This window comes from Cryobacterium sp. TMT2-10, assembly GCF_004403075.1.
In the GTDB taxonomy this organism is placed as follows: domain Bacteria; phylum Actinomycetota; class Actinomycetes; order Actinomycetales; family Microbacteriaceae; genus Cryobacterium; species Cryobacterium shii.
Genome location: NZ_SOGW01000106.1, coordinates 1 through 57671 on the forward strand (window position 1 = coordinate 1; position 57671 = coordinate 57671).

At 68.8% G+C, this 57671-nt stretch carries 52 protein-coding genes (1 of these 52 running past the window's edge); 14 read left to right on the plus strand and 38 right to left on the minus strand.

Features of this window, described 5'->3' with window-relative positions:
* The 22 genes from E3T37_RS12845 to E3T37_RS12950 all read right to left on the minus strand — a co-directional run.
* The coding region (locus E3T37_RS12845; RefSeq protein WP_166806109.1) for a DUF222 domain-containing protein at window positions 1–508 on the minus strand (508 nt) is incomplete at its 3' end.
* Between the two features lie 179 nt (window positions 509–687).
* Window positions 688–4155: a DNA polymerase III subunit alpha gene (gene dnaE, locus E3T37_RS12850; protein WP_241975797.1), complete on the minus strand. Its 3468-nt coding sequence runs from the start codon at window positions 4153–4155 to the stop codon at window positions 688–690.
* 107 nt (window positions 4156–4262) lie between these two features.
* Window positions 4263–5183, minus strand: a complete 921-nt coding sequence (locus E3T37_RS12855) for an RluA family pseudouridine synthase (RefSeq protein ID WP_134367398.1) — start codon at window positions 5181–5183, stop codon at window positions 4263–4265.
* A gap of 8 nt (window positions 5184–5191) precedes the next feature.
* Window positions 5192–5749 (minus strand): signal peptidase II, encoded by a 558-nt coding sequence (gene lspA, locus E3T37_RS12860; RefSeq protein WP_241975793.1) that lies wholly within the window; start codon window positions 5747–5749, stop codon window positions 5192–5194.
* The gene (locus tag E3T37_RS12865; RefSeq protein ID WP_134367400.1) at window positions 5739–6368 is read right to left on the minus strand and encodes a DivIVA domain-containing protein; all 630 of its coding nucleotides are present in this window, start codon (window positions 6366–6368) and stop codon (window positions 5739–5741) included. Before E3T37_RS12865 ends, lspA begins: the two co-directional genes overlap by 11 nt.
* Window positions 6369–6504: 136 nt before the next feature.
* Window positions 6505–6807, minus strand: coding sequence for a YggT family protein (locus E3T37_RS12870; RefSeq protein ID WP_134367402.1), 303 nt, complete (start codon window positions 6805–6807; stop codon window positions 6505–6507).
* An 8-nt stretch (window positions 6808–6815) separates the two neighbouring features.
* Complete coding sequence (locus tag E3T37_RS12875) at window positions 6816–7379, minus strand: cell division protein SepF (protein WP_134367404.1); 564 nt, start codon at window positions 7377–7379, stop codon at window positions 6816–6818.
* A 35-nt stretch (window positions 7380–7414) separates the two neighbouring features.
* Window positions 7415–8137 (minus strand): YggS family pyridoxal phosphate-dependent enzyme, encoded by a 723-nt coding sequence (locus tag E3T37_RS12880; RefSeq protein ID WP_134367406.1) that lies wholly within the window; start codon window positions 8135–8137, stop codon window positions 7415–7417.
* A 16-nt stretch (window positions 8138–8153) separates the two neighbouring features.
* Complete coding sequence (gene ftsZ / locus E3T37_RS12885) at window positions 8154–9350, minus strand: cell division protein FtsZ (RefSeq protein ID WP_134367408.1); 1197 nt, start codon at window positions 9348–9350, stop codon at window positions 8154–8156.
* Window positions 9351–9510: 160 nt separating this feature from the next.
* Window positions 9511–10626: an FtsQ-type POTRA domain-containing protein gene (locus E3T37_RS12890; RefSeq protein WP_134367410.1), complete on the minus strand. Its 1116-nt coding sequence runs from the start codon at window positions 10624–10626 to the stop codon at window positions 9511–9513.
* A gap of 13 nt (window positions 10627–10639) precedes the next feature.
* A complete protein-coding gene (gene murC / locus E3T37_RS12895; protein WP_134367412.1) occupies window positions 10640–12037 on the minus strand; it encodes a UDP-N-acetylmuramate--L-alanine ligase in 1398 nt (465 codons plus the stop codon).
* A 136-nt stretch (window positions 12038–12173) separates the two neighbouring features.
* Window positions 12174–13247, minus strand: coding sequence for a glycosyltransferase (locus E3T37_RS12900; protein WP_134367413.1), 1074 nt, complete (start codon window positions 13245–13247; stop codon window positions 12174–12176).
* A complete protein-coding gene (ftsW, locus tag E3T37_RS12905; protein ID WP_134367415.1) occupies window positions 13244–14560 on the minus strand; it encodes a putative lipid II flippase FtsW in 1317 nt (438 codons plus the stop codon). Before ftsW ends, E3T37_RS12900 begins: the two co-directional genes overlap by 4 nt.
* Window positions 14523–16085, minus strand: a complete 1563-nt coding sequence (gene murD, locus E3T37_RS12910; protein ID WP_241975794.1) for a UDP-N-acetylmuramoyl-L-alanine--D-glutamate ligase — start codon at window positions 16083–16085, stop codon at window positions 14523–14525. The genes ftsW and murD overlap by 38 nt, the downstream gene beginning before the upstream one ends.
* Window positions 16085–17176, minus strand: a complete 1092-nt coding sequence (gene mraY, locus E3T37_RS12915) for a phospho-N-acetylmuramoyl-pentapeptide-transferase (protein ID WP_134367419.1) — start codon at window positions 17174–17176, stop codon at window positions 16085–16087. The genes murD and mraY overlap by 1 nt, the downstream gene beginning before the upstream one ends.
* Window positions 17173–18585: a UDP-N-acetylmuramoyl-tripeptide--D-alanyl-D-alanine ligase gene (gene murF, locus E3T37_RS12920; protein ID WP_134367421.1), complete on the minus strand. Its 1413-nt coding sequence runs from the start codon at window positions 18583–18585 to the stop codon at window positions 17173–17175. The genes mraY and murF overlap by 4 nt, the downstream gene beginning before the upstream one ends.
* A complete protein-coding gene (locus E3T37_RS12925) occupies window positions 18586–20130 on the minus strand; it encodes a Mur ligase family protein (protein ID WP_134367423.1) in 1545 nt (514 codons plus the stop codon).
* Between the two features lie 14 nt (window positions 20131–20144).
* Window positions 20145–21923, minus strand: a complete 1779-nt coding sequence (locus E3T37_RS12930) for a penicillin-binding protein 2 (protein WP_241975795.1) — start codon at window positions 21921–21923, stop codon at window positions 20145–20147.
* A 104-nt stretch (window positions 21924–22027) separates the two neighbouring features.
* The gene (locus tag E3T37_RS12935; RefSeq protein WP_134367425.1) at window positions 22028–22636 is read right to left on the minus strand and encodes a hypothetical protein; all 609 of its coding nucleotides are present in this window, start codon (window positions 22634–22636) and stop codon (window positions 22028–22030) included.
* On the minus strand, window positions 22633–23586 hold the full coding sequence (gene rsmH, locus E3T37_RS12940) for a 16S rRNA (cytosine(1402)-N(4))-methyltransferase RsmH (RefSeq protein ID WP_134367513.1): 954 nt from the start codon (window positions 23584–23586) through the stop codon (window positions 22633–22635). The genes E3T37_RS12935 and rsmH overlap by 4 nt, the downstream gene beginning before the upstream one ends.
* 96 nt (window positions 23587–23682) lie before the next feature.
* Window positions 23683–24114: a division/cell wall cluster transcriptional repressor MraZ gene (gene mraZ / locus E3T37_RS12945; protein ID WP_134367427.1), complete on the minus strand. Its 432-nt coding sequence runs from the start codon at window positions 24112–24114 to the stop codon at window positions 23683–23685.
* A 273-nt stretch (window positions 24115–24387) separates the two neighbouring features.
* On the minus strand, window positions 24388–24762 hold the full coding sequence (locus E3T37_RS12950) for a DUF3040 domain-containing protein (RefSeq protein ID WP_134367428.1): 375 nt from the start codon (window positions 24760–24762) through the stop codon (window positions 24388–24390).
* 73 nt (window positions 24763–24835) lie between these two features.
* Between E3T37_RS12950 and E3T37_RS12955 the strand changes: the two genes are divergently transcribed.
* A complete protein-coding gene (locus tag E3T37_RS12955) occupies window positions 24836–25957 on the plus strand; it encodes a polyprenyl synthetase family protein (RefSeq protein WP_134367430.1) in 1122 nt (373 codons plus the stop codon).
* A 27-nt stretch (window positions 25958–25984) separates the two neighbouring features.
* Here the strand turns inward: E3T37_RS12955 and E3T37_RS12960 are convergent, their stop codons facing one another.
* Window positions 25985–26329, minus strand: coding sequence for an Rv2175c family DNA-binding protein (locus tag E3T37_RS12960; RefSeq protein ID WP_134367432.1), 345 nt, complete (start codon window positions 26327–26329; stop codon window positions 25985–25987).
* A 148-nt stretch (window positions 26330–26477) separates the two neighbouring features.
* Between E3T37_RS12960 and E3T37_RS12965 the strand changes: the two genes are divergently transcribed.
* Together E3T37_RS12965 and pknB are read left to right on the plus strand one after the other, a co-directional pair.
* On the plus strand, window positions 26478–27797 hold the full coding sequence (locus E3T37_RS12965; RefSeq protein ID WP_134367434.1) for a LysM peptidoglycan-binding domain-containing protein: 1320 nt from the start codon (window positions 26478–26480) through the stop codon (window positions 27795–27797).
* Window positions 27798–27875: 78 nt separating this feature from the next.
* Entirely contained in the window at window positions 27876–29855 is a 1980-nt protein-coding gene (pknB, locus tag E3T37_RS12970) for a Stk1 family PASTA domain-containing Ser/Thr kinase (RefSeq protein WP_134367436.1), read from the plus strand.
* Between the two features lie 411 nt (window positions 29856–30266).
* Here the strand turns inward: pknB and E3T37_RS12975 are convergent, their stop codons facing one another.
* From E3T37_RS12975 to E3T37_RS12985, 3 genes are all read right to left on the minus strand, one after another.
* Window positions 30267–31637 carry a class II 3-deoxy-7-phosphoheptulonate synthase gene (locus E3T37_RS12975; protein ID WP_370261575.1) on the minus strand — a complete coding sequence of 457 codons (1371 nt, stop codon included), beginning with the start codon at window positions 31635–31637 and terminating at the stop codon, window positions 30267–30269.
* Window positions 31638–31732: 95 nt separating this feature from the next.
* Window positions 31733–32422 carry a 1-acyl-sn-glycerol-3-phosphate acyltransferase gene (locus E3T37_RS12980; protein ID WP_134367438.1) on the minus strand — a complete coding sequence of 230 codons (690 nt, stop codon included), beginning with the start codon at window positions 32420–32422 and terminating at the stop codon, window positions 31733–31735.
* 28 nt (window positions 32423–32450) lie between these two features.
* Window positions 32451–33398, minus strand: a complete 948-nt coding sequence (locus tag E3T37_RS12985) for an ROK family glucokinase (protein ID WP_134367440.1) — start codon at window positions 33396–33398, stop codon at window positions 32451–32453.
* A gap of 175 nt (window positions 33399–33573) precedes the next feature.
* Between E3T37_RS12985 and E3T37_RS12990 the strand changes: the two genes are divergently transcribed.
* Complete coding sequence (locus E3T37_RS12990; RefSeq protein WP_134367442.1) at window positions 33574–35406, plus strand: long-chain fatty acid--CoA ligase; 1833 nt, start codon at window positions 33574–33576, stop codon at window positions 35404–35406.
* Between the two features lie 66 nt (window positions 35407–35472).
* Here E3T37_RS12990 and def read toward each other — a convergent pair whose 3' ends face one another.
* The 3 genes from def to E3T37_RS13005 all read right to left on the minus strand — a co-directional run bounded on the left by def (window position 35473) and on the right by E3T37_RS13005 (window position 40775).
* The gene (gene def, locus E3T37_RS12995; RefSeq protein WP_134367444.1) at window positions 35473–35964 is read right to left on the minus strand and encodes a peptide deformylase; all 492 of its coding nucleotides are present in this window, start codon (window positions 35962–35964) and stop codon (window positions 35473–35475) included.
* A 63-nt stretch (window positions 35965–36027) separates the two neighbouring features.
* Window positions 36028–37284, minus strand: a complete 1257-nt coding sequence (locus tag E3T37_RS13000; protein WP_241978654.1) for a MinD/ParA family protein — start codon at window positions 37282–37284, stop codon at window positions 36028–36030.
* Between the two features lie 86 nt (window positions 37285–37370).
* The gene (locus tag E3T37_RS13005) at window positions 37371–40775 is read right to left on the minus strand and encodes a pyruvate carboxylase (RefSeq protein WP_134367446.1); all 3405 of its coding nucleotides are present in this window, start codon (window positions 40773–40775) and stop codon (window positions 37371–37373) included.
* A 77-nt stretch (window positions 40776–40852) separates the two neighbouring features.
* On the opposite strand from E3T37_RS13005, the gene E3T37_RS13010 reads away from it, so the two are divergent.
* A complete protein-coding gene (locus E3T37_RS13010) occupies window positions 40853–41659 on the plus strand; it encodes a ParA family protein (protein WP_134367518.1) in 807 nt (268 codons plus the stop codon).
* A 90-nt stretch (window positions 41660–41749) separates the two neighbouring features.
* On the opposite strand, the gene E3T37_RS13015 is transcribed toward E3T37_RS13010, so the two are convergent.
* The 5 genes from E3T37_RS13015 to E3T37_RS13035 form a co-directional block, all read right to left on the minus strand.
* Window positions 41750–42301, minus strand: a complete 552-nt coding sequence (locus E3T37_RS13015; RefSeq protein WP_134367447.1) for a MerR family transcriptional regulator — start codon at window positions 42299–42301, stop codon at window positions 41750–41752.
* A gap of 141 nt (window positions 42302–42442) precedes the next feature.
* Window positions 42443–43141, minus strand: coding sequence for a MerR family transcriptional regulator (locus E3T37_RS13020; RefSeq protein ID WP_134367449.1), 699 nt, complete (start codon window positions 43139–43141; stop codon window positions 42443–42445).
* Window positions 43141–43554, minus strand: a complete 414-nt coding sequence (locus E3T37_RS13025; protein ID WP_134367520.1) for an FHA domain-containing protein — start codon at window positions 43552–43554, stop codon at window positions 43141–43143. The genes E3T37_RS13020 and E3T37_RS13025 overlap by 1 nt, the downstream gene beginning before the upstream one ends.
* An 85-nt stretch (window positions 43555–43639) precedes the next feature.
* The gene (locus E3T37_RS13030) at window positions 43640–44257 is read right to left on the minus strand and encodes a CDP-alcohol phosphatidyltransferase family protein (RefSeq protein ID WP_255572881.1); all 618 of its coding nucleotides are present in this window, start codon (window positions 44255–44257) and stop codon (window positions 43640–43642) included.
* 47 nt (window positions 44258–44304) lie between these two features.
* Window positions 44305–45165: a Ku protein gene (locus E3T37_RS13035; RefSeq protein WP_134367451.1), complete on the minus strand. Its 861-nt coding sequence runs from the start codon at window positions 45163–45165 to the stop codon at window positions 44305–44307.
* A gap of 82 nt (window positions 45166–45247) precedes the next feature.
* On the opposite strand from E3T37_RS13035, the gene E3T37_RS13040 reads away from it, so the two are divergent.
* Window positions 45248–47716: an ATP-dependent DNA ligase gene (locus E3T37_RS13040; protein ID WP_134367453.1), complete on the plus strand. Its 2469-nt coding sequence runs from the start codon at window positions 45248–45250 to the stop codon at window positions 47714–47716.
* Between the two features lie 6 nt (window positions 47717–47722).
* On the opposite strand, the gene E3T37_RS13045 is transcribed toward E3T37_RS13040, so the two are convergent.
* Window positions 47723–48172: an NUDIX hydrolase gene (locus E3T37_RS13045; RefSeq protein WP_134367455.1), complete on the minus strand. Its 450-nt coding sequence runs from the start codon at window positions 48170–48172 to the stop codon at window positions 47723–47725.
* 132 nt (window positions 48173–48304) lie between these two features.
* The gene (locus E3T37_RS13050) at window positions 48305–48832 is read right to left on the minus strand and encodes an adenine phosphoribosyltransferase (RefSeq protein WP_134367456.1); all 528 of its coding nucleotides are present in this window, start codon (window positions 48830–48832) and stop codon (window positions 48305–48307) included.
* A 183-nt stretch (window positions 48833–49015) separates the two neighbouring features.
* Between E3T37_RS13050 and idi the strand changes: the two genes are divergently transcribed.
* Genes idi through E3T37_RS13090 form a run of 8 tightly spaced genes read left to right on the plus strand, consistent with a single transcriptional unit; the run spans window position 49016 to window position 55080 of the window.
* Window positions 49016–49525 (plus strand): isopentenyl-diphosphate Delta-isomerase, encoded by a 510-nt coding sequence (gene idi, locus E3T37_RS13055; protein WP_241978655.1) that lies wholly within the window; start codon window positions 49016–49018, stop codon window positions 49523–49525.
* Window positions 49518–50561, plus strand: a complete 1044-nt coding sequence (locus tag E3T37_RS13060) for a polyprenyl synthetase family protein (RefSeq protein WP_134367460.1) — start codon at window positions 49518–49520, stop codon at window positions 50559–50561. Before idi ends, E3T37_RS13060 begins: the two co-directional genes overlap by 8 nt.
* Complete coding sequence (locus tag E3T37_RS13065; RefSeq protein ID WP_134367462.1) at window positions 50558–51451, plus strand: squalene/phytoene synthase family protein; 894 nt, start codon at window positions 50558–50560, stop codon at window positions 51449–51451. Before E3T37_RS13060 ends, E3T37_RS13065 begins: the two co-directional genes overlap by 4 nt.
* A complete protein-coding gene (crtI, locus tag E3T37_RS13070) occupies window positions 51448–53079 on the plus strand; it encodes a phytoene desaturase family protein (protein WP_134367464.1) in 1632 nt (543 codons plus the stop codon). Before E3T37_RS13065 ends, crtI begins: the two co-directional genes overlap by 4 nt.
* A gap of 2 nt (window positions 53080–53081) precedes the next feature.
* Window positions 53082–53441, plus strand: a complete 360-nt coding sequence (locus E3T37_RS13075) for a lycopene cyclase domain-containing protein (RefSeq protein ID WP_134367466.1) — start codon at window positions 53082–53084, stop codon at window positions 53439–53441.
* Entirely contained in the window at window positions 53438–53758 is a 321-nt protein-coding gene (locus E3T37_RS13080; RefSeq protein WP_134367468.1) for a lycopene cyclase domain-containing protein, read from the plus strand. Before E3T37_RS13075 ends, E3T37_RS13080 begins: the two co-directional genes overlap by 4 nt.
* A complete protein-coding gene (locus E3T37_RS13085) occupies window positions 53751–54653 on the plus strand; it encodes a prenyltransferase (RefSeq protein ID WP_134367470.1) in 903 nt (300 codons plus the stop codon). The genes E3T37_RS13080 and E3T37_RS13085 overlap by 8 nt, the downstream gene beginning before the upstream one ends.
* A 22-nt stretch (window positions 54654–54675) precedes the next feature.
* On the plus strand, window positions 54676–55080 hold the full coding sequence (locus tag E3T37_RS13090; RefSeq protein ID WP_134367472.1) for an RNA-binding S4 domain-containing protein: 405 nt from the start codon (window positions 54676–54678) through the stop codon (window positions 55078–55080).
* Between the two features lie 19 nt (window positions 55081–55099).
* Here the strand turns inward: E3T37_RS13090 and E3T37_RS13095 are convergent, their stop codons facing one another.
* Window positions 55100–56572: an NAD(P)/FAD-dependent oxidoreductase gene (locus E3T37_RS13095; RefSeq protein ID WP_134367474.1), complete on the minus strand. Its 1473-nt coding sequence runs from the start codon at window positions 56570–56572 to the stop codon at window positions 55100–55102.
* Window positions 56565–57671, minus strand: partial view of a lipase maturation factor family protein gene (locus E3T37_RS13100; protein WP_134367476.1) — the 3' portion only. Its footprint extends 330 nt past the window's final position; 1107 of the gene's 1437 nt are visible here — the last part of the coding sequence; its start codon lies off the right edge, out of view; it ends in the stop codon at window positions 56565–56567. The genes E3T37_RS13095 and E3T37_RS13100 overlap by 8 nt, the downstream gene beginning before the upstream one ends.

The following is a 57671-nucleotide window of genomic DNA, read 5'->3' on the forward strand; positions in this document are numbered from 1 at the left end:
TCACGGTCTTCCAGACCAGGGCCTGAATCCGGATCTCGTCCGCGGGCACCGCCACCGGGTGGTCGCCGCCGCCTCCGGTGGCGGCGGCAACGAGTTCGGACTCGGCCGTCTGCACCTGGTCCAGGTCGGTGCAGCGGAGCGTGGGTACCAGGGCGGTCAGGATCGCGTCGACGCTGTCGAGGCCGATCTCCCCGGACGCCAGGCCCGCCGCGGTCGCCGGGAACGCGGGCGGCAGGGCCTGCCTCGCGAGGGTGAACCGGGTGCGCAGCTGCGCGCCCAGCCGGATCCGGCGCTGCGCGGTCGGACGCGAGACCAGCGTCACCCGCTGGATCAGGTCCGACGGGGTGAGGCAGGCCTTCCGGACCGAGAGCCGCCCGGTATCGAGCTCGGGCCGGGACCGGTCGGCGATCGCCGCCGCCGTCGCCACCCGCAGGGCGTCCACCCTTCGGCCGAGCTGCTCCACCGCCGCGGTCACCTGCAGCAGGCCATCGTCATCGCACCCCCGCACCCCCTGAACACCACAGCGTGGCACCCACCTCGCCCGCGAGGGCCGCGAACGCAGCAGCCACCACAGCGGCGTCGAGGGTTGCAGTGGGGTCATCCATACGCACAATTTTAGCAAACATAGAACGCCATGTCGAGACTATCTCAACTTGTGGAGAACTGATTTAGAAGATAAATACTACCCTAGGTCAGGCAGTTGGGCCCGAGCAGGCTCTTCAGCTCCCCGAAGAGGTCCGCGCTGATCTTCACCTGGTGGGGCAGCTCGAACACGCGCGCGGTGTTGCCCTTGATCAATTTGAGCCTGACCTCTGACGTTCCGATGTGGCGGGTGATGACCTCGCCCAACGCCGTCACGGTGTCGGTCGTCGCCCGGGACTCCGCCAGGGTGACGGTCAGCGTCCCCGAGTCGGAGGCCTGCCCGAGTTCCGGCGCGAAGATGCTGTACGCGTGCAGGTTCATCCCGTCGTCGCGCATGCTCACCCGGCCCCGCACGACCACGATGGAGTCGCTGATCAGGTCGGGCGAGAACTCCTGGTAGGCCTTGCCCATGAACATCACGGCGATCTCCCCGCCGAAGTCCTCGACCTGGATGATGCCGTACTGGTTGCCCGACTTCTTCGCGATCCGGTGCTGCACGCTCGTGATCAGCCCGGCGATGGTGACGGTGTCGGCATCCTGGGTCTGCTCCGACGCCATCAGGTCGACGATGGTGGTGCTGGCGTGCTTGGCCAGCGGGATCTCGAGCCCGGCCAGCGGGTGGTCGGACACGTACAGCCCCAGCATGTCCCGTTCGAAGGCGAGCTTCTCCTTCTTGCCCCACTCGGGACGGTCCGGCACCTGCTCGGTTTCCTGCGGGTCGTCGAACAGGCTGTCGAAGTCGAACCCGACCATGCCGTGTTCCTCGTCGCGCTTGATTTTCACGGCCGATTCGACCGCGGCCTCATGGATTTCGACCATGCCGCGCCGGGTCGCTCCGAGGGAGTCGAACGCACCGGCCTTGACGAGGGACTCGATCGTGCGTTTGTTGGCCACCTGGATCGGTACCTTGCGCAGGAAGTCGTGGAACGACTCGAACCGCCCCTTCTCCTTCCGGGCGAGGCGGATGGCGTCGACGACGTTGAAGCCGACGTTGCGCACCGCCCCCATACCGAAACGGATGTCCGTGCCCACGGCCGCGAAGTAGCCGATGGACTCGTTCACGTCCGGCGGCAGGACCTGGATGCCCATCCTGCGGCACTCGTTCAGGTACAGCGCGAGCTTGTCGCGCGAATCGCCGACGCTGGTCAGGAGCGCGGCCATGTACTCGGCCGGGTATTTGGCCTTGAGGTAGGCGGTCCAGTACGAGAGCACCCCGTACGCGGCCGAGTGCGCCTTGTTGAAGGCGTAGTCGGAGAACGGGAGCAGGATGTCCCAGACTGTCTTCACCGCGTCCATGGAGTAGCCGTTGGCGACCATTCCGCCGGAGAAACCCTCGAACTGCTTGTCCAGTTCGGATTTCTTCTTCTTGCCCATCGCCCGGCGCAGCAGGTCCGCCTGGCCGAGGGAGAAGCCGGCCAGTTTCTGCGCGATCGACATGACCTGTTCCTGGTAGACGATCAGGCCGTAGGTGGTGCCGATGACGTCCTGCAGGGCTTCTTCGAGCTCGGGATGGATCGGGATGATCTCCTGCTGACCGGTCTTCCGCAGCGCGTAGTTGGTGTGCGAGTTGGCGCCCATGGGGCCGGGCCGGTAGAGGGCGATGACAGCCGAGATGTCTTCGAAGTTGTCGGGCTTCATCAGGCGCAGCAGGGAGCGCATGGGCCCGCCGTCCAGCTGGAACACCCCGAGGGTGTCGCCCCGGGCGAGCAGCTCGTAGGCCAGCGGGTCGTCCAGCCCGAGCTCCTCGAGCACGGGCCGGTGACCACGGTTGACCGCGATGTTGTCGAGGGTGTCGTCGATGATGGTGAGGTTGCGCAGCCCCAGGAAGTCCATCTTGATCAGGCCCAGGGCCTCGGATGCCGGGTAGTCGAACTGCGTGACGACCTGGCCGTCCGCTTCGCGCTTCATGATCGGGATGATGTCGATCAGCGGGTCGGAGCTCATGATCACGCCGGCGGCGTGGACGCCCCACTGGCGTTTCAGGTTCTCCAGGCCCAGGGCCGTGTCGAAGACGGTGCGGGCCTCGGGGTCGGATTCGATCACCGCGCGGAAGTCGGCCGCCTCGCGGTAGCGCGCGTGGTCCTTGTCGAACATGCCGGTCAGGGGCACGTCCTTGCCCATGATGGCCGGCGGCATGGCCTTTGTGAGCTTGTCGCCCATGCCGAATGGGAACCCGAGCACCCGGGAGGCGTCTTTCAGGGCCTGCTTGGCCTTGATCGTGCCGTAGGTGACGATCTGGGCGACGCGTTCTTCGCCGTACTTCTCGGTGACGTAGTGGATCACCTCACCGCGCCGGCGCTCGTCGAAGTCGACGTCGAAGTCGGGCATGGAGACGCGGTCCGGGTTCAGGAACCGTTCGAAGATCAGGCCGTGGATCAGCGGGTCGAGGTCGGTGATGCCCATGGCGTAGGCCACCATCGAGCCGGCGCCCGAGCCACGGCCGGGACCCACCCGGATGCCCTGCTGCTTCGCCCACATGATGAAGTCGGCGACCACGAGGAAGTAGCCGGGGAAGCCCATCTGGATGATGATGCCGATCTCGTAGTCGGCTCGTTTGCGCACGTCGTCCGGGATGCCCTTCGGGTAGCGCTTGGCCAGCCCGATCTCGTTCTCCTTGACGAACCAGCTCTCCTCGTTCTCCCCTTCCGGGCAGGGGAAGCGGGGCATGTAGTTGGCTTTGGTGTTGAAGTCCACCTGGCAGCGTTCGGCGATCAGCAGCGTGTTGTCGCAGGCTTCCGGGTGGTCGCGGAACAGGTGCCGCATCTGCGCGGCGGTCTTGAGATAGAACTCGTCGGAGTCGAACTTGAAGCGGTTCGGGTCGTCGAGGGTCGAGGCGGACTGCACGCAGAGCAGGGCCGCGTGGGCGGTAGCGTCGTGGGCGTGGGTGTAGTGCAGGTCGTTGGAGGCGACCAGCGGAAGTTTGAGCTCTCCGGCGAGCTTCAGCAGGTCGGTCATGGTGCGGCGTTCGATGTCGATGCCGTGGTCCATGATCTCGCAGAAGAAGTTCTCCTTGCCGAAGATGTCCTGGAAGTCGCCGGCGGCCTTCTTCGCCTCCTCGTACTGCCCGAGGCGGAGGCGGGTCTGCACCTCGCCACCGACGCATCCGGTCGTGCCGATCAGGCCGGTGGAGAACTCGGAGAGCAGCTCCCGGTCCATCCTTGGTTTGAAATAGTACCCCTCCAGGCTGGCCTTGGACGAGAGCCGGAACAGGTTGTGCATCCCCGCCGTGGTCTCGGAGAGCAGGGTCATGTGGGTGTAGGAGCCGGCGCCGCCGACGTCGTCCCGGTTCTGGCCGGAGGCGCCCCAGCGCACCCGGGTCTTGTCGCGCCGGTCGGTGCCGGGAGTGATGTAGGCCTCGGTGCCGATGATCGGCTTGATGCCGGCCTCGGTGGCGGTGCGCCAGAAGTCGAAGGCGCCGAACACGTTGCCGTGGTCGGTAATGGCGACCGCAGGCATCCCCTGCTCGATGGCCGCGTTGATCAGCGGTTTGACGCGCGCGGCACCATCGAGCATCGAGTACTCGCTGTGCACGTGGAGGTGCACGAACGAATCATTCGATCCACCCGACTTATTCTGAGAGGACAAAACGGCTCCGAGGTGTTGAGGTTGGACTCTCCAGCCTAGGCATCGCGCAGCACGTCGAGTGCATGCGCGAGGTCGGCGGGGTATTCGGTGGTGAACGTGACCCAGTCCCGGGAATCGGGGTGGAAGAAGGCCAGCTGCCTGGCGTGCAGCCATTGCCGGGTCAGGCCCAGACGCGCTGTGATCGACGGGTCTGCACCATACATGGCGTCGCCGACGCACGGATGCTGCTGCGCGGCCATGTGCACGCGGATCTGGTGGGTGCGTCCCGTCTCCAGGTGTACCTCCAGCAGCGACGCCGACCGGAACGCCTCCAGGGTCTCGTAGTGCGTGACGGAGTCCTTGCCGCCGGCGATCACCGCGAACTTCCAGTCCGACCGCGGGTGGCGGCCGATGGGAGCGTCGACGGTTCCCGCGAGCGGGTCGGGGTGCCCCTGCACGACGGCGTGGTAGATCTTCTCGACTTCGCGATCGTGGAATGCCTTCTTCAGCCAGGTGTAGGCAGCTTCGGATTTGGCGACGACCATCAGGCCGCTGGTGCCCACGTCGAGGCGGTGCACGATCCCGGCCCGTTCGCTGGCCCCTGAGGTCGCGATCCGGTAGCCGGCCGCGGAGAGGGCGCCGAGGACGGTCGGCCCGGTCCAGCCGACACTGGGGTGCGCGGCGACGCCGGACGGCTTGTTCACGACGACGATGCTCTCGTCGTCGTGAACGATGGTGAGGTCCGGCACCGCGATGGGAACGATCGCCAGGGCTTCCCGGGGCTGCCAGGTCACCTCCAGCCAGGCTCCCCCGTGCAGGCGGTCGGACTTGCCGACCACGGCGCCGTTGAGAGTGACCCCGCCGGCCTCGCACACCTCGGCCGCGAAACTCCGCGAGAAGCCGAGGAGCTTGGCGATGCCGGCGTCGACGCGCACGCCGGCGAGTCCGTCCGGAAGGGGAAGGGAGCGAGTTTCCATAGAGAGGATCAGGGTGCTAACTGGGTGGGAGCCACGTCGGACGTGTCTGAAGCGCTGGTGCGGCGGCCGTCGAGGCCGATGCCGCGAATGGTCAGGTACATGAAGATGATCATGCTCGACACGATGGCCATGTCGGCGACGTTGTAGATGGCGGGGATCAGCCAGGGTGTCGCGATGAAGTCGATGACATGTCCCTGACCGAAAGACGGCTCCCGCAGGAGACGGTCGGTCAGGTTGCCGAGCACGCCGCCGAGCAGCAGACCGAAGACGAGCGACCACGCGAGTGAGCGGATGCGTCCGGCGAACCAGACGATGAGGAACACCACGACGACGGCGATGATGGAGAAAACCCAGGTCATCCCCGTGGCCAGGGAAAAAGCCGCGCCCGGGTTCCGGACGAACTGCAGTTGCAGCACGCTTCCCAGAACCCGGACGACGTCACCCTCGGTCAGTCTCGTGACGACGAGGAACTTGCTGATCTGATCCAGTGCGTAGATGGCCAGCGCCACGAGGGCGAGGACGATCAGCGCAGTGGAGCGTTTCTTCGCTCCGACCTTAGGCGCCAAAGCTCTGGAAGCTCGGCTTCGAGGCGTTGCTCGACTCGACCGGCGACGTGGCGTCGAGGTCGTGCAGCTGGGACTCGATGTAGCTCTTCAGCTTCTGGCGGTACTCGCGCTCGAAGGTGCGCAGGTCATCGATCTTGGTCTCGAGGACCGAACGCTCCTGGTCGAGGATGTTGAGCTGCGCACGCTGCTTGGCTTCCGCCTCGGCGACGAGACGGGCGGCGGTGGCGTGGCCCTCGGCGATGAGTGCATCGCGCTTCTCGGCGCCCTCCTTGACGTGCTCCTCGTGCAGGCGGCGGGCCAGCTGGAGGAGGTTCGTGGTGCCGGCGGTCTCGTCGATGGGCTCGGCGACAACCGGAGCCGGGACGGGCACGGCTGCGGCCACGACGGGCTCGGCAACCGTTTCGGCGATCGGCGCGGACTCGACGGGCTCGGCAACGGGCTCGGAGGCGCCGCCACCGGAGGAAACGCGAGCCTTGAGCTCCTCGTTCTCAGCGGTCAGTCGACGAAGCTCGACAACGACCTCGTCAAGGAAGTCATCGACCTCGTCCTGATCGTAACCTTCGCGAAATTTAGTCGACTGGAACCGCTTGTTGACTACATCTTCCGGAGTTAACGCCATGGCTTTCCACCCTTAAAACTTGAGTTGTGAACATTTGTTTGCGTTCGACCAACGGTACCAAGGTCCGACGTGATGTCGAACCGCGCCGACCGGACGCGTCGTCGGTCAAGAATACATGGCCCGAGTGTGAGGGGGTCTATAACCTCTGCGCGAACGTCATCACGGACATTCCGATGATGACGCAGAGCATGGTCAGGCTCCAGCCGAAATCGAACGCGATGGGGCCGAGCCGGAGCGGCGGCAGGAGCCGCCGGAAGAACTTGATCGGCGGGTCGGTCACGGTGTATACGAACTCGATCAGCACGAGCGTGAAGCCCTGAGGGCGCCACGACCGGTTGACACTGCGCACCAGATCGACGATGAACCGCCCCCACATCACGAAGAAATAGAGCAGCAGAACGAAGTACGCGAGGCCCGCGATGATCCCGATGATGGACACGGTGCGCGCTACGACTGGGCGAAGAAGGACGCCTCGGCGTCGGTTTCCTCAGCCGCGTTGTCGCCGGACACGACGACGTGGGACGGGGACAGCAGGAAGACCTTCGCGGTGACGCGCTCGATCTTGCCGTACAGGCCCTGGGACAGGCCGCTGGCGAAGTCGATCAGACGCCGGGCATCCGCGTCGCTCATCTGGGACAGGTTGATGATGACCGGGATGCCGTCCCGGAAGGATTCGGCGATCACCTGGGCGTCCTTGTACTGGCGCGGGTGGACGGTGAGGATTTCATTCATGTCTGAGGTAGCCACATTCTTAGGGGTGGAAGTCTTGCGCAGCGGTGTCACCGGTGCACGGCCGGCCGAGCCGGCGGAGTGCGACGAGGCGGAGTGCGAAGAGGTGGAGGCGGAGGAGTGAGGAGCCGCGGTCTTCGGGGCCGCCGAGTGCGACGATGCTGGACTGGACGCAGCGGAGTGCGGGGCGGTCGACACGGGCGCAGCAGCGGGCGCCTCGTATTCGAGTTCCTCGTCTGCCAGGCCCAGGTAAACCATGGTTTTCTTGAGCGGGTTGGACATCTCGACCTCCGTGTTGGTGATTCTACTTATCCAGATTAACCGGGTACCGGGCGATTACCGGTGATTGCTGTGCCAATTCGAAGGTGTGTCGCCCCTTCGCTGATCGCCTCCGGGTAGTCCTGGGACATGCCCATGGACAGGAACTTCGCCTCCGGCGCCAGCAGCCGGATGCGCTCGCCCAGCTCACGAACCCGGGCGAAGGCCCGCCTGGGTTCCTCGCCGAGCGGGGCCACCGCCATCAGTCCGAGCAGGCGCAGCCCCGAGGTGGACAGGACTCGTTCGACCAGGGGGTCGAGCAGGCCGGGGTCGACTCCCCCGCGTGCCGGGTCGTCGGTGAGGTTCACCTGCACGAAGCAGTCGATGACGTCGGATTCCGAGCTGAGCGCGTCGACCAGTGAGGCCCGGTCGACGGAGTGAATGACGTCGGCGTAGGCCCGAACCTGTTTGGCCTTCTTGCCCTGGACCTGGCCGACGAAATGCCAGGTCAGGTCCAGTCCGGCCAGGGCCTCGACCTTCGCCTGGGCTTCCTGATGACGGTTCTCGCCGACATCGTGCACGCCGAGGGCGACGAGCTGCTCGATCAGGGTGACCGGGTGGAACTTGGTCACGACGACGGTCACGATGTCCCGTTGGTCGCGCCCGGCCGAGGCCGCCGCGGCAGCGATTCCACTGCGCACGGCGGCCAGGCGCTCCGCCAGGCCGGCCAGGTCGCGCAGGCCGGCCAGGTCGCGCAGGCCGGCCAGGTCGGGGTCACTCATCTCGCCGTTCGCCCCGCTACTTCAGGAAGTCCGGGATGTCCAGGTCGTCCGGGTCTTCTTCGAAGGCGGGGTCGGCGACGGCCGCACCCGGTTCGACGCCGGACCAGACCGAGGACGCGGAGGCGTCACCGACGGAATAGGCGGCGGAATCGTTCGCGTCCGCGGCGGTACCATTCGAACCGGCGCCGTTCGAGGAGACGCCCGCCGCGACGCCGGCGGCGACGAGGTCGGCCCGGCGCACCTCGACGGCCTTGGCACCCGGCTCTCCGCCGTCGAACCCGGCCGCGATCACGGTGACCCGCACCTCGTCGCCGAGGGTGTCGTCGATGACGGCACCGAAGATGATGTTGGCTTCGGGGTGGACGGCTTCCTGCACCAGGCGGGCGGCGTCATTGATCTCGAAGATTCCGAGGTTCGAGCCACCCTGGATGGACAGGAGTACGCCGTGCGCCCCGTCGATGGACGCCTCGAGCAGCGGCGATGCCACGGCCAGTTCGGCGGCCTTGATGGCACGGTCGGCGCCGCGGGAGGAGCCGATGCCCATCAGCGCGGAACCGGCGCCCTGCATGACCGACTTGACGTCGGCGAAGTCGAGGTTGATCAGGCCGGGGGTGGTGATCAGGTCGGTGATGCCCTGCACACCGGCGAGGAGGACCTGGTCGGCGGTGGCGAACGCCTCGAGCATGCTGATGCCGCGGTCGCTGATCTCCAGCAAGCGGTCGTTCGGCACGACGATGAGGGTGTCGACCTCGTTCTTGAGGGAGGCGACGCCGGCCTCGGCCTGCGCCTGGCGGCGCTTGCCCTCGAAGCCGAAGGGCTTGGTGACGACACCGATGGTGAGCGCGCCGATGGACTTGGCGATGCGGGCGACGACGGGCGCACCGCCGGTGCCCGTTCCACCACCCTCGCCTGCCGTGACGAAGACCATGTCCGCGCCAGCCAGGGCCTCTTCGATTTCTTCGGCGTGATCCTCGGCGGCGCGACGGCCCACCTCGGGGTCGGCGCCGGCGCCGAGGCCGCGGGTGAGGTCGCGGCCCACGTCGAGTTTGACGTCGGCGTCGCTCATCAGGAGCGCCTGGGCATCCGTATTGATGGCGATGAACTCGACCCCGCGGAGGCCGAGCTCGATCATGCGGTTGACGGCGTTGACACCGCCGCCACCGATTCCAACAACCTTGATGACTGCGAGGTAGTTCTGATTTGTTGTTGACACGTCCGGCCTCCGGTGGAACCCTAAACCTCTTGTCGAAGTTTAAAGTTATGCTGAGTATGCAATTCCTGTATCGAAGTTATGCGCCAGCCGTGCCGGGACGGGGAGGCGCGCCCGCGTGTCGCGAAGATTCAGCCCAGAACTCAGCGAAGAACTCGCCGATTCAGCGAAGAACGGCGCTGTCGGGCGAGGACACGTCGTATTCGCCGACGGTGCCCACCGGGTGGCTCACGATCAGGGCGGCCAGGACGACCGCCTTGTACTCCGACTTCTCCGCGCTTCCCCAGACCACGCGGGCCCCGCCGACCAGCGTCAGGGTGACATCGTCCTTGGTGGCCGCGGTCACTGTGTCCAGTCCGGTGCGGATGCTCTCCGGCAAAGCGGCGATCACGGCCGTCGCGGCGAGGAAGCCGGCGCTGCCCGACCCCGAGCGCGCATCGATGGTGGCGTACCCGGCCGGGCGCTCCGGGCTGCTCTGGATCACCACTCCGGCCGCGTCGACCAGGTCGAAGCCCGCGCCGGTCGCCAATGCCCCGACCGGCTCGCGCTCGACGATGCGCACCACCAGTGTGGCGGGCGGGCGGCTCTCGGTGACGTAGCTCTGGATCAGGGTGAACTCGGACAGGTCCTTCTTCACCTCGGCCAGATCGACGAGCGGCAACGGCGTGCCGAGCTGGTCGCCCAGAGCCGCCTGAATCTTGTCCGCCGGGATCCGGTTCGCTCCGACGACCTCGATCGTGCGCAGCGCCATCAGCGGCGAGTAGACGCCGACGACGACGAAAGCGGCCAGGACGACGGTGACGCCCAGGGACGCCAGCCAGGCATTGCGCCGGCGGCGTGACCGCCAGGTGAACCGCCTGACCTCCTCGCGCTCGTAGCGTTTCCGAGCCCGCCGGGCGGCCCGCAGCTTGAGCCTGGCCCCGGCCGGTGTGAGGGGCGCCGCAGGTTTGTCGGCCGGCTGCGTCTTCGTCGAGCGCGTGTCCGCAGGCGGCGTGGGTGCGGGGCTCGCGCCCGAGCCCGGCCGCAGTGGAGACACCGAGGCCAGGGGACCCGGAAGGGCGGATGCCGGCTGCACGGTGATCGGCTCGGTGAACGACTCGGTGTTCGGTTCGGTGGACGCGGCGCCACGCGAGGGCCACGAACCGCGCACGAAAGATTGGGCGGCGGGCGGGCGCACGGGGCGACGGATGCCGGCCCCCTTGCGCGCCGGCGGGGCGCTGTCGGTCGGCGTTTCGGCGGGAGGAACGACCGGACGTTCGAAGCCCTGTGGCCGCCTCATGCCCGGGCGCGGCTCATCCGCGCGCCCGCGTGAGCGAGCCGAGGAGCTGGGGAACGATGCGGTACACGTCGCCGCAGCCGAGGGTGACCACGAAGTCGCCGTCCCGGGCGATGGAGGCGACGTAGTCCGCGGCCTCCTGCCAGTCGGGCACGTAGACCACGTGGGACGGGTCGAGGAACCGGTCGGCGACGAGCGTGCCGGTGACGCCGGGCTCGGGGTCTTCCCGGGCGCCGTACACGCCCAGTACGACGGTCTGGTCGGCGCAGGTCTCGAGGGCGTCCGCGAATTCCTGCGCGAAGAGCCGGGTGCGGCTGTACAGGTGCGGCTGGTGCACGGCGATGATGCGGCCGGAGCCGACCACGGTTCGGGCGGCGGACAGGGCTGCGGCCACTTCGGTCGGGTGATGGGCGTAGTCGTCGTAGACGCTCACGCCGCCGACTGTGCCGTGCAGTTCGAACCGGCGCTCCGTGCCGCCGAACTCCGAGATGGCGGCCAGGGACGCTTCAGCCTCGAACCCGAGTCCCACCAGCACAGCGAAGGCCCCGGCGGCGTTGATGGCGTTGTGCCGGCCCGGGATGCGGAGGGTGGCGAAGTAGTCGTGGCCGGCCCACGCCACGCCGAAGCGCACCGGCCCGTCCGTGACCACGGAGTGCAGCCGCACGTCGGCGCCGTCGTCCTCGCCGAAGGTGATGACGCGCTTTTCGGCCAGCTTGCCGGTCACACTGACCGCGCCAGGGTCGTCGGAGGAGATGACGACGAGTTCGGTCGCGTTCTGGGCGAACTCCACGAAGGCCGCCTCGAACGCTTCCAGCGAGCCGTAGTGGTCGAGGTGGTCGGGGTCGACGTTGGTGACCAAAGCCACGGCCGTGTTGTAGAGCAGGAACGACCCGTCGGATTCGTCGGCCTCGACGACGAAGAGATCGTCGGTTCCGCTGGCCGCCGACACGCCGAGGGACTCGATCACGCCGCCGTTGACGAAGCTCGGGTGCTGTCCCAGGCCGAGCAGGCCGGTCACGATCATGCCGGTGGAGGTGGTCTTGCCGTGGGCGCCGGCCACGGCGACCAGACGGTGCTTCTCGATCAGCCAGGCCAGGGCCTGCGACCGGTGCAGCACCGGGAGGCCCTTCTCCCTGGCCAGCACGTACTCGGGGTTGTCCTGCCAGAGCGCGCCCGTGACGACGAGGCTGTCGGCGTCGCCGACGTTCTCGGCCGCGTGGCCGATCGCGATGCGCGCGCCCAGTTTGCGCAGTGCCAGCACGTTGTCCGACTCCCGCACGTCAGACCCGGTCACCGTGTGCCCGGCGTCGATGAACAGGCGCGCGATGCCGCTCATCCCCGAGCCGCCGATGCCCACGAAATGCACCGTTCCGAGATCTCGGGGAATGGTGAGGTTCAGATCGGGCTTGATCACGGTTGCTGCGCTCTTCTCAGTCGGAGACGAATGTGGAGACGAATGGTTGAAGACAGGTGCTCGGTGTGCTGAAACCACGTTAGCCGCCGCGGCCCCGGAATGCCGGATTGACCGCGGCGGGCGCGAACCCGGGCGGTTACCCCCGGACCGCGCCCTGAATGAAGTCGACCATTCTGGCGGCGCCGTCCCTGGCCCCGGCGGATGCCGCCGCGACGCCCATCCGGCGCACCCGCGACCGGTCGCTCAGCACGGGGATGAGCTCGTCCCGGACCCATTCGGGGAGGAAGTCCGCGTCATCGACGAGGATTCCGCCGCCGGACGCGACGACGTCGGCCGCGTTGAAGCGCTGCTCGCCGTTGCCCACCGGGTACGGCACGTACGCGGCCGGGATGCCCAGGGCGCTCAGCTCGGACACCGTGCCGGCGCCGGACCGGGACACGGCGAAGTCCGCCGCTGACAGCGCCAGGTCCATCCGGTCGCAATAGGAGATCATGCGATAGTGCCCCAGACCGGGGTCGCTCACCTCGGACTTGTCGCCGGTGATGTGCAGCACCTGCCACCCGGCGGCGATCAGCGCGGGCGCGGATTGGACGATCGTCGTGTTCAGTCTTCTCGCGCCGAGGGATCCGCCGGTGACGAGCAGGGTGGGCCGCTCCTCGGCGAGGCCGAAGAAGGCGAGCGCCTCCGGGCGAGTCGCGTCCCGGTCCAGCTCGGCGATTTCGGCGCGCAGCGGCATCCCGACGGTGTGCGCGCGCCGGATCCGGGTGCCGGCGAAGGCGACACCGACATGGTGGGTCAACCAGGCGCCCAGCCGGTTGGCCAGGCCGGCCTTGAAATTGGCCTCGTGGATGACGATGGGGATGCCTGACCGGCGGGCGGCCAGGTACGCCGGCGTGGACACGTAGCCGCCAAAACCCACCACGACGTCGACGCCGCGGGCGGCGAGGAGGTCGGCAAGGTCGGCGACCGCCTGGTTGAACCGCGGCAGGAAAGTGAGGGCCTGGCGGTTCGGACGACGCGGGAACGGCAGCCGGGGCACGAACACGAGCTCGTAGCCGCGGGCGGGAACCAGCCTGGCCTCGAGCCCCTCCCGGGTGCCGAGCACGATCAGAGTGGCGTCCGGTTCCCGCGCGGCGATGGTGTCCGCCACCGCCAGCAGGGGGTTCACGTGGCCGGCGGTTCCGCCTCCGGCCAGAAGGTAGGTGGTCACCGGTTCTCTCCCGTCAGCGCTGTGTTGGCCGGCGAGGCCGCGTTGGCCGGCGAGCCGGCATGGTCGCCGTGGGCGAAGGACAGCACGATTCCGATGGCGCCCAGCGTCGACAGCAGGGCTGTGCCGCCGGACGAGACCAGCGGGAGCGGCACGCCGAGAACGGGGAACACGCCGAGGACCACGCCGATGTTGACGAACGCCTGGCCGATCAGCCAGACCATGACGGCCGCGGTGGAGACCCTGGCCTGCATGCTCACGCTGGTGCGCATGATCCGCAGGAACGCGAACGCCAGGAGGATGAACATGGCCAGCACCACGATCGCGCCGATCAGGCCGAGCTCCTCGCCGATGATGGCGAAGATATAGTCGTTGTCGGCGGCGGGCAGCCAGGACCACTTCGCTTTGGAGTTGCCGAGCCCCACGCCGAACACTCCCCCGTTGGCGAGGGCCCAGGTACCGTGCAACGGCTGCCAGCAGGCGGCCGAGATGGGGCCGTCGACCGCGTCGCAGCCGTCACCGAGGAAGCTCAGGATGCGCGTCATCCGGTTGGAGCTGGTCAACGCCATCAGGAGAGCGAGCACGGCACCGACCCCGAGCGGAAGGCCCAGCATGCGCAGGCGCACCCCGGCGAAGAAGAGCGCGCCGAAGAGGATGCCCGCCATGATCATGACGGTGCCGAGGTCCCCGCCGATCAGGACCAGCATGACGGCGCCGCCGCCCACGCCGAAGACGGGGATGTAGACGTGGCGCCAGTCGTCGAGCTTGTTCTGCTTCTGGGACAAGATCATGCCGAGCCAGATGACCAGGGCCAGCTTGATGCCCTCGGAGGGCTGGAACTGGATCCCGCCGATGGAGAGCCAATTGGTGTTGCCGGCCACTTCGATGCCGAGCGGCGTGAACACTACCAGGCACTGGAGCAGGCAGGAGATGATCAGCGCCGGCCAGGAGACGCGCCGCCAGAACTTGAGCGGCAGCCGGCTGATCAGCAACATCAGGGGCACCCCGATCAGGGCGAACCCGCCCTGGCGCAGCACTGTGCCGAAGAACCCGGTGTTCTCCAGGTAGGAGTCCACCGAGGAGGACGAGAGCACCATGACCAGTCCGAACACGATCAGGAACAGGGTCGTGCCCAGCAGCAGGAAGTAGCTGGCGGACTCGGCGTGCAGGACCCGGCCGAGATGGATGCGGGCGGCGTGCCCCGCGTCCTCGGCCTCCGGAGCGGGTCCCGTAGCATGGGGCCCCGCCGTCCGGGTGGCGGCGGTCGCCGCGGCCAGGTCAGGCCTGGGCGCGCGGGTCCGAGGCGGAGTCGCCACCCCGATCACCTCCAAGATATTCGTGCACGGCTTCGGCGAACAACCGGCCGCGCTGGGCGTAGTCGGTGAACTGGTCCATGGATGCGGCGGCCGGCGCGAGGAGCACGACGTCGCCGGTTTCGGCGAGGTCGGCCGCCAGCCGCACGGCCTCCGGCATGACCTGACCAGTGTCGTCGGCCTCGATCTCGAACACCCGCAGCTCGGGCGCGTGTCGCCGGAATGCGTCGCGCAGCACGGAACGGTCGACTCCGATGATGACGGCGCCCCGCAGGTGCCCGACGTGGCCGGCCACCAGCTGGTCGATGTCGACGCCCTTGAGCAGGCCTCCGACGAGCCAGACGACGGAGTCGAACGCGGTCAGTGACGCGTCGGCCGCGTGCGGGTTGGTGGCCTTCGAATCGTCGATCCAGCGGATGCCGGCGGCCTCGGCCACGATCTCGATCCGGTGCGCGTCGAGCCTGAAGTCTTCGAGCGCGTCGTGGATGACCGCGGCGGGCACGCCGAAGGACCGGGCGAGGGCGCTGGCCGCGAGGATGTCGGCGAGGAGGTGCGGCGCACTGAGCCCGTTGGCGCGGAGGTCTTGCACGGTGGTGATCTCCACGGCCGTCTCGTGCCGGTCCTCGTGGAACGCGCGGTCGCAGAGGATTCCGTCCACGATGCCGAGGTCGCTGGGACCGGGCACACCGAGGCCGAAGCCGATCGCCCGAGCCCCCTCGACGACGTCGGCGTCCTCGACCATGCGCATCGTGGCGGCATCCGCCTTGTTGTAGACGCAGGCCGACTTCGTGTTCGCGTAGACCGTGGCTTTCGCGTCGCGGTACGCCTTGGCCGAGCCGTGCCAGTCGAGGTGGTCGTCGGCGATGTTCAGGCAGACGCTGGCCCAGGGCACGAGCGCTCCCGGACCGGTGCGGGGCAGATGGTGCAGCTGGTAACTGGAGAGCTCGACCACGAGCACGTCCCAGCCCTGCGGGTCGCGCACGGCGTCGAGCACGGGCACGCCGATGTTGCCGCAGGGCGCCACCCGGTGGCCTGCTGCGGCGAGCATGGTGGCGGTGAGCTGCACCGTGGTGGTCTTACCGTTGGTGCCGGTGACGAGGATCCATTCGGCCGGGGCACCGACCTTGTCCCGCAGGCGCCAGGCCAGCTCGATGTCACCCCAGACCGGGATGCCGGCGGTCGCAGCCCAGAGCAGTAGCGGGTGGTCGGGGTGGAAGCCCGGCGATGCGATCAGCACGTCCGGCCGGTGCTCGATCAGTTCGGCGGGCACGGTGGCCGGGGCGGCCTGCACGAGGCCCGCCCCGATCACGTCGAGCAGGCGGATGGTCTGCTCCGGTGCCGTCCCGGCCACGACGAGCACCTCGGCGCCGAGTTCGGCGAGGGTGTCCGCGGCCGCGAAGCCGGTGACGCCCAGGCCGAGCACGCCCACCCGCAGGCCGGACCAGTCGGAGTGCCAGCTGGTCAGGCCGTCCAGGCGCGCGGCATCCGCTGCGGCGAGCGAGGCGCCGCCGGAGTGTCTTCCGGTCACTAGCTGGCCAGCCATTCGAGGTAGAACGACCCGACGCCCGCGGCCACCAGGAGGCCGCCGATGATCCAGAAGCGCACCACGACGGTGACTTCGGCCCAGCCCTTGAGCTCGAAGTGATGGTGGATCGGGCTCATCAGGAAAATGCGTTTGCCGCGGGTGAGTTTGAAGTAGGCGCGCTGCACGATGACGGAGCCGGCCTCGAACACGAACAGCCCGCCGATCAGCACTAGGAGCAGCTCGGTGCGGCTGAGGATGGCCAGGGCGGCCAGGGCGCCGCCGATGGCGAGTGACCCGGTGTCGCCGAGGAAGATCTTCGCCGGCGACGTGTTGTACCAGAGGAAGCCGATCAGGCCGCCGACGATGGCCGCCGACACGATCGCCAGGTCGAGCGGGTCGCGCACGTCGTAGGAGCGGTAGAGGTCGGCGACGTCCGCTCCCCCGAACCGGGCCTGGTTGGACTGCCAGAAACCGATCACGATGAAGGCGCCGATCGAGAGGATCGAGGAACCGGTGGCGAGGCCGTCGAGCCCGTCGGTGACGTTGACGCTGTTGGAGGTGGCCGCCACGATCAGGCAGATCCAGATCACGAAGAGGATGGTGCCGATGATGGCGCCGAGCTGCATGAAGTCCAGCGGCAGGTCCCGCAGCAGCGAGATTTTCGTCGACGCCGGCGTCACCCCGTTGATGTTCGGGAACTGGATCGAGAGGAGGGCGAAGGTGCTCGCCACGATGACCTGCCCGATGACCTTGGCCCAGCCGCCGAGACCGAGGCTGCGCTGGTTGCGGGTCTTGAGGAAGTCGTCGATGAAACCGACGAAGCCGAGGCCCACCATCATGAATAGCACCAGCAGCGGCGACATCGGGATGTGGCTCCCGGTGATCCACATGGCCGAGAAGTAGCTGATCACGGTGCCGAGGATGATGATGATGCCGCCCATGGTGGCGGTGCCGCGTTTGGCGTGGTGGCTCTGCGGCCCGTCGTCGCGGATGAACTGCCCCCAGCCCAGCTTCTTGAACAGCCGGATGAACAGTGGCGTGAACGCCAGGGTGAAGACGAGGGAGAAGGCTCCGGCCATCAGCAGTGCTCTCATGAGAACCACTCTCCGAGCCGGTCGCCGAGAAAGCGCAGGCCGGCGGAATTGGACGATTTGACCAGCACAGTGTCTCCCGGTCGCACCGTCTTCGTCAGCAGGTCGAAGGCCTCGTCCGACGACTCGACGAACGCCGACTCCCCGTCCCAGGATCCTTCGTTGATCGTGCTGATGTGCATGCGCCGCGCGCCGCGGCCCACGACGACGAGCTGGGAGATGTTCAGCCGCACGGCCATCAGGCCGATCCGGTCATGCTCTTCGCCGGCCAGCTCGCCCAGTTCGCTCATCTCGCCGAGGACGGCGAAGGTGCGCTGCCCGGGGGCGGCGATCTGGGCGAGTGTCTTCAGCGCGGCGGTCATCGAGTCGGGGCTCGCGTTGTAGGCGTCGTTGATCACGGTCACGCCCTCACGCCCACCCATCACCTGCATCCGCCAGCGCTCGGCGGTCTGCACGGATTCAAGGGCGGAGACGATGTCGTCGATCCCGACGCCGAGGAGTTCGGCGGCGGCCGCGGCGGCCAGTGCGTTCATCACGTGGTGCTCGCCGAGCACCTGGAAGGACACCGGCCGTGACTCCCCCGAGGCCAGCTGCAGGGTGAAGGTGGTGCCGGTCGCGGTCCCGTGCACGTCGGTGGCGCGCACGCCCTCGTCGCAGTACTGGCCGAACCAGACGATCCGGGCCGCGGTGGCGGCGGCCATCCCGGCGACGCGCGGGTCGTCGGCGTTCAGCACGGCGACATCCGTGGCCAGCAGGTCGGTGACCATCTCGGTCTTGGCCAGGACGGTGGCCTCGATGCCGCCGAACTCGCCCGCGTGGGCGAGGCCGACCTTGAGCACGATGCCGATGTCGGGACGGGCCATCCTGATCAGCCGGGCGATCTCGCCGACGGCGCTCGCACCCATTTCGGCCACGAGGAATCGGGTGTCCATCGTGAGTTCGAGCATGGTCAGCGGCGCGCCGACCTCGTTGTTGAAGGAGGCCCGGGCGGCGACGGTGGGCCCGACCCGTTCGAGCACGGCCCGGATCAGGTTCTTGGTGGTGGTCTTGCCGTTCGAGCCGGTGACGCCGACGATCTTCAGGATGCCGGCGGCACGCACGCGGAGCACGACCTCGGTGGCCAGGTCGCCCAGCGCCACCACGGCGTCGGCGACGACGATCTGGGCCACGGGCAGGTCCAGGCGCCGTTCGACGATCAAAAGCGCCGCGCCCTGCCCGGCGGCGGACGGGGCGAAGAGGTGGCCGTCGGTCACGTCCCCGGGCTTGGCCACGAAGATCGAACCGGGCACGGATTCGCGCGAGTCGGTGTGCACCGTGCCGTCGACGACGGACTCGGCGGTCAGCGCGCTGCCGTCGAGGTGGAGGACCCCGGAGACGGCCGCGGCGATCTCGGTCAGGGTGAGGGCGATCATCTACAGCCACCCGGCTTCGCGCAGCGCCTGGCGGGAATCGTCCCTGGCGGAGTACGGAATCTTGACGCCGGCGACTTCGTGATAATTTTCATGCCCTGGTCCCGCGTACAAGATCGCGTCGCCTTCTTTCGCTAGTGAGAGTGCCGTGCGGAACGCCGTGCGGGGATCCGCGACCTCGTAGAACTCCCCGTCGGGGACGGCTTCCCTGGCTGCTGCCAGGAGCGTGGCACGGATGGCCGCGGGGTCTTCGAACCGCGGGTGGAAGTCTGTGACGACCACGATGTCCGACCCGCGCGCCGCGATGGCGCCCATGTCGGCGCGCTTGGTGGTGTCGCGGTCGCCGTCGGCCCCGAACACCATGATCAGGCGGCCGGGCGTGAACTTGCGGATGGCGGCCAGGGTGTTCAGGAACGCATCCGGGCTGTGGCCGTAGTCGATGTAGACGAGCGGGCCCGCGTCGCCCGAGATGCGCTCGGCCCGACCGGGGATGTAGACGTCGATGCCGCCGTCGCGGTCGAGCGTGTGCGCGATGGCCTCGAGGTCGTAGCCGGATTCGACCAGCAGCAGGATGGCGAGGGCCGCGTTGGCGGCCATGAACCAGCCGACCAGGGGAACCCGGGTCTGCAGCCGACGGCCTTCCGGGCCCTCGAGCAGGAACTCGGTGTAGAGCGCGCTCTCGTCGACGATGCTCATGTGCCAGTCGGCGTCGACCGCGGGGTTGCTGCTGAGGGTGGTGACCGGGATGCGGCACTCCTCGACGATCCGGCGACCCCAGCCGGAGTCCACCGTGATCACGCCGCGGCGGGAGCGGTCGGGCTGGAAGAGCTCGAGCTTGGCCTGGAAGTACTCGTCCAGGCCGGCATAGTCGTCGAGGTGGTCGTGGCTCAGGTTGGTGAACCCGGCCACGTCGAAGACGAGGCCGTCGACCCGGTGGCGGCTGAGCGCCTGCGCCGACACCTCGATGGCGACGGCCCGAACCTCGGCCTCGCGCATCCGTGCCAGCAGCGCGTGCAGTTCGGTGGCTTCCGGGGTGGTCAGGGCGCTCACGACGGCCAGCTCGCCGATGCGGCGTTCGGCGGTCGAGGTGAGCCCGGACACGACGCCCAGCTGATTCAGGATGGCGAAGAGCAGGTAGACCACGCTGGTCTTGCCGTTCGTGCCGGTGACGGCGAAGAGCGTCGCCGGGTTGTCCTCCGTGCGGTAGATCCAGGCGGCGACGGCTCCCAGCGCGGCGCGCGCGTCGGGGGTCACCAGGATGGGGAGGCCGCTGCCGGCGGCGAGGAGCGCGCCGGCCTCATCGGTCAGGATGGCGACGGCGCCGGCCTCGCGGGCGGCCGCGGCGAAGGACGCGCCATGGCTGGCCCGTCCGGGTACGCCGACGTAGAGGTCTCCGGGCTGCACTGTGCGCGAACTCAGGCTGACGCCGGTGACCTCGAGGCCATCCACGTCGCCGCGCAAATAAAGTTCGAATTCATCGACCAGTCCCGACAACGATCTGGGGACCGGATGCTGAGGACGGAGAGCCGAGGGTGCCAATTCGGTCACGGGGGCTCGCTTTCTTACCAGGTACCGGGAAGGGCAGGCGCGGTGGCGCCCGATGGAACCGCCCGGTACTTCTTCAGCACCTGGCTCATGACCTCCTGGAAGACCGGAGCAGATGCCGCCGAAGAGTTCAGTTTAACAGGATCGGCGAGGCTGACGGACACGACGTACTGCGGATCGTCGGCCGGGGCGAAGCCGGAGACCGACACCAGGTACCCCTTGGTGTACCCTCCCTGCCCGTCCGGCATCTGCGCCGTGCCAGTCTTGGCGGCCACGCGGTAGCCGGGAATGTTCCACTTCGCGGCCAGCCAGCCCTTCTGGTAGACCATCTCGAGCATGTCGGCGGTGTCGCGCGCGGCGGTGGCCGAGATCACCGGTGTCCCGGTCGTCGGCGGGACCTCGGTCATGGTGCCGTCGGCGTGCCGGCAGCCCGCCACCAGCTGCACGGGCATGCGTACCCCGTTGTTGCCGATCGTCTGGTAGATGCTGGACACCTGCAGTGCCGTGGTCGTCAGACCCTGCCCGAACATGGTCGCGTACTTGGTCTGGTTGTCCCAGTCCTGCCACGGGTGCAGGATGCCGGAGTCCTCGGCGAGGAAGCCCGATTCGGTGACCGCGCCGATCCCGAATTTGGTCATGTAGTCGTAGCGCTGCTCATCGCTGATCATCTCGCCGAACTTGGACATCCCGGTATTGGAGGATTCGATCAGCACGCCGGTCAGGGTGAGGTTCAGGTCGGCGTGGCCGGAGCTATCGTTCACGTTGGCACCGTTCGCCGGGAGGTACCGGTAGGGCGCGACGACCTTGCTGTACGGCGTGGCCACGCCCGCATCGAGCACGGATGCCGCGGTGAGTGCCTTGAACGTCGAGCCCGGTTCGAAGGAGGCCGTGAACGCCCGCGACCCGCGGTCGTCGGGGTTCGGGGTGCCGTTGACGTTGTTGGGGTCCACCGAGGGGTAGTCCGCCACAGCCACCAGCTTGCCGGTCTTCACTTCCTGCACGACGACGTTGCCCCACGCCGCCCCGGTCGCGATGGCCTGCTTGGCCAGCACCTGCTGCACGTACCACTGCAGGTCGGAGTCGATCGTGGTGACGACGTCGCCGCCGTTCTCGGCCTGCCTGGTGGTCACCGTGCTCTGCGGCAGGCGAACACCGTCGGCGCCCTTCTCGTAGGTCTCGATCCCGTTGCTGCTGGCCAGGCAGGCGTCCTGGCCGAGCTCGAGCCCGGCCTGCGCCTCCCCCACGGACGACACGAACCCGACCAGGTTGCCGGCGACGGCGCCGTCGGGGTAGACCCGGCTGGGATTCTTCTCGGCGTACATCCACGGAATCTCGAGCTTGTCGATGGCCCGGAAGACCGAGACGTCCACCGCGCGGGCGACGAAGGCGTAGTCGGAGTCCTTGTTCTCGGCGAGGGCGTCGGCGATGATCTTGAGGATGGCGTCCCCGGACTGCCCGGTGAGGGCGCCGACCTCGGCCGCGGCCTGGGCGACGGTCACGGTCACCTTGCCGGCGTCGGTGGTGCGTTCGAATTCGGCCGCGTTCCGTGGCGACAGGGTGATGTTGTAGCGCATGACCGTGCCGGCCAGGACCACGCCGTTGGCGTCGACGATGTCGCCGCGGGAGCCGTAGACGGGTTGCTCGACCGATCGGTTGCCGAGCGAGTCGGCGTTGAGCGTGTCGGCGCGCACGATCTGGATGTCCACCAGCCGGACCACGAACACGGCGACGAATGCGAACAACAGCACGACCGTCACTGCGATGCGCCGTCTGCCTGACCGGGTGCTGCTCGCCACCTGTGAGTCCTTACTGCGGCCGGGGCCACTGGTTTGGCGGGTTCTGGAGGTGAGCGGCGGGCGAGCGTGCTGGAACGAGACCGCGGTCCGGAACAGCCTAACCGTTACCGGGTCGCGGGCGTCGGCAGTCCGTTCGGCGTGGCCGTCGAGGCGACCGGAGCTGCGGCAGGCGCGGCGGCCGGGGCCGGGGCCACCGAGCCGCCCACGCTGGCACCCTGGCCGCTGCCCTGCGGCAGCTGGGTCACGAGAGGCACCCCGGCGAGGAGGGAGTTGGGCACCAGGCTGGCGGCGCCGCCCTGGCTGCCGGCGGCCGAGGCCGGAGCGCCGAGCACGGCGCCGTCGGACAGCCGGAGGTAGACCGGGTTGGAGTTGCTGACCATACCGAGGGCCTCCGCGTTGGCCGCGAGGCTCTGCGGCGAGGACGACCGCACGAGGTCTTCGGTCACGCTCTCCGCGGTGCGCCCGAGTTCGACCTGGCTGGCCTGGAGCCGGGAGACCTCGTAGGCGGACTGGGAGATCCCGACGCTGAGGAGCAGTTGGGCGAGCACGATCAGTGAGACGCCGGTGACGGCGGAGAGGGCGTAGACGATCTTCGGTCGGGCCCGGCGCTGGCTGCTCGAGGACACGATCTCGATGTGGCGGCGTTCCTCCACCGCGGCGGCGGGCTCGGTCGCCCAGTTCGGTCGTGGTGCGCGTGCGAGGTTGTCGCTCATGCTGCTCTCCTCAGTCGCTCGGCGGCGCGAAGTCGAACCGACGTGGCACGCGGGTTCATCGCTTTTTCGTCTTCCGAGGCCATTTCGGCGCCGCGGATCAGAAGCTTGAATAGTGGTTTGTGTTCGGGCAGCTCGACCGGGAGGCCGGCCGGGGCGCTGGAGCTGGAGGCCTTGGCCAGCAGTTTCTTGACGATCCGGTCTTCGAGGGACTGGTAGGCCATGACGACGATGCGGCCGCCGACGGAGACCGCATCGAGCGACGCCGGGATCGCGCGTTCGAGCACGGCGAGTTCCTGGTTCACCTCGATGCGCAGCGCCTGAAAGACCCGTTTCGCCGGGTGGCCGGCGCGCTGGACGACGACCGGGGTGACGGCGGTGATGACGGCGACCAACTGGGCGGAGCGCACGAACGGCGTCGTTTCCCGAGCTTCGACGATGGCCTTGGCGTAGCGTGCGGCCAGTTTCTCTTCGCCGTACTCGTGGAAGATCCGGCGCAGTTCCTGCTCGCTGTAGGTGGCGAGGATGCGCTCGGCGGTCAGGTCGCTGGTGTTGTCCATGCGCATGTCCAGGGGCGCGTCCTTGGAGTAGGAGAACCCGCGCTCGACCCGGTCGAGCTGCAGGGAGGACACGCCCAGGTCGAAGAGCACACCGGACACCTCCGTGATGCCGAGGCCGGCCAGGGCGTCCTGGATGCCGTCGTAGATGGTGTGCACGAGGTGGATCCGGTCGCGGAACGGCTTCAGCCGCTCCTCGGCGATGGCCAGGGCGTCGAGGTCCCGGTCGAGTCCGACCAGGGTCAGCCCGGGGAAGCGCTGCAGGAACGCCTCGGCGTGCCCGCCCATGCCGAGGGTGGCGTCGACGAGGACCGCGCCGGGGCGCTCCAGCGCCGGGCCGAGCAACTCGACGCAGCGTTCGAGCAGTACTGGGGTGTGGATGTCGTTGATGGCCATAATCCGGGTCAGACCCTGAGTCCTGATCCCCATCCATTCGTTCCTGCCACCGGGGAAGTGTGTCAGGCAGAACGGCTGGGAGTCAGGCGCCAGGAGCTAGATGAGTCCCGGAATCACCTCCTCCGTGATGTTTGCGAATGAGGCTTCTTGTTCGGCGAGGTAGGTCTCCCACGCCGCGCTGTCCCAGATTTCGACCCGGGTGCCCGCACCGATGACCGTGAGCTCGCGGTCGAGTCCGGCGAAGCTGCGCAGGTGGGCCGGGATGGTCACCCGGTTCTGCTTGTCCGGCATCTCGGCGCTCGCACCCGACAGCATCACACGGGCGTAGTCACGGGCGGGCTTGCTCGTGAGCGGTGCCTGGCTGAGCTTCTCGTGGAACGCCTCGAACTCGCGCGTCGTGAAGACGTAGAGGCAGTTCTCCTGCCCACGGGTCATGACGATCCCGGTGGCCAACTCGTCGCGGAACTTCGCGGGGAGGATGATGCGCCCCTTTTCGTCGAGCTTGGGTGCGTAGGTCCCGAGAAACATTCATCACCCCTTCTCTTCCGGCCAAGTTCCAGGTCTTGCTCCACTTTACTCCACTTTCATCCACAAAGTCGGAAATAACCGAGAAAACTCGAGATATTTTCCCCACTGACTCGCACAAACACTGGGCTGGTCCGGTGGAGGGAAAATTGTCATTGGGCACCGGTCCCGCCATCCCCGGGCCGTTTTCGGGCACAAAAAAAGGGCCGATCAGATGATCGGCCCGATTGTTCTCTGCGGTTTGTGTTGCTGCGGTTGGCGTTGCTGCGGTTGGTGTTACTGCTGGCCGTCCTGGCGGCGGTCCCAGCGGTCGTTCATGCGGTCCATGAATCCGCGGTCGGCGGTGCGCTGCGTCGGCTGGCGACGGGGAGGACCGGTCATGCGGCGGCCCGACTTGCCCGGGGTGGTCGCGATCAGGACGCCGGCGAACATGACCACGAAGCCCAAGATGCCGATCCACAACTGCTGCAGGGCCACACCGGCGATCAAGCCACCGATTCCGGCGACGGCAGCCAGAACTCCGATAGCGATCGAGCGGTAGTTGGGCCGGAGGGATGAGCCTCCGACGTTCGCCACGAAGTCGGCGTCGTTGTGGTATAGGCCGCGCTCCATCTCTTCGAGGAGTCGCTGCTCTTGTTCAGAAAGCGGCATCTCATTCCTCCTATTTGGGATCGAGCGGTTTACTCCCCGATTCTAACCCCGCCGGGATGGCTAGGCTAGGCAGGTGGCTGAAAGCAATCAACTGATCGATCTGGTTCATTCTCGCATCGACGATTTCCTCAAAACCCGTCAACCAATTGTGACCAGCATCAGCCCGGATCTGACGCCCCTGGTGGACTTCTCACGGCAGTTTCTCAGCGGTGGCAAGCGCTTCCGGGCCCTGTTCTGCTACTGGGGCTGGCAGAGTGTCGGCACCGGCGCGGGGGGCCCCGGGACCGGCGCATCCGTGCCGGACGAGGGCCGGCTCGGAGCGGTCATTTCCGCCGCCGCGGCCCTGGAGATCTTCCACGCCGCCGCACTGGTGCACGATGACATCATCGACAATTCGGACACCCGTCGAGGAGCCGCCTCGGCCCACAAACTCTTCGAGGGGATGCACAGCGACAACGGCTGGGCGGGCAGCCGGTTCGAGTTCGGCCGGGCCGCTGCCATCCTGCTGGGCGACCTCCTCCTGGGCTGGAGCGACGAGCTGCTCGACGAGGGTCTGGAGCTCGCGCCGGATTCGTCGGCCGCCCGGAACGCGCGGGACGAATTCAACCGGATGCGCACCGAGGTCACCGCCGGCCAGTACCTCGACATTCTCGAAGAGCGAGCCTGGCTGACCCAGCCCGAAGCCGAGCTGTTCGATCGGGCGTTGCGGGTCATCGTCTTCAAGTCCGCCAAGTACAGCGTGCAGGCACCCCTCGTCATCGGCGCGGCCCTGGCCGGCGCCGGACGGGATCACCTGGACGCCCTGCGGGCTTTCGGGCTGCCGCTGGGCATCGCGTTCCAGCTGCGCGACGACCTCCTCGGGGTCTTCGGGGACGCATCCGTGACCGGCAAGCCGAGCGGCGACGACCTGCGCGAGGGAAAGCGCACGGTCCTGATCGCACTGGCCCGCGAGGCCATGCGCGACGCAGGCCGGCGGCACCTGGACGCGCTCCTCGGGGATTCCCTGCTGGAGCCCGCCCAGATCGCGCTGCTGCAGGCCGCCATCACGGACAGCGGCGCCGTCGAAGCGATCGAGGATCTGATCGCCTCCCACGTCGCCGAGGCCCTCGCCGCCCTCGAGGGATCACCGATCAGCGCCGAGGTCACCGGCCGCCTGGTCGAGCTGGCGGAAACGGTGACCCGGCGCGCCTTCTGACCCGGCCGGGTCAGAGAAACAAAGGGGTCAGGCGAGGGCCTGGGCGACGCGTCGCACCTCGGCCTTGCGGCCGGCCAGCAGCGCCTGGATCGGGGGAACTCCGAGGCTGGCGTCGACCTCGAGGAGCCAGTCCATGGCCTGCTCGTCGGTGAAGCCGTCGTCCGCGAGCACGATCAGCGTTCCGCGCAGCTCGGGCAGCGGCGCGCCGTCCTTGATGAACGCGGCCGGAACCTGGAGCGGGCCGCCGTCCCGCCGGACCGCGAGCAGTTGCCTGTCATCGATCAGCTGGCGTACGCGGCTCTGGCTGACGCCGAGCTCCCGTACGAGGTCGGGAATGGACAGCCACAGTTGATCTGAAAACGATTCGGTCACGGTTCCAGCCTCCCATGATTCCCAGGACTCGACAAACCCCGCGCCGGTTTTTTGCGCGTGTTGACGCCCATAACAGGGGCCACACTGTTTGACTCTAATAGTCATCTGTGTCAGCGTGACTGGGCACGCAATCAGGACGAGGAGTCCCATGTCGGCAAAAGCCAGCAGGATCAGCACCAACGCGACGCCGTCGCCCGCCGAAGGCCGGCACCGCCAGGCATCGTCCGGCACCCGCCGGGGACTGGGCATCCTGGCTACCGTTCCCCTCGTTCTGATCAGCACCATCGCGATCAGCCTGAACCTGGCGTCGCCCGCGGACGCGGCGACCCTGGCGAAGAAGCCCGTCAAGAGCAGGAGCAACCTGCCCTCGCCGCCCGCCGACCTCGCGCGGCAGGCCCCCGGCACCTCCGGCGTGGCCGCCCCCGGCCAGTACCAGGTGGTCGAAGGTGACACCGTGAGCGGCGTCGCCGGTCGGTTCGGGCTGTCCACGGCATCCGTGCTCGCCCTCAACGGCCTGGGCTGGTCCGCCAGCATCTTCCCCGGTCAGACGCTGATCCTCGGCCAGGCGAAGCCGGCAGCTTCCGCACCGGCCCCGGCCGACATCGCGAAGTACTCGATCCGGGACGGGGACACCATCAGCAGCGTCGCCGCCGCGCACGGTCTCTCCACCGGCGCCGTCCTCAGCGCCAACGGCCTCGACGGCAACAGCACCATCTTCCCCGGCCAGGCGATCGTGCTGCCCGGACCCGGCGAGGCAGCGCCCGCCACCGTGGCCGCTCCCCCGCCTTCGGCCACCGCCGCCACGGCTCCGGGCTCGCACACCATCGCGGCCGGCGACACCATCGGGGCCATCGCTGCCGCGGCGGGCGTGTCGGTGCAGGCGGTCCTCGACGCCAACGGCCTGGGCTGGTCCAGCATCATTTATCCCGGCCAGGTCCTGGCCGTCCCCTTCTCGTCGTCCCCGTCGGTGTCGGCGTCGGCGTCGGCGCTCCCGCTCGAAGCCGTGGCGCCGTCGGCCCCGACCCTGCCGGAGCCGACGGCGATCTTCGGCGTGGTGACGCCGCTCACCGATGACATGCGCCGCAACGCGGAGACGATCATCCTCGTCGGTCGCCAGGCGGGAGTCAGCGACTCGGGCCTCGTCGTGGCCCTGGCTGCCGCCGCCCAGGAATCGGGCCTCCGGAACGTGGCCTACGGCGACCGGGACTCTCTCGGGCTGTTCCAACAGCGCCCGAGTTCGGGCTGGGGCACGACCGAGCAGGTACTGGACCCCGTTCGGGCCAGCCTCGCCTTCTTCGGCGGGGACGGAAACCCGAACGCGGGCGTCACCCGCGGTCTGCTCGACATCGCCGGCTGGGAATCGATGACCGTGACCCAGGCGGCCCAGGCCGTGCAGATCTCGGCCTACCCCGACCACTACGCCAAGTGGGAGACATCCGCACGGGCCTGGCTGGCCGAGCTCGGCTGACCCGGAACATCCCCCCAAAACCCTGACTACCGGGTGTCCTGGCAGCCCGAGGCCCCGGACGATCCCTAGACTCGACTAGTGAGCGATACCTCTGCCGATCCGATGATCGGCCGTCTGATAGACGGCCGCTATCAGGTGCGCTCCCGGATCGCCCGCGGCGGCATGGCCACCGTCTACGTCGCCACCGACCTGAGACTGGAACGCCGTGTAGCGCTCAAGATCATGCACGGACATCTGGCTGACGACAATACGTTCAAGGCCCGCTTCGTGCAGGAAGCCCGTTCCGCCGCACGGCTCGCGCACCCGAACGTGGTGAACGTGTACGACCAGGGCCAGGACGCCGACATGGCCTACCTGGTGATGGAGTACCTACCGGGCATCACCCTGCGTGACCTGCTCAAAGACTACGGACGGCTCACCAGCGAGCAGACCATGGACATCCTCGAGGCAGTACTGAGCGGGCTCGCAGCCGCGCACAAGGCCGGGATCGTGCACCGCGACCTCAAGCCGGAGAACGTGCTACTGGCCGACGACGGCCGAATCAAGATCGGCGACTTCGGCCTGGCCCGCGCCGTCAACAACAACACCGCCACCGGCCAGGCCCTGCTCGGCACCATCGCCTACCTCTCCCCCGAGCTGGTCACCCGGGGAATCGCGGACGCCCGCAGCGACATCTACGCCCTCGGCATCATGACCTACGAGATGCTCACCGGAGAGCAGCCGTACGTGGGCGAGGCGCCCATGCAGATCGCGTACCAGCACGCCAATGACACGGTCCCCATGCCGAGCACGCGGATTCCGACGATTCCACACGAGCTCGACGAGCTGGTGCTCTGGGCCACCGCCCGCGACCCGGAGCAGCGCCCCCGTGATGCCCGGGTCATGCTCGACCAGCTGCTCGACCTGGACAAACTGGTGCGCCCCGCGGCGACCGGGTCCGGGCAGGCGGAGACCATGGTGATGCCCCGCGGGGCCGGCATGGCCGCCGGAGTGGCCGACGCCGACACTCAGATCCTCGGGGCGGCGCCGCTCGCCGCTACCACGGTGCTCGCGGCGGCCGGGGCTCCCCATAACGCCTCCGCATTCCCCTCGGCCGGTGATTCCGGCCCGGCGAACACCGTCGTCCTGACCGACAAGGCCCGCAAGCGCAAGCGCAAGGGTTACTGGCTGTTCACGCTGGTCCTGCTGCTCGCCGCCCTCGCCGGCGGCGGCGGCTGGTACTTCGGCAGCGGCCCCGGGTCACAGGTTCCGGTGCCGAGCCTCACCTCGGCCAGCCCGGAGGATGCGACCTCCCAACTGGCCGAACTCGGCCTGGAAGCCGCGCGCGACGTGGAATACAGCGGCACGATCGCCGCCGGCCTCGTTTCCAGCACCGACCCGGAGCCGGGCACCCGGATCGCCAAGGGCAGCACGGTGACCCTCCGCGTTTCCCAGGGTCCGCAGCCCATCACGCTTCCGGCGCTGGCCGGACTCACGCAGGAGGCCGCGACCGCCGCCGTCACCGACCTCAAGGCCGCGATCGGCAGCACGGATTCCGTTTTCGACGCCGACGTCGATGCGGGCCTCGTCATCTCCGCGAGCCGCGAAAGCGATGGCGGCGACGTCTCCCCGGGCGGAGGCTACTTCGAGGGTATGAACGTCAACCTCGTGCTCTCACTCGGCGCCGTACCCGACGTGTCGGGCAAGTCGGTCGACGACGCGACGGCAGCCCTCGGCGACAAGGGACTGCTCGTCACCGCCGGCGGGGAGGAATTCAGCGACTCGGTCGCCGACGGTGACGTCATCAGCGCCCGCCCCACCAAGGACGGCCCGGTGCGCGCGGGCGACACGTTCACGCTGACCACGTCGAAGGGGCCGGCCCCGGTCGAGGTCCCCAACGTCGTCGGCAAGTCGTGGGGCGAGGGCAAGAAGATCCTCACCGACCTGGGCTTCAAGCTCAAGTACAACGCGCTCTGGGACACTCCCGGCTTCGCGATCGTCGTGCAGTCGACGGACCCCGCGGCCGGCACACTGGCCCCCAAGGGATCAACGATCAGCCTGGCTGGCTCCCTGGCCTAGCCTGCTGGCTTCTCCCCCTCGTCACCCGCCCGCTCGCCCTCACGGTCCGTCCGCCCGCTCGCACCGCTCGCACCGCCCGCACCGCCCGCTCGCACCGCTCGCACCGCTCGCACCGCTCGCACCGCCGAGCCGGCGCGGTTCTCGGCCGCTTGCTCCGCCCGCCCTGAACCAATTCGACGGAGATTCTGCCCGAATCGGCCCGAAACCGGCCAAAAGTGCCTTTTTAGAGCGATATATCCGTCGAATTCGTTCGCCGACTCCGGCCTCAGGACCGGTGGATGCGGGTCCGGGACCGGCCATAGCCGGTCGGTTCGCAGGCAAACGAGAGCACCCGTTCCGGTCGAGAGTGCCCGGCTGAACGGGTACTCTCGACCGGAACGGGCACTGTGGCGCCGCGGCGTTGGGGTGGGACTAGCGGGCGGCGAGTTCCTCGGCGACCAGGAAGGCCAGTTCCAGAGACTGCATGTGGTTCAGGCGCGGGTCGCAGAGCGACTCATACCGGGTGGCCAGCGCGGCCTCGTCGATGTGCTCCGAACCGCCGAGGCACTCGGTGACGTCGTCGCCGGTGAGTTCCACGTGCACGCCGCCCGGGTGCGTCCCGACGCTGCGATGCGCCTCGAAGAAGCCGCGCACCTCGTCGACGACGTCGTCGAAGCGACGGGTCTTGTAGCCGGTGGGGGTCGTGACGCCGTTGCCGTGCATCGGGTCGGCGACCCACAGCGGCTTGGCCTCGCTCGCCTTGATCGCCTCGAGCAGGGGCGGAAGGGCATCCCTGACCTTGCCGGCGCCCATCCGGGTGATGAAAGTGAGGCGGCCGGGCTCGCGGTTGGGGTCGAGCTTGTCGACCAGGCGCAGCATGTCGTCGGCGGAGGTGGTCGGGCCGAGCTTGACCCCGATCGGGTTCCGCACCCGGGAGAGGAAGTCCACGTGGGCGCCGTCGAGGTCGCGGGTGCGTTCGCCGATCCAGATGAAGTGGGCCGAGGTGTTGTACGGCGTGCCCGTGCGGGAGTCGATCCGGGTCATCGGGCGCTCGTAGTCCATCAGCAGGCCCTCGTGGCTGGTGTAGAACTCGGTGCGGCGCATCGCCTCGAAGTCGGCCCCGCAGGCGATCATGAACTTGATCGCACGGTCGATCTCCTTGGCCACCTTCTCGTAGCGCTGGTTCGCCGGGTTCGCGGCGAAGCCCTGGTTCCAGCTGTGCACCTGGCGCAGGTCTGCGAAACCGCCCTGGGTGAAGGCGCGGATCAGATTGAGGGTGGATGCCGCGGTGTGGTAGCCCTTGACCAGGCGGGCCGGGTCGGCCTCGCGCGATTCGGGGGTGAAATCGTAGCCGTTGACGATGTCGCCGCGGTAGGCGGGCAGGGTGACGCCGCCGCGGGTTTCGAAGTCACTGGAGCGGGGCTTGGCGAACTGGCCGGCCATCCGCCCCATCTTGATCACGGGCATCGAGGCGCCGTACGTCAGGACGACGGCCATCTGCAGCACGGTCTTGACGCGGTTGCGGATCTGCTCGGCGGTCGCGCCGCTGAAGGTCTCGGCACAGTCCCCGCCCTGGAGCAGGAACGCGTGGCCGCTGGCGGCCTCCGCGAGGCGATCCCGCAGGATGTCGACCTCACCGGCGAACACCAGCGGCGGCTGCGCGGACAGCTCGGCGGACGCGGCGGCGACCGCGTCCGCATCCGGCCAGGTCGGCTGCTGCTTGATCGGAAGCGTGCGCCAATAGTCCAGGCCGGCAACCACAGATCGATCTGCGACGACGACTGGTTCGGTTGGGTCTACCACGCGGCTATTCCTGTTTTCTCTGGGCCGGCGCGCACAACTCCGCACCGAACGATGGCTTTGGTGGCCGGAATCGGCCACAAGGCAATGGAGCGATCTTATCGCGAAAGGCTCGCGCGCTTTTCCTTCACGCTGGTCGCATACACGTCCACGTACTCCTGCTTGCTCAGCGCCTGCAGCTCGTACATCAACTCGTCGGTCACGGAGCGGAGCACGAAGCGGTCACCCTCCATGCCGGCGAACCGGGTGAAGTCCAGGGGCTTGCCGATCACGATGCCGATCCGGCGCACCTTGGGGATGCGCGTGCCGGTGGGCATGGCCTTCTCCGTGTCGATCATCGCGACGGGCACCACGGGCACCTCGGCTTCGAGCAGCATCCGGGCAACGCCCGTGCGGCCCCGATACATCCGGGCATCGGGGCTGCGGGTTCCCTCCGGGTAGATGCCGAGCACGCCGCCGCCGGAGAGGATGCGCAGCCCGGTGTTCAGGGAATCCTCTGACGCCTTGCCGCCGGACCGGTCGATCGGCAGTTGGCCGGTCGCCTTGAAGAACTGGCGCGTGGCCCAGCCATTGAGTCCCTTGCCGGTGAAGTACTCGCTTTTCGCCAGGAAGACAACCCGCCGGGGTACGACCAGCGGGAGGAAAACCGAGTCGATGAACGACAGGTGATTGCTCGCGAGGATGACACCGCCCTCTTTGGGGATGTTCTCGAGACCGACCACCCAGGGCCGGAAGATCGCCAGCAGCAGAGGGCCGATGACAATGTTTTTCATGAACCAGTAGAACATCGTTGCCTCCCTCGGTGACCGGCACAGCCTACTGCGCGAAGACGTGTTTCCGCGCGAGGTCGGCCGCGCCCACGACACCGGCGTCGTTGACGAGTTGGGCGATGGCGAATTCCGCCTCGGGGTGATAGCCCCGGGCCGGCAGGTTTTCGAGGTACGCGGCGCGGATCGGCTCCAGCAACAGTTCACCGGCAGCGGCGACTCCGCCGCCGAAGACGAACAACTGCGGGTCGAGCACGGCCGCGAGACTGGCGCACGCCTGGCCGAGGGACCCGCCGAGCTGACGCAGGGCGGCGAGGGCGCCGTTGTCGCCCTCCTGGATCAGCCGGCCGACCTCCTTGCCGGTGAGCTTGCCCTTGCGCTCCCGCGCGGCGGCGAGCCCGAGACCGATTCCGCCGGCGTCAGCCAGCTCGGTGGCGATGCGGAGCAGGGCCCGGCCCGAGCCGTACTGTTCGATACAGCCGTGCGCGCCGCAGCCGCACAGTCGCCCATTCGGCACCACTCGCAGGTGCCCGAGCTCCGCCGCGCAGCCGAAGCCGCCGCGGAAGAGCCGGTGGCCGGAGATGATCGCGCCGCCGACGCCGGTGCCGATGGTGAGCGTCACCATATCGCTGTAGCCGCGACCGGCGCCGAAGACGAATTCCGCCCAGCCCGCGGCGTTCGCATCGTTCTCGATCAGGATCGGCATGTCGAGCCGCGCCTCGAGCGTGGCTCTAAGCGGCTCGTGGCGCCAATTGACGTTGGGCCCGTAATACACGGTGGACTGGGCAGCGTCGATGAAGCCGGCCGCGGCGATGCCGGCGGCGACGACCTCTTCACCGGCGGCGAGTTCCGTGATCATCTCGACGACGGCATCCTCGATGCCGCGCGGATCGCTCGCGGTCGTCGGACGACGGTCCGAACGGATGATCGAACCGGACTCGTCAACGAGAGCCGCGGCGATTTTTGTGCCGCCGATGTCAATCCCAATGGCGTGCACAGCATTCTTCTTTCGTAGGGGGAACAGGGGAATCAGGCCCCCGAGCGAGCGGCAGTGCCGAAGCATGCCCTTTAGAGTGTACTGAGTCAACACACCGCACGGCGAAACACCAGCCTCATTCGTCCCACGCGGATAGAGTGGTCGGAAATGCCCGCCCGGTACCAGAGGAGTTACCGTGAAACAGTTCGATCTGCCCGCAATCGTTCCTGCGGATCCCGCAGCCAACGTCACCGACCTGCTCGTCGACCGCCTCGCGGCAACCCCGGAGTCCGTGCTGTTCTCCCTGCCGCAGAACGGCGCCTGGCTCCCGGTGACCACCAGCCAGTTCTACGGACAGGTCATCGCCCTGGCCAAGGGCCTCGTCGCCGCCGGCATCCAGCCCGGCGACAAGATCGGGCTGATGTGCAAGACCCGCTACGAGTGGACGCTGATCGACTTCGCCGCCTGGTTCGCCGGCGCCGTGCTCGTCCCCGTCTATGAGACCAGCTCCCCCACCCAGATCCAGTGGATCCTGGGCGATTCCGACGCCGTCGCCGTGATCGTGGAAACCCCGGAGCACTTCTCCCGCCTCGATGAGGTGCACCCCGAGCTCCCCAGCGTGCAGCGCGTCTGGCAGATCAATCTCGGCGACCTCGACAAGCTCGGGGCTGCCGGGGTCGACGTGCCGGACGAGGAAATCGAGCGACGCCGCTCCCTCGCGGTGGGCGCCGACATGGCCACCCTGATCTACACGTCCGGTTCCACCGGCCGGCCCAAGGGTTGCGTGCTCACCCACGCCAACTTCGTCGAGACCAGCCGCAACGCGGCCGTCGCGCTGGACGAGGTGCTCACCGACGAGCATGGCGCGTCGACGCTCCTGTTCATCACCACCGCGCACGTCTTCGCCCGGTTCATCTCCGTGCTCTGCGTGCACGCCGGTGTGCGCGTGGGCCATCAGCCCGACACCAAGAAGCTGCTCGAATCCCTCGGCACGTTCAAACCGACCTTCCTGCTCGCGGTGCCCCGGGTCTTCGAGAAGGTCTACAACTCCGCCGAACAGAAGGCGCTCGCCGCCGGGCGCGGCAGGATCTTCGAGACCGCGGCCCAAACGGCCGTCGACCACTCGATGCTGGTCAACGCGGGCAAGCCCGTTCCCCTGATGATGAAGATCCGGTTCACCCTGTTCGACCGGCTCGTCTACAGCAAGCTGCGCGCCGCCATGGGCGGGAACGTGAAGTACGCCGTGTCCGGTTCGGCCCCCCTCGGCATGCACCTCGGCCACTTCTACCACAGCCTGGGCATCAAGATCCTCGAAGGCTACGGGCTGACCGAGACCACCGCCCCAACCACCGTGGGCCGCCCCGCCCAGTTCAAGATCGGAACCGTGGGGCCGCCCCTGCCCGGCGTCTCCGTTCGGGTCATGGACGACGGCGAGATCGAGGTCAAGGGCGTCAACGTCTTCAAGGAGTATTGGAAGAACCCGGAGGCGACCGCGGCCACCTTCAACGACGGATGGCTCCGCACCGGTGACATCGGCGACTTCGACAGTGAGGGTTACCTGACCATCACCGGGCGCAAGAAGGAGATCATCGTCACGGCGGGTGGCAAGAACGTCGCCCCGGCCGCGCTCGAGGACCCCATTCGTTCGAACCCGCTGATCGGCCAGGTCGTCGTCGTCGGCGATCGCAAGCCGTTCATCGCCGCTCTCGTCACCCTCGACCCGGACATGCTTGCGGTCTGGCTGAACAACAACGGCGAGGATGCGGGCATGTCGGTCGCCGAGGCATCCGTCAACACCAAGGTTCTCGCCGAGGTGCAGCGAGCGATCGACCACGCCAACGACCATGTGTCCCGGGCCGAGTCGATCCGTAAGTTCACGGTGCTCTCGACGGAGCTCACCGAGGACAACGGTTATCTCACGCCGAAGCTCAGCATCAAGCGGGACATCATCCTGCGGGACTTCGCCGACACCATCGAGGCCATGTATATCGGCGCCCCGGTGACCGGGACGACCCCGGTCAAGGGCTAGGTGTACAGCCAGGCCGGGTAGCCGGACACGTTCTGGTCGGGTCCGCCCGGACCCGACCGGCATCGATCAGAACCAGGTGGACTCGCGGACTTCCTTCATGGCCGCCCGGCGGTTCTCCTTGTCGAGGCGGTCGAGGTAGAGGAAGCCGTCGAGGTGGTCGGTTTCGTGCTGCAGCGCCTGCGCCATGATGCCGGTGCCGGAGAGTTCGACGGCGTCCCCGTCCAGGTCCACACCGGTCACCCGGGCGAACGGGTAGCGCCGGGTCGGGTACCACAGGCCGGGCACGGAGAGGCAGCCCTCCTCCACGAGTTCGGGCTCGCCGGAGACCTCGACCAGGACCGGGTTCAGGATGTACCCGATCTTGCCGTCGATGTTGTAGCTGAACGCCCGCAGGTTGACGCCGATCTGTGACGCCGCGACCCCCGCCCGCCCGGGCAGGAGCACGCTGTCGAGCAGGTCCTCGACCAGGCTCTCCACCCGGGAGTCGATGGTGACGATCGGGTCGGAGACGGTCTTCAGGACGGGATCTCCGAAGAGACGGATCTGGCGCTCAGGCACAGTGGAACTCCAAGTCGTTGGTACAGGGGATGCAAGGGGCGAGGGAAGAGCAGCCCGTGGCGATCACACGCCGCGGTCGGCCGGAAGGCCTTCCACGACCATGGCGGCCAGGGTGCGGGCGGCGAGCCGCGTGATCGGCTTCAGATCGTCGAACGAGATGACACTTCCCGCGGCCAGCTGCGGGTCCCAGGGGATCCGCACGATCTCCCGCACCCGGGACCGGAAGTGCGACTCGATCTCCTCGAGCTTGACCAGGTTGGTGCCCTGGGTCGCCGTATTGAGCGCGACGATGGCGTTCTGCACCAGGTCGCCGTAGCCGTTCGCCTCGAGCCAGGTCAGGGTTTCCGAGGCCAGCCGGGCCTCGTCGACGCTGCCGCCGGACACAATGACGATCGAATCGGCACGCTGCAGGGTCGCCCGCATCACGGAGTGCACGATTCCCGTGCCGCAGTCGGTGAGCATGATCGAGTAGTACCGGGCGGCCAGGTCGGCGACGACGTTGTAGTCGTCCTCGTCGAAGGCCTCCGACAGGAGCGGGTCGGTGTCGGACGCGAGGATGTCGAGCCGGGTGGCGTCCCGGGACACCAGGGCGGAGAAGTCGGTGAAGCCGCCGATGGATGCGGCCTTCGTGACCACGTCGCGCACGGTGGAACGCGTCTGCTTGGTCACGCGCTCGGAGAGCGTGCCCCGGTCCGGGTTGGCGTCGACGGCGATGATCCGGTCTTCACGGGCATCCGCCAGGGCCATGCCGAGGAGTGCGGTGACCGTCGTCTTGCCCACGCCGCCCTTGCGGGTCAGGATCGGGACGAAGCGGGTGCCGCCGTCGAACTCCTTGCGGATGCGGTCGTCGAGTTCCTTCTGCGCCCGCACCCGGGCGGAATCGCCCAGGTTCACCAGGTGCAGGGTCGCCGCGAAGACGAAGGTGTTCCAGGCGCCGCGGGGCGGCGGCTTGGTGCGCCGGTTGACCGCCAGCAGGCGGTCGGAGGTGAGCATCGCGGCGGATTCGGGCGAGGAGCTCGTTTCGGGGCGGAGCCGGTCACGGCGGGTTTGCTGGGTCGCGGTCTCGGCGGCGGGTGCGGACAGGGCCCGCACGGCGCCCGTGACGGCCGCCGAGGAGCGCTCGGCACGGGGCACGGCCGGGGTGCTGATTTCGATCGTGTGGGTCGTCGGGTGGCTGGGTGCGTCGGCGGGACGGGACAGGCCGACAGGTCCCCTGCGGGCGGCAACCGGCGCCGAGGCCGGCAGAGCGGCCGCGAGGTTCACGATCGTGTGCGGCGGCAGCTCGCTGTGGTACTCGTCACCCGGCTGGGTGAGCGGCACGGCCGAGGGTTCCCGACCGGAACCCTCGGCGCCTGTGCGCTTTTCGGACAAAAGATCAGCCCCTTCGTCGGAGATCGGCCCCAATCTTAGCGCGGCAGCACCACCACGAGCAGATCCCCCGCGTCGACCTGCTGCGTTTTCGGGATCGCGACGCGCTCGACGACGCCCGCGATGGGCGAGGTGATCGCGGCCTCCATCTTCATGGCCTCGATCGAGGCGACACTCTCACCGGCCTCGACGAAGGCGCCTTCCTCGACCTTGAGGGTCACCACTCCGGAGAACGGCGCGGCGATCTGGCCCGGCCGGTTCGCATCCGCCTTCTCCGCCGCCTTGCTGCTGACGGTGATGCTGCGGTCACGCACGAACACCGGGCGCAGCTGGCCGTTCAGGGTCGTCATGACCGTGCGCATGCCCTTCTCATCCGGCTCGCCGATGGCCTCGAGGCCGACGTAGAGTCGCACGCCCTTGTCGATTTCGACGGCATGCTCGACGCCCTGCTGCAGCCCGTTGAGGTAGTCGACGGTGTCCAGTACGGAGAGGTCGCCGAACAGTTCGCGGATCTGCTCGAACTGCCTGGTCGGAGCGGGGAACAGCAGCTGGTTGAGCATGGCGCGGCGGGTGAGGCTGTCGCCGTTCAGGGCGCCGCGCTCGTCCGCGGTCAGCTCGGTCACGCCGATGCGGACGGTGCGTCCGGCGAGCACCTTGCTGCGAAAGGGCTCCGGCCAGCCGCCGGGCAGGTCACCCAGCTCCCCCGCCATGAAGCCGATGACCGAGTCGGGCACGTCGTAGTTGCCGGGGTTCTCCGCGAAGTCGGCGGGGTCGGCGCGCACCGCGGCCAGGTAGAGGGCGAGGTCGCCGACCACCTTGGACGACGGCGTCACCTTGGGCACGCGGCCGAGGATGTCGTTGGCCGCGGCGTACATGTCCTCGATCAGTTCGAAGTCGTCGGCGAGGCCGAGGGCGACCGCTTGCGTGCGCAGGTTGGACAGCTGCCCGCCCGGGATCTCGTGGGTGTACACCCGCCCGGTCGGCGCCCGCAGGCCCGATTCGAAGGGGTGGTAGACCCGGCGCACGTCTTCCCAGTACGGTTCGAGGTCACAGACGGCCTTGAGCGAGATGCCAGTGTCGCGTTCGGTATGGGCCAGCGCGGCGACGAGAGAGGATGCCGAGGGCTGGCTGGTGGTGCCGGCCATCGGGGCGCTGGCCACGTCGACCGCGTCGGCGCCGGCGCGTGCCGCCGCCAGCAGGGTGGCCAGCTGGCCGCCCGGGGTGTCGTGGGTGTGCACATGGACCGGGAGGTCGAACCGGTCCCGGAGAGCGGTGACGAGCTTCTCCGCGGCCGCGGGCCGGAGCAGGCCGGCCATGTCCTTGATCGCGAGGACGTGCGCGCCCGACTCGACGATCTGCTCGGCGAGCCGCAGGTAGTAGTCGAGGGTGTACAGCTTCTCCGCCGGGTCGAGCAGGTCGCCGGTGTAACAGAGCGCGACCTCGGCGACGGATGATCCGGTCGCGAGCACGGCATCGATGGCCGGGCGCATCTGGGAGACGTCGTTGAGGGCGTCGAAGATGCGGAAGATGTCGACACCGGTCGCGGCGGCCTCCCGCACGAAAGCGTCGGTCACCTCGGTCGGGTACGGCGTGTATCCGACCGTGTTCCGCCCGCGCAGCAGCATCTGCAGGTTGATGTTGGGCAGAGCCTCCCGCAACGACGCGAGCCGCTCCCACGGGTCTTCGCCGAGGAAACGCAGGGCCACGTCGTAGGTGGCGCCGCCCCAGGCCTCGACCGAAAGTAGCTGCGGGGTCATCCGTGCCACGTACGGCGCCACGGCGACGAGATCGCGGGTGCGCACCCGGGTCGCCAGCAGCGACTGGTGAGCGTCGCGGAACGTGGTGTCGGTCACGGCCAGGGCCGTCTGGGCGCGCAACGCGGCGGCAAAGCCGGCCGGGCCCAGCAGCTGGAGTCGCTGGCGCGAGCCGGAAGGTGCCGGCTCGGCCAGGTCGAGCTTCGGCAGCTTCTCGGCCGGGTTCAGCAGGGTGATCGGCACCCCGTTGGGCTTGTTCACCGTGACGTCGGCGAGCCAGTTCAGGATCTTGGTCCCGCGGTCCTTGGATGCCCGACCGCGCAGGAGCTCCGGCCGCTCGTCGATGAAGGAGGTGCTGAGGTTGCCGGCCGCGAAGTCGGGGTCGTCGAGGACGGCCTGCAGGAACGAGACGTTCGTGGACACGCCGCGGATGCGGAACTCGGCCAGGGCGCGCTTGGAGCGGGTGACCGCGGACGGGAAGTCACGGCCACGGCAGGTGAGCTTGGCGAGCATCGAGTCGAAGTGGGGGCTGATGTGGGCGCCGGGGTTGATCGTGCCGCCGTCGAGCCGGATCCCGGCGCCGCCGGGCGAGCGGTACGTGGTGATCTTGCCGGTGTCCGGGCGGAAACCCATGGTCGGGTCCTCCGTCGTGATGCGGCACTGCAGCGCGGCCCCGCGAAGCTGGATCTTGTCCTGGGTCAGTTCGAGGTCGCGAAGGCTCTCGCCCGCCGCGATGCGGATCTGGGACTGCACGAGGTCGACATCCGTCACCTCTTCCGTCACGGTGTGCTCGACCTGGATGCGCGGGTTCATCTCGATGAACACGTGCTGGCCCTCACGTTCGCCGACCGTGTCGAGCAGGAACTCGACGGTGCCGGCGTTGACGTAGCCGATCGACCGGGCGAAGGCGACCGCGTCGGCGTAGAGCCGCTGGCGGATCTCGTCGGACAGGTTCGGCGCGGGAGCGATCTCGATCACTTTCTGGTGGCGACGCTGCACGGAGCAGTCCCGCTCGAACAGGTGCACGGTCTCGCCGGTGGAGTCGGCCAGGATCTGCACCTCGATGTGGCGGGGCCGGAGGACCGCCTGCTCCAGGAACATCGTCGGGTCGCCGAAGGCACTGTTCGCCTCGCGCATGGCCTCTTCGAGGGACCCGCGCAGCTCGCTCATCTGGGCGACCCGGCGCATGCCGCGCCCGCCGCCGCCCGCGACGGCCTTCGCGAAGATCGGGAAGCCGATCTCCTCTGCCGCGGCGATCAGCTCGTCGACGTCGCGGGAGGGCGCGCTGGACTTGAGCACGGGCACCCCGGCGGCGATCGCGTGCTCCTTGGCGGTGACCTTGTTGCCGGCCATTTCGAGCACATGCTCGCCCGGGCCGATGAACGTGATGCCGGCCTGCCGGGCGGCGAGGGCCAGCTCCGGGTTCTCGGACAGGAAGCCGTAACCGGGGTAGATCGCGTCGGCGCCGCTCTCCTTGGCCACCCGGATGATCTCGCTCACCGTGAGGTAGGCACGCACCGGGTGACCCGGTTCGCCGATCTGGTACGCCTCGTCGGCCTTCAGCCGGTGCAGGGAGTTGCGGTCCTCGAACGGGAACACCGCGACCGTTTTCGCGCCGAGCTCGTAGGCGGCCCGGAAGGCCCTGATCGCGATTTCACCGCGGTTGGCAACAAGGATTTTCGTGAACATCAGGACCTCTCAAGCGCGGAGCCGCACACAGCCAACGGTTAGGTTCTCCAAGACTAGTGAAGGTAACGTATCTACTTGTGCACGTACTAAGCGTTAGCTCCCTCAAGGGAGGAGTAGGCAAGACCACAGTGACCCTGGGTCTGGCGTCTGCTGCCTTCGCCCGCGGCGTGCGAACCCTGGTTGTGGACATTGATCCACAGTCGGATGTGTCGACGGGGATGGATATCGAGGTCGCCGGCCACCTCAACATCGCCGATGTGCTCGCCTCTCCCAAGGAAAAGGTCGTTCGCGCGGCCATCGTTCCCAGCGGGTGGACCCGCGGCCGGCCCGGCACCGTCGACGTGATGATCGGCAGCCCGTCCGCCATCAACTTCGACGGCCCGCACCCCAGCATCCGGGACATCTGGAAGCTCGAGGAGGCTCTCTCCACGGTCGAGAAGGACTACGACCTGGTGCTGATCGACTGCGCCCCGTCCCTGAACGCGCTCACGCGCACGGCGTGGGCAGCGAGTGACCGGGTGGCCGTAGTGACAGAACCCGGCCTCTTTTCCGTTGCCGCCGCCGACCGCGCCCTGCGCGCGATCGAGGAGATCCGGCGCGGACTCAGCCCCAGACTCCAGCCGCTCGGCATCATCGTCAACCGGGCCCGAGTCGCCTCCCTCGAACACCAGTTCCGGATCAAGGAGCTGCGGGACATGTTCGGTCCGCTCGTGCTCAGCCCCCAGCTTCCCGAGCGCACCTCCCTGCAGCAGGCTCAGGGCGCGGCGAAGCCGCTGCACACGTGGCCCGGAGACAGCGCCCAGGAGATGGCGCGCTACTTCGACCAGCTGCTGGAGCGGATTCTGCGCACGGCCCGCATCGCCGAGTACGCGGAGCAGCGCTGACCTGAGCGCGCCCTGTCTTGAGGACGGCGCCCGAGCGGGCACCGGCCTGGCGTGAGCCGGCCGGGTGGTCTCAGCTGGTCTCGGCTGTTCTCAAGAGACCTTGCGGCTGCCACGGCGGACGGCGAGTTCGTCCGCGGGGTCGACCGCCTGGGTGTCCAGCTCGACGAGGGTCGTCTCGACCTCGCGGAGCACCTTGCCGACGGCGATGCCGAAGACGCCCTGGCCGCGGCTGACCAGGTCGATGACCTCGTCGTTGGACGTGCACAGGTAGACGCTGGCCCCGTCGCTCATGAGCGTCGTCTGGGCCAGGTCGCTGACGCCGGATTCGCGCAGCTGGTTCACGGCGGTGCGAATCTGCTGGAGGGAGATTCCGGTGTCGAGCAGTCGTTTGACCAGCTTCAGAACCAGGATGTCGCGGAATCCGTAGAGACGTTGGGTGCCGGACCCGGCAGCGCCGCGCACGGTGGGCTGGACCAGTTCGGTGCGGGCCCAGTAGTCCAGTTGGCGGTAACTGATCCCGGCGGCCCGAGCCGCCACAGCGCCGCGGTAACCCGATTTGTCGTCGAGCTCCGGCATCCCGTCGGTGAAGAGCAGACCCTCGCTGTAGCGAGAGCCCTCGTCACGCTGATGGAGCTCGCTCATACGTTTTGCCTCTCGGGGTGGGACTGCGACGCAGATGATCGCTGGATCAACGCTACCGAGGTGGGCGGCCCTGATCAACGACATCCGGTCGAACACTTTGCGTGTCGGGCCGAAAAGGTCGGGTCAGGCCCAGTGTAGGACTTACTTGGTCAGTCGGCCCAGGGCGGAGCGTATCAGGCTGCCGCGAATCACCTCGAGCTGTCCGGCGATTTCCACCGCCATCTCGGCGGCCTTGGCGCGGCTGGAGGCGTCCTTGCGACGGGACAGCGGAACGAGGGCGCTCTCGATCAGGCCGAGTTCGCGTTCGGCCGCCCCGCGGAAACTGCGGAGGTGGCGAGGCTCGATGCCGCTGCGTTGCAGTTCCACCAGGGCGCGGAGCACACTCAGTGCATCGTCGCCGTAGACGTCGGCCGGCAGGATGATCGACGCTGACACGGCGTCGTGGAGCAGGGAGGCGGAGGCCCCGGCCTCGCGAGCGAGCTCGTCCCGGCTGAGCCGGCGCGCCGTGGTCAGCATCGAGGGGCCCGGCGTCACCCCGCCGGGGAGGACCGGCGACAGCCCGGCATCGAGATCGTCGAGGTAGGCGCGGATGACCTTCAACGGGAGGTAGTGGTCCCGTTGCATGGAGAGCACCAGGCGGAGGCGATCCAGGTCGCCCGCGCAGAACTTGCGATACCCGGATTCGGTGCGGGCAGGCGAAACCAGCCGCTGTTCCTCGAGGAACCGCAGCTTCGACGGAGTCAGGTCCGGGAATTCCGGCGTCAGCCGGGCCAGCACCTGTCCGATGCTCAAGAGTGACGTCGCGCCCGGCGCTCTGGCCTGGGCGGAGGACGCCGACACTAGTCGCTCGCCAGGAGCTTGAGGTCGTGCCGGGAGGCGTAGAAGGTGAGGCGGAATTTGCCGACCTGGACTTCGGCTCCGTCGTGGAGCAGCGCGGAGTCGATCCGCACGCCGTCGAAGTAGGTGCCGTTGAGGGAGACGAGGTCCTTGACCTCGAAGGCGGTTCCGTGCCGCAGGAATTCCGCATGCCGCCGCGAGACGGTGACGTCGTCGAGGAAGATGTCCGCGTTGGGGTGGCGACCGACCGTCGTCACGTCCGCGTCCAGCAGGAAACGCGCGCCGGCGTTGGGACCCCGACGCACCACGAGCAGGGCGGACCCTGAGGGCAGAGCCGCGATGGCTTCCTGCTCCTCGGCCGTCACTACGCCGTCGATCGCGGCCAACTGCGCCGCGAACTCCTGCCCGAAGGTCATGGTCGTGTCGGTGTTGGCAAAGTTTTGCGGCGCAGCCTTGCGCTGGGGTTCATTCGTCTTTTTGGAATCAATCACCGTACACCTCCTAGTCCTCCAGCGTATCGGATCGGAGGGCCGGATTTACCCGCGGAAGGCGAATCACCCTGGCCGTCTCGATTGCGTAGATAATGCCCGCCCACCAGTAAAGAAAAGCTCCCCACAGCCCGAAGGCCCAGCCCACGGGCATCGACCACCAGGCCACCGCCGGGAAGGCCTCGCCCAGCATGATCATGGGCAGGGCGTAGAAGAGGCAGAACGTGGCCACTTTGCCGAGCAGGTGCACCGGGAGGGGCCCGAACCCGAAGTTCGCCAGGATCACGCCGAGCCCGAGCAGGAAGATGTCCCGCCCCACCACGACCAGCACGATCCACCACGGCACGAGGTCGCGCGAGGCCAGCCCGAGCAGCGCGGCGAAGATGTACAACCGGTCGGCCGCGGGGTCGAGCAGTTGTCCCAGTCGGGTGATCTGACTGAACCGCCTGGCCAGGAAACCGTCGAGGAAATCGGTGAAGCTGGCGACGGCCAGGACGAGGAGAGCCCAGGCATCCTCACCTTGGATCAGCAGGACCAGGAAGACCGGCACCAGGGCCAGTCGGAGCATGCTGAGCAGATTGGGCAGCGTGATGACCTTCGTACTGACGTTGGTTCCCTCTGACCCGGCCACGATCCCGAGTCTACCGAGGCACCGCCGGATCGGTCTGCGCCATCCCGTCAGCCGACCGACCCGCGTTTTTGGGCCCGTCCGTGTTCCGGCTTCTTCTGCTCCGAACCACGGTCCTGCTGCCCGCTGCGGCTCCGCTCCACGCTGCGGCGCAGGGCCTCCATCAGATCGAGGACCTCTCCCCCGCCCTCCTCGCCGGTCGGACGGCCGAGGGTGGCCTCGGTGTCCACCGCGTCCCCGGCCGCGAGTTTCGCGTCGAGGAGTTCCCGCAGCTGGTCCTGGTAGTCATCCCGGAAATCCTCCGGGGAGAAGTCGGAGGCGAACGATTCCACGAGGGCGGCCGAGAGCTCGAGTTCCTGGGCCGAGATGCGCACCGGCTCGTCGAGGGCGGGAAAGCGGGCGTCCCTCACCTCGTCGCTCCAGAGCAGTGATTGCAGCAGCAGGACGTCATCGCGCACCCGGAGCGCCCCGAGGCGCGTCTTCTGGCGCAGCGCGAACCGCGTGATCGCGGTGCGATCCGTGGCCTCGAGCGCCCGGCGCAGCAGCACGTACGCCTTGGCCGACGACCCGTCCGGTTCGAGGTAGTAGCTGCGCTCGAACATGATCGGGTCGAGCTGTTCGCTGGGCACGAATTCGACCACCTCGATCTCGTGGCTTCGCTCGGCCGGCAGCCGGCTCAGGTCCTCATCCGAGATGATCACCGTCCTGTCGCCGCTGTCCCAGGCCTTGCCGATATGGGCGTAGTCGACCACGCGGCCGCACTTCTCACACCGCCGCTGGTACCGGATGCGCCCGCCGTCCGCGTCGTGCACCTGGTGCAGCGCCACGTCGTGGTCTTCGGTCGCGCTGTACACCTTGACGGGCACATTGACGAGTCCGAAGGTGATCGCGCCTTTCCAGAACGATCTCATTCCCTCAGTAGACACCGGTCACGGGCCCGGGGCTAGCCTGCACGGCCTAGCGGCGCCGGGGACCGGAGAGCATGCTGACCTCATGAGCGAGGTGCCGGAACACGGGGGTTCGAGGCAGGTCGTGATGGTCGGGGGGCGCCGGATCACGCTCACCCACCTCGACAAGGTGCTGTACCCGGAGACGGGCACGACCAAAGCGGATGTGCTCGGCTACTACGCCGCCGTGGCCGACGTGCTGATCCCGCACGCCGCCAACCGGCCCGCCACCCGCAAGCGGTGGGTGCACGGCGTCGGGACCGCGGAGGGACCGGGCCACGTCTTCTTCCAGAAAAACCTCGACAGTTCCACCCCGGATTGGGTCAGGCGCGGCCGGCTGCAGCACACTCACCACGTGAACGAGTACCCGCTGGTGAACGACCTGGCCACGCTGACCTGGCTGGGCCAGATCTCCGCCCTCGAGATCCACGTGCCGCAGTGGCAGTTCGGGCCGGACGGCAGTCCGCGCAATCCCGACCGGCTCGTGCTCGACCTCGACCCGGGCGAGGGGGTGAGCCTGTCCGAGTGCGCGGAGGTCGCCCGCCTGGCCCGGGCGATCCTGCGGGACATGGGTCTCGACCCGCTGCCCGTTACCAGCGGAAGCAAGGGCATCCATCTGTATGCGGCCCTGGACCTGAGCCACACGTCCGAGCAGGTCTCGCAGGTCGCCCACGAACTGGCGCGGGCACTCGAGGCCGACCACCCGGACCAGGTGGTCAGCGATATGCAGAAGGCGAAGCGCCCTGGCCGGGTGTTCGTGGACTGGAGCCAGAACAACAGTTCCAAAACGACCATCACGCCGTATTCCCTGCGCGGGACGCTGTGCCCCATGGTCGCGATGCCCCGCACCTGGCGCGAGCTGGCCTCCCCCGGCCTCGCGCAGGTCGATTTTCGGCAGGCCATGCACCGGGTCGAGCGCGGGGGCGATCCGCTGGCCGGCCTGCTCACCGCGCACTCGGGTGGCGGGGACCCGGCCGGTGTCTCCGCCGTCGGCGGGCCGGGGGCGGATGCCCTGGCCGTCTACCGCAGCAAGCGAGACGCGTCCACGACCCCGGAGCCGATGCCGGCCGGCGTCGTGACGGCGGGCGACGGCCGGTCCTTCGTGATCCAGGAGCACCATGCCCGCAATCTGCACTACGACCTGCGCCTCGAGCACGAGGGGGTGCTGGCCTCCTGGGCCCTGCCGCGCGGCGTGCCGACTGATCCGGCGAAGAACCGGCTCGCCGTCAGGACGGAGGACCACCCGCTCGAATACGGCGCGTACGAGGGCGTCATCCCGGCAGGTGAGTACGGTGCCGGCACGGTCAGCATCTGGGACCGAGGCGCGTACGACCTGGAGAAATGGCGGGACGACGAGGTGATCGCCACCCTGAACGGCGAGCCGCGCGGAGGATTGAACGGATCGGCCCGGTTCGCGCTGATCCGCACCGGCGGCAAGAACTGGCTGATCCACCTGATGAAGCCCCGGCCCTCGTCCGGGTCGTATCCGCCGGCGCGTTCGGGGAGCGTCGGTTCCTCCGCCGGGGCCGACCGGCGCATCCGTTACCGGCCCATGCTCGCCACCCTCGGCTCGGTGACCGATCTGCCGGAGGACGACGCCTGGGCCTTCGAGATGAAGTGGGACGGGATCCGTGCCCTGGCCTATGTCCGGGCGGAGGACGATCCCGCCGCGGAGGTGCGCCTGCTGACCCGAAACGGCAACGACGTCACGCCGGCCTATCCGGAGCTGGTGGCGACGCTGCCCGGCGCCCTCCGGGCCGATTCGGCCGTGCTCGACGGGGAGATCGTCGCCCTCGACCGCGCCGGGCGGCCGGATTTCGGCCTGCTCCAGACCCGGATGGGCCTGACCGACCGACGCCAGATCGACGCCGCCGTCGCGGCGACGCCGGTGCGGTTCATGGCCTTCGATGTGCTCGAACGCGACGGGGAGCCGCTCCTGGACCGCACCTACGCCGTACGCCGGGCCGTCCTCGCGGACATCCTGGAGGTGACCGGCGCGGTGCAGGTTCCGCCGGCTTTCGACGGCGACTCCGCCGAGGCCATGCGATCCAGCCGGAACCTCGGTCTGGAGGGCGTGGTCGCCAAGACCCTCGACGGCCGCTACCAGGCCGGGCGCCGCTCCCGGTCGTGGATCAAGATCAGGCATCATCTCAGCCAGGAGGTCGTCATCGGCGGGTGGCGGCCCGGCAACGGCCGGCGGTCGGGCTCGGCGGGGTCTCTGCTGATGGGAATCCCGGATGGGGGCCGGCTTCGCTATATCGGCCGGGTGGGTACGGGCTTCCGGGACCGGGACCTGGACGACCTCCGGGCCCGGCTGGACCCCCTCGAAACGGCGGACGGCCCGTTCGCGGACGTGCCCGTCGCCGACGCCCGGGACGCCCGCTGGGTTCGTCCGGTGCTCGTCGGCGAGGTCGAGTTCGCGGACTGGACCGCGGCCGGCCGCCTCCGGCATCCGTCCTGGCGCGGGTGGCGCCCGGACAAAACGCCGGCGGACGTGGTCAGGGAAGCGCCGTAGCGCGGCTCAGGCGAGACGGGCGCGCAGGGCGGGCCAGCTGGCGGCGAATCCCGGATGCAGCGGAAGATCCCCGACCTGTTCGGTGGGGACCCAGCGGAGCGCAATGCTCTCCTGGTCGCTGATCACCGGGTCGAAGGGCTCCGTGGCCCGGACCACCACCGTGGTGTACGACCAGAACCCGAGGTCCAGGACCGAACTGAACTGCACCGTGACCAGGTCGGCCGGGACGCCGGCCTCTTCCCCGGCCTCGCGCAGCGCCGCCTCGAGGGCGGTCTCGTGTTCGTGCCGCGCTCCCCCGGGCAGCCCCCAGGTGTCACCTTGATGGCTCCAGAGAGCGCGGTGTTGCAGCAGCACCCCCAGCTCGAGGTGGTGCACCAGCAGGCCGGCAGCGCCGAACAGCCCCCAGAACTTGCCGCCATCGGGCCCGTACACCCACCTGTCGCCGTTACTGCTCATGGCACAAGCATGGGGCACCCCGGCCGTGAAAACCCTTCGTGTTGCCCGGTGTCACCCGGTCGTCGGGCGACCGTGCCCGTTCCGGTCGAGAGTGCCCGGCACAGCGGCCACTCTCGACCGGAACGGGAACTACTAAAGGGCCACGATGGCGTGCACGGGGGCGTCGCCGAGGCGGGACCGGCCGACCAGGTCGGTCAGCTCGAGCACGACGCCGACCCCGGCCAGGTGGTAACCGGCCCGCTCGACCAGGCGCGAGGTGGCGGCGATGGTTCCGCCGGTGGCCAGGACGTCGTCGAGGACGAGCACACGCGAGCCGGCGGCCAGCTGGCCGATCTCGAGCTCGAGGCACGCCGATCCGTATTCCAGGTCGTACTCCTCGCTCAGCACCGAGCCGGGCAGTTTGCCGCCCTTGCGCACGGCGAGCACGGCGACATCCGCCGCGTAGCCGACGGCGGCGGCCAGCAGGAAGCCGCGAGCCTCAATGCCCGCGACGGCGTCGAACTGGCCGTCGAACCGGCCGGCCAGTTCGTCGATCAGGGACCGGAACGCCTTGGCGTCGGCGAACACCGGGTTGAGGTCGCGGAACAGGATGCCCGCTTGCGGGAAATCGGGGTACGAGGCGAGGAGGGCGTGCACATGGTCTGCTGCGGGGGTGTTCACCCCCTCAGTTTAAGCGTTCTCCGGCTCGCCCTGACCCGCCCCGCCAGTCCCCCGGATGTCGCGTCCGCACGGTGCTGCGTGCTAGCCTCAGATTTAGCTAACAAAGTTAGACACTTTTTCCGGTATCTTTGCTGGAACGCCAGAAAGGGCAGCTATGCAGGGGTCGAAGTGCTAGAGGAACTCGTGGTTCTGCTGGATGAAGCGGGGCATGAAATCGGCACTGCCCCCAAGCTCATCGTGCACGACACGAACACGGCGTTGCACCTCGCGTTCTCCTGCCACGTGCTCAATCCGGCCGGCGACGTGCTCGTCACCCGGAGAGCCCTGGCCAAGAAGACCTGGCCGGGCGTCTGGACCAACTCCTTCTGCGGCCACCCTCTGCCCGACGAGCCGATGACGGAGGCCATCACGCGCCGTGCCCGCTTCGAACTCGGCCTCGAGGTCACGGACCTGGCCGTCACGCTGCCGGACTTCCGCTACCGGGCCGTCGACAGCAGCGGCATCGTCGAGAACGAGATCTGCCCGGTCTACCTGGCCCGCGCGGACGCCGACCCGGTTCCCAACCCCGACGAGGTGATGGAGTTCGCCTGGGTCGACCCTGCCACCCTCCAGCGTGCCGTGCGCGACGCCCCCTGGGCCTTCAGCCCCTGGCTCGGCCTGCAGCTGGCCGAACTGACGAGCTTCGATGCATGAAATCCAGACCGTCGGGGTGGAAACGGAACTGGGACGCTTCTTCGCGGCGGCACGCCTGCGGGCCAGTGACTACGGGGACCACTATGTCGCCCTCTGGGACTGCCTCGAGCGGGCCAGCACGGGCGGAAAACGGGTGCGCCCCGCCCTCGTGCTGGCCGCGTTCTCGGGCCTCGGAGGCACCGACCTCACCCTGGCAACCCCCGTCGCCGTGAGCTTCGAGCTGCTGCACACCGCATTCGTCATCCACGACGACGTGATCGACCGGGACCTGGCCCGACGCGGCGTGGCCAACATCGCCGGCACGTTCGCCGAGCGGGCGCACGCCCACGGAGCCGAAGACCAGGCGGATGCCTGGGCGGCGACCGCCGCCATCCTGGCCGGCGACCTGGCCCTCAGCGAAGCGCACCGCGCCCTCGCCCTGCTTCCGGTGGAGCTCGAACTGCGCGGGCGACTGCTCGACCTTCTCGACCGGGCCGTGTTCGTGTCCGCTGCCGGGGAGCTGGCGGACGTGACCAACACCGCCTCGAAGCATCCCCTGTCGGTGGACCGGGTGGTGTCGACGCTGGAGCAGAAGACGGCCGTGTACTCCTTCGAAGCACCCCTGCAGGCCGGCGCGGTCCTCGCCGGCGCCTCGGCCGAAGCGATCGACGCCCTCGGTGCGTTTGGCCGGCTGATCGGGGTGGCCTTCCAGCTCACCGACGACATCCTCGGCGTGTTCGGGGACCCGGCGGTGACCGGCAAGAGCGTGCTCACCGATCTGCGTGAAGGCAAGCAGACGGCCCTGATCGCCCATGCGGGCACCACACCGGCCTGGACCGGCATCGCCCCCTTCATCGGAAAGGCAGACCTCACCGAGGCGGAGGCCGAGGCCGTTCGTGCCAGCATCCGGGACTGCGGCGCCCTGCAGTCGGCGACCGAGCTCGCCGCGGACCACGCCGACCGCGCCGCCCGGGCGCTGGACACCCCCGCCATCCCGGCGGCGCTCCGGGCGCTGCTCACCACCCTGGCCGGCACCGCAGTGAATCGCAGCCGATGATCCGGGACACCCCCGCCGAGCACACCGGCATCGCCAAGTACAACGCCGCCGCCCGGGCCAGTTCGGCCACGGTTATCGGCCATTACTCCACCTCGTTCGGCCTCGCGGCCCGGCTCCTGGAGCCGCGCGTGCGCAGCCAGGTGCGCACCATCTACGCCCTCGTTAGGATCGCCGACGAAATCGTGGACGGCGCCGCTAGTCAGGCCGGGGTCAGCGTGGGCGGCCAGCGGGAGCTGCTGGACGGGCTCGAACGGGAGACCGGCCGGGCCATCGAGACGGGCTTCAGCACCAATCTGGTCGTGCACGCCTTCGCCGCGACCGCCCGGGAGGCCGGGATCGGGACGAGCCTGACCGCGCCCTTCTTCGCCTCGATGCGCCGCGACCTCGACCCGTCGCCGTTCGATGCCGCCGGCGTGGCGGAGTACATCTACGGTTCGGCCGAGGTGATCGGGCTGATGTGCCTGCGCTGTTTCGTTCAGGACACCCCGCGCACGGCCGCCGAGCTCGAGGTGCTCGAGACCGGCGCCCGCAGCCTCGGCGCCGCGTTCCAGAAGGTCAATTTCCTGCGCGACCTGGCCGCCGATCGGGACGCCCTCGGACGCAACTACTTCCCCGGCGTGAACCTGCTCACCCTGACCGAGACACAGAAGAACGAGCTCCTCGACGATATGGACGCCGACCTCGACGCAGCCGCACGCGTGCTGCCCATGCTTCCGGTGGGGAGCCGCCGCGCGGTCGCCGCCGCACACCGCCTCTTCGCCCGCCTGTCGGCGAAGCTGCGCGTCACCCCCGCGCGAGCACTGATGAGCGCCCGGGTACGGGTGCCGGATCCGGAGAAAATCATGATTGCACTCGCCGCATCGTTCGGCCCGGGAGCGTGGAAGCGATGAGCAGCACGGCTGGACACGCCGCTGGGCACACCGTCGTCATCGGCGGCGGCATCGCCGGGCTGGCCAGCGCCGCCCTGCTGGCCAGGGACGGCCACCGGGTCACCCTGCTCGAGGCGCACGCGACCCTCGGCGGCCGGGCCGGCTCCTGGGAGGTGGACGGGTTCCGATTCGAAACCGGTCCGTCGTGGTACCTGATGCCGGAGGTGTTCGACCACTTCTACCGTCTGTTCGGCACGTCCTCCGCCGAACAGCTCGACCTGACCCGGCTGGACCCCGGCTACCGCGTGTTCTTCGAGAACACCCGCGAGCCGGTGGACATCGCGGCCGAGCGGGCCGACAACATCGCCCTGTTCGAAAGCCTGGAACCCGGCGCGGGTGCCGCCCTCGACCGCTACCTCGTTTCCGCCAAAGAGACGTACGACATGGCCGTCAAGCGCTTCCTGTACACGAGCTTCGCGAGCTTCCGGCCGCTGCTGGTTCCGGATGTCCTCCGCCGGCTCGGTCGGCTGGCGCGCCTGCTCCTGCAGCCGCTGGACCGGTTCGCCGCCGGCTATGTGAAGGACAACCGGCTGCGCCAGATCCTCGGCTACCCGGCCGTGTTCCTCGGCTCCTCCCCGGACCAGACCCCCTCGATGTACCACCTGATGAGTCACCTCGACATGGCCGACGGCGTGCTCTATCCCCAGGGCGGGTTCACACGGCTGATCGACAGCATCGCCGACATCGCCCGCGCCCAGGGCGTGACCGTGATCACCGGGGCGAGAGTCACGGCCATCCGCACCACCCCGGGCGCCGGGACCGCCGTCGCCGGCGTCAGCTACCGCACGGAGGACGGCACCCTGGTCACCCTCGACGCCGACACCGTCGTCTCGGCCGCCGACCTGCACCACACCGAAACCGAGCTGCTCCCGGCCGCCTCCCGGACCTACCCGGAGAGCTGGTGGCGCAAAAAGGTCTCCGGACCCGGCGCCGTGCTGGTGATGCTCGGGATCAGGGGCGACCTTCCCGAGCTGAAGCACCACACCCTCTTCTTCACCGAGGACTGGGCCGAGAACTTCGGCCGCATTTTCGGCAAGACGACCAGCGTGCCCTCGCCGGCCTCCTTCTACGCGTGCATGCCCAGCGCCACCGACCCGGGCGTCGCCCCCGAGGGGCACACGAACATGTTCCTGCTGGTGCCGATCCCCGCCGACCCGGGCCTCGGCCACGGCGGGATCAACGGCGCCGGTTCGCCGACGATCGAGAAGATCGCGGACGACACCATCCGTCAGCTCAGCGAGTGGGCCGGCATCCCCGACCTGTTCGATCGGATCGTGGTGCGCCGCACCGTGGGCCCAAGCGACTTCGCCGACGACCTGAATTCCTGGCGCGGCGGGGCCCTTGGCCCGGCGCACACCCTGCGTCAGAGCGCGTTCCTGCGCGGCTCCAACGCCTCCGCGAAGGTCGAGGGCCTGTTCTACGCCGGCGGCACCACCATTCCGGGTATCGGGCTTCCGATGTGCCTGATCAGCGCTGAGATCCTGCTCAAACGCATCAACGCGGACACGTCCACCGGACCGCTGCCGGAGCCGCTGCCCGACAAACCGCTGCCGAACTCCGTGCGGCACGCCCGGCCGGAAGCCCGGTAGCGGTGCAGGTCGCCTACCTGCTGACCCTGCTGGCGAGCCTGGGCGCGATGGTGCTGCTCGACGCGCGCTTCCGGCTGTCCTTCTGGCAGAACCCGGTGCGGGCATCCGTGGTGCTCGGCGCGGGGGTGGCGTATTTCCTGCTCTGGGACCTTTTCGGGATCGGTCTGGGCATCTTCTATCGCGGCGAGACCGACCTGATGACGGGCCTGCAGCTGGCCCCGGAGCTGCCGGTGGAGGAACTCGTCTTCCTCACCTTCCTCTGCTACCTCACCCTGAACGCGGTGCAGGGCGCGCGCCTCCTCCTGGGTCGGCGGGGCGCCCGGCCGGCCCGCCCCGGCGTCGACGACGGGACACACGGATGACGTACCTGCTCCTGAACAGTGTCTTCCTCGTGCTCGCGGCGGCCGTGTACCTCGTGGCCGTTCGCCGCGGCGCGCTCTCCCGGCGCGGGATCGCCGCCACCCTGATAGCTCTGGCCGTCGTGATCGTGCTGACGGCCATTTTCGACAACATCATGATCGCGATCGGGCTGGTCGACTACGATCCGAACCGGATCTCCGGGCTGCGCATCGGTGTGGCCCCGATCGAAGACTTCGCCTATCCTGTGGGGGCAGCGCTCCTGCTGCCCGCGGTCTGGGCGCTGCTGGAAAGAAAACGAATGACTGAGACCGATGACTGAGACCCCCACCCCCACGCTGTGGAAGACCCGCCAGGTGTTGCTCTCGTCGCGGCCGCTGAGTTGGGTCAACACGGCCTACCCGTTCGCGGCCGCCTACATCGTGACCACGGGCCGGGTCGACGCCCTGCTCATCGTGGGAACGCTGTTCTTCCTGATTCCCTACAACCTGCTGATGTACGGCATCAACGACGTCTTCGACTACGAGTCCGACCTCCGCAACCCGCGCAAGGGCGGCGTCGAGGGCGCCATGCTCGACCCGGGCCTGCACCGGCTGGTGCTGGTCGCCGGGGTGGTGACCGCGGTTCCCGTGCTCGCGGCGATGCTCCTGCTGGCCGGCACGGGGCATCCGTTGTCCTGGCTCGTGCTCGCGATCAGCCTCTTCGCCGTCGCCGCCTATTCGGTGCCCGGCCTCCGGTTCAAGGAACGCCCGTTCATCGACTCGGCGACGTCGAGCACGCACTTCGTCAGCCCCGCGGTCTACGGCCTGGTCGTGGCCGGCGCCGTCTTCACGCCCGGGCTGGTGGCCCTGCTCCTCGCGTTCTTCCTCTGGGGCATGGCGAGCCACGCGTTCGGCGCGGTGCAGGACATCGTGCCGGACCGGGAAGGCGGGATCGCCTCGATCGCGACCGCACTCGGCGCGGCGCGCACCGTTCGCCTGGCGATCGCGTTCTGGGCCCTCGCCGGGCTGCTGATGCTCTTCACCGGCTGGCCCGGACTGCTCGGCGCGGTGCTCGCGCTGCCGTACATCGGTGCGGCCTGGCCGTTCCGCTCGGTCACGGACGAGCGCGCGGAGACCGCGAACGCGGGCTGGAAGCGGTTCCTCTGGCTCAACTTCCTGACCGGTTTCCTGGTCACGATGCTGCTCATCGCCTGGGTGATGCTCGGACCGTTCTAGCCGCCTGGCCTAGAGTCGAGGCATGGAACCTCTGGGCTCAGCCCGCGTCGACAGCTGGACCTGGGGCGTGCGGATGTTCAAGACCCGCTCCCAGGCCACCGCGGCCTGCCGGGCCGGTCACGTCAAGGTCAACGGCGAACGGGCCAAGTCGGCCCAGCCCGTGCGCGTGGGCGACGAGGTGCGGGTGCGCAGCAGCGGCTTCGACCGGGTGCTGGTGGTGGCGAAGATCGTCACCAAGCGCGTCGGCGCGCCGGTCGCGGCGGAGTGCTTCGTCGACATGACCCCGCCGCCCCCGCCCCGGGAGGAGGTGGCGCTGCTCCCGATGCGCGATCGCGGCGCCGGGCGCCCGACCAAGCGGGAACGCCGGGAGATCGACCGCCTCCGCGCACCCGAACAGCCGGCCCGGTACGAGACGGATGAGGACTGACCCCGAGCCGTGGCGCTGCTCAGGCGCGGGCGCTGTCGGGTGCCGTGCTGTCGGGCGCGAGCGACGGGAACGCGGCGAGGCCGAACTCGTGCCGCAGGACCAGGGTGGCCGCGTACCATCCGTTCATGCCGTGCACGGCGGGACCGGGCGGGGTCGACGCCGAGCAGAGGTAGAGGCCGGGGACCGGCGTCCGCCAGGGCCGGGATGACACCACCGGGCGTTTGACGAGCTGGCGGAGCGACACCACGCCGCCGAGGATGTCGCCGCCGACGAGGTTCGGGTCCTGCGCGGCCATCCCCCGGGCGGACCGGGCGGTGCTGGCCAGGATCGTGTCCCGGAATCCGGGCGCGAAGCGCTCGATCTGCAACACGATCGCCTCGGTCAGGTCCTCGTCCGAGCCGGGCGGCACGTGGGCGTAGGCCCACAGCACGTGGCAGCCCGCCGGCGCCCGCGTGGGATCGAGCACGCTGGGCTGGGTGACCAGCACGAACGGATGCTCCGCCGACCGCCCCCGGGCCACCTCGCGTTCGGCGCCGACCACCTCGGCCCGGGTGCCGCCGACGTGCACCGTGGGCGACCGGGCCACATCCGGATTCGTCCACGGGACCGGGCCGGAGAGGGCGAAGTCGACCTTCGCCACCCCGGCGCCGTAGCGGAAGCGCGCCAGTGCCCGGCGGTACCGATCGGGCAGGCGGGGGCCGGCGAACCGGGCGAGGAAGCCCGGCGACGTGTCGAGCAGGGTGACCCGGGCGGGCTCCAGGTCGGACGGGGAACGCACCTCGGTGTCCAGCCGCAGGCTGCCGCCGTGCGCGAGCAGATCGGCGACGAGCGCGTCGGCGATGGCCTGGGAACCGCCGACCGGGTACCCCCAGCCGCGGCCGTGGGCGTGCGCGGCGAGCAGCAGCCCCGCGCCCGCCGAGGCCGGGGACGGCTGCCGGCCGGGGGTGTGGGCGGCCACGCCGGCGAAGAGCGCCGCCGCCGCCTCTGTCCGGAACACGAGGCGCCGGGCCGCCGTGCCGAGCAGGAGCACCCGTGCGCCGAAGGCGGCCGCGGCCACGGGGTCGTCGGGCCAGCGGAGCAGCTGATTGCCGGTGAAGCCCACCACGCCGTCGAGGCGGTTCAGCAGGGGCTGGAACACCCGCGCCCAAGCACGCGAGTCCCGGCCAAGGGCGTCGGCCGTGCGGTCGAGGTTCAGCCAGGCGACCGCGGCCTGCCCGCCGTCCAGCGGATGCGCGTAGGAGATCTCGGGGACGATGAACGGCACCCGCCCGGTCAAGCCGAATTCCCGGAAGAACGGGGAGGCCAGGGCGGCGGGGTGCACGGCGGAGCCGACGTCGTGCCGGAATCCCGGCAGGGTCAGCTCCTGCGTGCGCAGGGCCCCGCCCGCCGCCCCGGACTGCTCGATCACCTGCACCGACAGGCCGGCCCGGGCCAGCACGACCGCGGCTGCGAGGCCGTTGGGTCCGGCACCGACCACGTTGACGTCAGGCACGGGTCCCTCCGGGAAGGGAGACGGGGGGCACGAGCATTCCGACCTCGGAGCGCACCCACCAGTCGCCGGTCGCGCGACGCTCGGCTGGGGTGGAGAACCGGTACAGGAAGACCCGGGCACGCACGTACCGGGGCGGGCCGGACGGGAAGGGGTTCGCGCGCAGCATCCGCAGTGTCGCCCGGTCCCCCTCGAGCAGCCGGGCCAGGAGCATCTCGAACCACCGGGTGTCGCGGGTTCCGAGCGCCAGGAACCACATCAGCCAGTCGAGCCGGAGGTGGTACGGCGCGAACTGGCGGGGCATCCGCGCCGGATCGCCCGGTTTGCCACGGAACTCGTAGGCCAGCCACCCGGACTCGTCGCCGGGGTCGGCGGCGTCGCTGCCCTCCACGACCACCTCGAAGCGCTCCTTCGTGACCGTGCCGAAAGCGCCGTAGGCGTTCACCAGGTGGTAGCGGTTGAAACTCGCGTTCATCAGCTGGCGGCGGGCGAACAGGTTGCGCAGCGGCCACCAGCTCAGCACCAGCAGGAACCCGGTCGCGGCGAGCACCACGACGACGAACCAGAGCGGCGTCTCCCCCGCCGGCGCCGGCGGGGCCAGGCCGAGCACGAACCGGATGCTGGTGTCGTCGATCGCGGAGAAGGCGAGCACGATGGTGATCCAGTTGAGCCAGGCGAAGTTGCCGGTGAGCACGAGCCAGCCCTGGGTCAGGATCACGATCAGGCCGGCAACGGATGCGAGGGGCTGGGGCGCGAACAGGAAGAACGGCACGACGAGCTGGGCGAAGTGGTTGCCCAGGACCTCGCCGCGGTGGAACCACTTCGGCAGGTGGTGCACGAACCAGCTGACCGGGTTCGGCATCGGCTGGGTCTCGTGGTGGTAGTACAAAGCGGTCAGGTCGCGCCACTCCTGGCCGCCGCGGATCTTGATCAGGCCGGCGCCGAACTCCAGGCGGAACAGGAGCCAGCGGCAGAACAGGATCACGACCAGCGGAGGAGCCACGTCGTTGGAGCCGAGGAACGCCACCACGAAGCCGGCCTCCAGCAGCAGGCTCTCCCAGCCGAACGAGTAGAACGTCTGGCCCACGTTGACGATCGACAG

Coding starts and splice junctions, on each gene's coding strand:
- dnaE (WP_241975797.1), bottom strand. CDS start 4,155: ATGCTCGATGGTGCCGCGCGCGTCAAACCGCTGATCAACGCGGCCATC.
- E3T37_RS12855 (WP_134367398.1), bottom strand. CDS start 5,183: ATGGAAACTCGCTCCCTTCCCCTTCCGGACGGACTCGCCGGCGTGCGC.
- E3T37_RS12865 (WP_134367400.1), bottom strand. CDS start 6,368: ATGGCGTTAACTCCGGAAGATGTAGTCAACAAGCGGTTCCAGTCGACT.
- E3T37_RS12875 (WP_134367404.1), bottom strand. CDS start 7,379: ATGTCCAACCCGCTCAAGAAAACCATGGTTTACCTGGGCCTGGCAGAC.
- E3T37_RS12880 (WP_134367406.1), bottom strand. CDS start 8,137: ATGAGTGACCCCGACCTGGCCGGCCTGCGCGACCTGGCCGGCCTGCGC.
- E3T37_RS12890 (WP_134367410.1), bottom strand. CDS start 10,626: ATGAGGCGGCCACAGGGCTTCGAACGTCCGGTCGTTCCTCCCGCCGAA.
- mraY (WP_134367419.1), bottom strand. CDS start 17,176: ATGAGAGCACTGCTGATGGCCGGAGCCTTCTCCCTCGTCTTCACCCTG.
- murF (WP_134367421.1), bottom strand. CDS start 18,585: ATGATCGCCCTCACCCTGACCGAGATCGCCGCGGCCGTCTCCGGGGTC.
- E3T37_RS12935 (WP_134367425.1), bottom strand. CDS start 22,636: ATGAGCGACAACCTCGCACGCGCACCACGACCGAACTGGGCGACCGAG.
- rsmH (WP_134367513.1), bottom strand. CDS start 23,586: ATGGCCATCAACGACATCCACACCCCAGTACTGCTCGAACGCTGCGTC.
- mraZ (WP_134367427.1), bottom strand. CDS start 24,114: ATGTTTCTCGGGACCTACGCACCCAAGCTCGACGAAAAGGGGCGCATC.
- E3T37_RS12950 (WP_134367428.1), bottom strand. CDS start 24,762: ATGCCGCTTTCTGAACAAGAGCAGCGACTCCTCGAAGAGATGGAGCGC.
- E3T37_RS12965 (WP_134367434.1), top strand. CDS start 26,478: ATGTCGGCAAAAGCCAGCAGGATCAGCACCAACGCGACGCCGTCGCCC.
- E3T37_RS12980 (WP_134367438.1), bottom strand. CDS start 32,422: ATGTTCTACTGGTTCATGAAAAACATTGTCATCGGCCCTCTGCTGCTG.
- E3T37_RS13005 (WP_134367446.1), bottom strand. CDS start 40,775: ATGTTCACGAAAATCCTTGTTGCCAACCGCGGTGAAATCGCGATCAGG.
- E3T37_RS13015 (WP_134367447.1), bottom strand. CDS start 42,301: ATGAGCGAGCTCCATCAGCGTGACGAGGGCTCTCGCTACAGCGAGGGT.
- E3T37_RS13025 (WP_134367520.1), bottom strand. CDS start 43,554: ATGACCTTCGGGCAGGAGTTCGCGGCGCAGTTGGCCGCGATCGACGGC.
- E3T37_RS13035 (WP_134367451.1), bottom strand. CDS start 45,165: ATGAGATCGTTCTGGAAAGGCGCGATCACCTTCGGACTCGTCAATGTG.
- E3T37_RS13040 (WP_134367453.1), top strand. CDS start 45,248: ATGAGCGAGGTGCCGGAACACGGGGGTTCGAGGCAGGTCGTGATGGTC.
- E3T37_RS13045 (WP_134367455.1), bottom strand. CDS start 48,172: ATGAGCAGTAACGGCGACAGGTGGGTGTACGGGCCCGATGGCGGCAAG.
- E3T37_RS13060 (WP_134367460.1), top strand. CDS start 49,518: ATGCATGAAATCCAGACCGTCGGGGTGGAAACGGAACTGGGACGCTTC.
- E3T37_RS13065 (WP_134367462.1), top strand. CDS start 50,558: ATGATCCGGGACACCCCCGCCGAGCACACCGGCATCGCCAAGTACAAC.
- crtI (WP_134367464.1), top strand. CDS start 51,448: ATGAGCAGCACGGCTGGACACGCCGCTGGGCACACCGTCGTCATCGGC.
- E3T37_RS13080 (WP_134367468.1), top strand. CDS start 53,438: ATGACGTACCTGCTCCTGAACAGTGTCTTCCTCGTGCTCGCGGCGGCC.
- E3T37_RS13085 (WP_134367470.1), top strand. CDS start 53,751: ATGACTGAGACCCCCACCCCCACGCTGTGGAAGACCCGCCAGGTGTTG.
- E3T37_RS13090 (WP_134367472.1), top strand. CDS start 54,676: ATGGAACCTCTGGGCTCAGCCCGCGTCGACAGCTGGACCTGGGGCGTG.